We start from the raw sequence: 55,821 nt of genomic DNA, 5'->3' as shown, positions 1-55,821 counted from the left end.
AAAGGCCGGCAGCTTAATCCCTGGCGGGGCCAGGTCAAGCACTCAGGTAGCGCCCGATCAACGCGAGGCCGCTGGCAAGCACCAGCCAGGTGACCAGACGCACGAATGCCTCTCGCGACATTTTCATGGTCAAGCGACGCCCTACCCACAACCCCAGCGCCATGGCCGGCAACAAACACAGCGCCAGTACCAACAAGGGTAGCTCGGCATAGACCCCGGCCACGATAAACAGGCTCAGGCGCACCACGGTGCTGCAACTGATCAGGGCACTTTGCGTGGCTCGGGCCGGGTCCTTGGGCAAGCGACTGTTCAGGTAGATGGCATATAAAAAGCCGCCACTGCCAAACAACGCGCCGAACATCCCGCCCACCGTACCCATCGGAACCGCCCACAGCGCCGACAACTGTGTCGGCCGGGTCTTGATCAGCAGGCTGTAGATCGCATAGCAACTGATGAACACCCCCATCAGCAGCAACAACAGGTCGGACTTGAGGTTGAGCAGGAAAATCACCCCGAGGGTGCAGCCCAATGCCATGCACGGCAACAACCGCAGCAGCTCCGGCCGGGACACGTCCCGACGCGATGGCAGCAAGTTGCCAAAGGCCGCGACAAAATCCAACAAGACCAGCAGCGGGACGATTTTCGACAGGGGCATGAACAGCAGCAGGATGGGCGCGGCCACCAGCGCCGTGCCGAACCCGGCAATGCCGAAGACGATGTAGGCCAGGGCAATGGCCGAGCCGATCACCAGCCATTGCGTGGGGGTAAATGCCCACTGGCCCAACCATGGGAGAAGATTCATCCGGCACTTCCTTGATGAGGAGAGCGGCGACTTTAGCCAGAGGTCGGGGGCTTATCCAGCATTTGTGGTGACAGGCCTGTCGCTATCGCGAGCAAGCTCGCACACATTTGATCTTCAGTGCGACATAGGTCCCCTGCGGGAGATTCCATGTCGCAGGGCAACCCGGTCTAATTGTCTGCACACCATTGGCGAATCCCCTTATCATGCCGCCCATGATTAAAGATCCCTTTGCCCGACTGGGCCTGGACCGTGAGGTCTTGACTGTCAGCCAGCTCAACGGCCGTGCGCGGGTGTTGCTCGAAGACGTGTTCAGCAACATCTGGGTCGAGGGCGAAATCTCCAACCTCGCCCGCCCGGCCTCCGGCCACGTGTACTTCACCCTCAAGGACAGCGGTGCCCAGGTGCGTTGCGCGTTGTTCCGGCAGAACGCCGCGCGGGTGCGCCAGGCCTTGAAAGACGGGTTGGCGGTGAAAGTGCGCGGCAAGGTCTCGCTGTTCGAAGGCCGTGGCGATTATCAACTGATCCTCGACACCGTCGAGCCAGCCGGCGATGGCGCCCTGCGCCTGGCCTTCGATGCCTTGAAGGAAAAACTCAGCGCCGAGGGCCTGTTCAGCGCCGAGCGCAAGGTGCCGCTGCCGGCCCATCCGCAACGCATCGGCATCATCAGTTCGCCCACCGGCGCGGTGATCCGCGACATCATCAGTGTCTTCCGCCGCCGCGCGCCGCAGATCGCCCTGACCCTGATCCCCACCGCCGTGCAAGGGCGCGAAGCCACCGCACAAATCGTCCGCGCCCTGAAGCTGGCCGACGCCCGTGGTTTCGATGCGCTGATCCTGGCCCGGGGCGGCGGTTCGCTGGAAGACTTGTGGTGCTTCAACGAAGAAGCCGTGGCCCGGGCGGTGGATGCCTGCGTCACGCCGATCGTCAGCGCCGTGGGCCATGAAACCGATGTGTCCATCAGCGATTTCGTCGCCGACGTACGCGCCCCGACCCCGTCCGCCGCCGCCGAACTGCTGGCACCGGATGCTGGCGACCTGGTGCGCCGGGTCGAAAGCCTGCATCGCCGGCTGGTGATGCGCATGCGCGACCGCCTGATGCGCGATCAACTGCGCCTCGAAGGCCTGACCCGACGCCTGCGCCACCCCGGCGAACGCCTGCGCCAGCAAGCCCAGCGCCTCGACGATCTGGACATGCGCCTGCGCCGGGCCTTCGAGCGCAGCCTCAATACCCGCCGCGAACGCTTGATCCGCCTGGAAACCCGCCTGGCCGGGCAACATCCGGGCCGGCACCTGGCGTTGCTACGCCAGCGCCTGGACAGCCTCGCCGAACGCCTGCCCCGGGCGATGCGCGAAGGCCTGAAAGCGCGACGCGTGCAGCTGCACAACCAGATGCAGACGCTGCACATCGTCAGCCCCCTGGCGACCCTCGGCCGCGGCTACAGCATTCTGCTCGACGAACGCGGCCAGGCGATCCGCAGTGCCGGGCAAACCCAGACCGGCCAGCGCCTGACCGCCCGCCTTGGCGAAGGTGAGCTGCTGGTACGGGTCGAAGACAATCACCTCACGCCGGTCACCCTTTCTTTACTGGATTGATTCATGCCGCGATATCTCGCCCCTTTGCTCTTGCTGTGCCTGGCCTTCAACGCCCATGCCGACAGTTACATCATCCGCCTGCTGAACAAACCGGTGCCCGGCGGCGTGGCCGTGGTGGACCTGGGCAGCGCCGCCAAGGCACCGAAAGCCAGTTACCAGGGCAAGCCAGTGCTGGTGGTCAAAGAACAGGACAACTGGCTGGCGATTGTCGGCATCCCGCTGACGGTGCAGCCCGGCACGCAACAGATCAGCAGTGGCGGCGGCACCCAGCCGTTCGTGGTCGGCTACAAGAAGTACCCCGAACAACACATCACCCTGAAGAACAAGCGCCAGGTCAACCCGAACCCGGCGGACCTCAAGCGCATCGATGCCGAGCTGGCGGTGCAACTGAAGGCCTACCGCAGCTTCAGCCCGAACATCCCCAGCAACCTGTTGCTGGACAAACCGGTCAACGGCCCGCTGTCGAGCAAGTTCGGCGTGCGCCGCTTCTTCAACGGCGAAGAACGCAACCCCCACGCCGGCCTGGACTTCGCCGTGCCCGCCGGCACGCCGATCAAGACCCCGGCCGCCGGCAAGGTGATCCTCACCGGTAATTACTTCTTCAATGGCAACACCGTGTTCGTCGACCATGGCCAAGGCTTCATCAGCATGTTCTGCCACATGTCGAAGATCGATGTGAAGGTCGGCCAGCAACTGGCCCGGGGCACCGTGGTGGGTAAGGTCGGCGCCACCGGCCGCGCGACCGGGCCGCACATGCACTGGAACATCAGCCTGAACGATGCGCGGGTGGATCCGGCGATTTTCATCGGTGCGTTTCAGCCCTGAGATGTGTGCCAGGGCTACTGGCCTCATCGCGAGCAAGCTCGGCTCCCACAGGTACAGCGCTGTTCTTAAAAGTACCTACTCCCACAGGTACAGCACTCTTTCACAAGTACCGAGCTACCCTGTGGGAGCCGCTTGCTCGCGATGGGGCCGGCAGTCGCACCGCCTCTTCCTGAATTGCCGAGCCACAAACATCGACGCAATAAAACTACAAATTTCCGAAAAACTCGCGATTAAATCTCGCAAAAACTCCCCAAAGCAGAACTTATCTCAATTTTTTCCGACTGCTTGCGATCCTTCCCTCACGCGGTTAGGGTTGAAGGCATGAAAACCTCTCACACCCTCATTCAGCTTCGCCAGCACCGCAGCCTGTGCCTCGTCAGCGCACGACTGCCAGGCTGAATCGCGGCATCTCGTCCAGGCTTCAAGCCACCCCATTCGAACCACCGGCAGGCCGCCTTTTTCCGGCCACGACAATAAGGATTTCCCCATGAGCATGCTCAAAGACCCGTCTTCCAAATACCGCGCCTTCCCGACCATCAACCTGCCGGATCGCACCTGGCCGTCGAAGACCATCACCGCCGCGCCGATCTGGTGCAGCTCCGACCTGCGCGACGGCAACCAGTCGCTGATCGAGCCGATGGACGCGGTCAAGAAACTGCGTTTCTGGAAAACCCTCGTCGCGGTGGGCGTGAAGGAAATCGAAGCATCGTTCCCAGCCGCTTCGCAAACCGACTTCGACTTCGTGCGCACCCTCATCGAAGAAGGCCACATCCCGGACGACACCACCATCCAAGTGCTGACCCAGGCCCGTGAAGACCTGATCGCCCGTACGTTCGAATCCCTGCGCGGCGCGAAAAAAGCCATCGTCCACCTGTACAACGCCACCTGCCCATCGTTCCGCCGCATCGTGTTCAACCAGGACAAGGAAGGCGTGAAGGAAATCGCGGTGAACGCGGCCAAGCTGTTCGTCAAATACGCCGCCCAGCAACCGGAAACCCAGTGGCAGTTCGAGTATTCGCCAGAGACTTTCAGCGCCACTGAGCTGGAATTTGCCAAGGAAGTCTGCGACGCAGTGATCGAAGTCTGGAACCCGACGCCCGAACGCAAGGTGATCCTCAACCTGCCCGCTACCGTGGAAGTCGCCACCCCGAACATCTACGCCGACCAGATCGAGTGGTTCCACCGCAACATCACCCGGCGTGACAGCGTGCTCATCAGCCTGCACACCCACAACGACCGTGGCACTGGCGTGGCCGCTACCGAGCTGGGCCTGATGGCCGGCGCCGACCGTGTCGAAGGCTGCCTGTTCGGCAACGGCGAACGCACCGGTAACGTCGACCTGGTGACCGTGGCGCTGAATCTTTACACCCAGGGCGTCAACCCGGAGCTGGACTTCTCCGACATCGACGGCGTGCGCAAAGTGGTCGAGGAATGCAACCAGATTCCGGTGCACCCGCGTCATCCGTACGTTGGCGACCTGGTTCATACCGCGTTCTCCGGCTCGCACCAGGATGCCATCCGCAAGGGCTTCGCCCAGCAGAAATCGGACGGTCTGTGGGAAGTGCCATACCTGCCAATCGACCCGGCCGACATCGGTCGCAGCTACGAGGCGGTGATTCGCGTCAACAGCCAGTCGGGCAAGGGCGGTATCGCCTACCTGCTGGAACAGGAATACGGCATCAGCCTGCCGCGTCGCATGCAGATCGAGTTCAGCCAGGTGGTACAGCGCGAAACCGATCGCCTGGGCCTGGAAATGACTGCACAGCAGATCCACGCCTTGCTGCAGCGTGAATACCTGCAAGCCAACACTCCGTACGCACTGGTCAGCCATCGCCTGCAGGAAGAAAACGGCAATAGCGCCGTAGAAGTGGAAGTGGCCAGCAAGGGCCAGGGCGAGACCAACCTGCACTGGCGCGGCAAGGGCAACGGCGCGCTGGAAGCCCTGGTGGCCGGCCTGCCGATTCCGGTGGAGATCATGGACTACAACGAACACGCCATCGGCGCCGGCACCAATGCCAAGGCGGCGGCCTACATTGAACTGCGAGTCAACGGCGAGCGTGCGGTGCATGGCGTGGGTATCGATGAGAACATCACTACCGCTAGCTTCAAGGCCCTGTTCAGTGCGCTGAACCGCTCGTTGAGCCAGCCGGAAGCCAAGGCGGCCTGATCTACAGCTGAAATGCAAAAAGGCCCTGGGGTGTGAACCCTGGGGCCTTTTTGTTTGGCTGATGGTTGGGTGCTGACTGTACTGGCCTCATCGCGAGCAAGCTCTCCACACTGGATCTTCAGTGGAGCCGAAATCCTGTGCCCCCTGTGGGAGCGAGCTTGCTCGCGATGGCGGCCTGTCAGACAACCAAAATGTCAGGCATGGGTATCGACAGAAACGGTCATGGCCTGCAACAACGACGCCCGCAGGGTTTGCAGCATCGCTTGGGTACCCATGATCTGGGTCTGGATGGCCATGGCCTGCTGGGCCTTCTGCTCTTCGTTGGCCTGGCTTTTCTGGACCCGGGCCAACTGGGCTTGCTGCTGGGCCAGCAGTTTCTCGGCCTGCTCGATCTGCTTTTTCAGTTGCTCGATGATGTCCCCACCGCCGCTGGCGGGAGCGCCGGCGACATTCGCGCCGCGGGTATCGACCTGCAGTGTCTTGTCTTTGTCGTCGGCGTCAGTCGATGCCACTGGACTGACCGCTTTCTCTTCTTCAGTCCCGCGGATGGAGACTTTAGGGGCTGACAATGGATAAGGGTTTACGGTGGTTGCGCTGATACTGGTCATAGGGACTTCTCCTTGGCTGACCGGTTATCGGCATGCAACACTGTTCCTTGAGGCTGAATCGTTTCAATTCGTGAATTCGAAGCGATCGGCATCCAGGTTCGCCGGAAACCGCGTGCGATACGCCGCCAGGTCCGCTGCGTTCAAGCACACCTTGAACACACCATCCGCTTCACCGGCGCTGAGCAAGCTCTCGCCCTGGAAATCCAGCACCTGGCTGTCACCGGTATAGGCGAACCCCTTGCCGTCGGTACCCACACGGTTTACCGCGGCCACGTAGCACAGGTTCTCGATCGCCCGGGCCGGCAACAGCCGATTCCAGTGCAGACGCCGCGCCCCGGGCCAGTTGGCGGTGTATAGCAGCAGGTCGGTGTCCTCGGCGTCGCGGCTCCAGACCGGGAAGCGCAGGTCGTAGCAAATCAGCGGACGAATCCGCCAGCCCTTGAGCTCGAACAGCACCTGTCGCTCACCCGGGGTGTAGTGGTTGTGCTCCCCCGCCATGCGAAACAGATGGCGCTTGTCGTAATGCAACACTTCGCCATCCGGCCGCGCCCAGAGCAAGCGATTGCGATGGCTACCGTCCGCGGCCTGGATGATCACACTGCCGGTAATCACCGCGTCCAGCTTCGCGGCCTGGGCCTTGAGCCATTGGCGCGTCGGGCCGTTCTCCGGCTCCGCCAGGGTTTCGGATTCCATGGAGAAACCCGTGGTGAACATCTCTGGCAGGATGATCAGATCAGCCCCACGTGCCTGCTCAAGCAGCGCTTCGAAATGCTCAAGGTTGGCCCGGCGGTCGTGCCAGGCCAGGGTGGTCTGGACCAGTGCAATGTCGAGGTCCGGTAACGTGCTCAGATCACGCATAGTTTTTCCGCCGCTTCGCGCAGCGTCTCCTCGCGTTTGGCAAAGCACAGGCGCACCAGGCGCTGGCCTTGGGGTGGGTGCTGGTAGAACACCGAGATCGGAATCGTCGCCACGCCATGCTCGCGGGTCATCCACACGGCCATGTCGACGTCATTCAGGTCCGGGCGAATCTGCGAGTAGTCCACCAACTGGAAATAGGTGCCGGTCACGCGCTTGAAGCTGAACCGTGACGGGGCCAGCAGATCGCAGAACAGGTCGCGCTTGGCCTGGTAGAAGTCCGGCAGTTCATCGACGTGTTCCGGATGCTCGGCCATGTAGTCGGCCAGGGCGTACTGCAACGGCGTCACGCCACAGAAGCTGACGTACTGGTGTACCTTGCGCAGTTCCACCGTCAAGGCCGCTGGCGCCACCACGTAGCCGGTTTTCCAGCCGGTGACGTGGTAGGTCTTGCCGAACGAACTGACCACGAAGGCGCGGCGGTACAGTTCTTCATGGGCCAGGACACTGGCGTGGGCGACGCCGTCGAACACCAGGTGTTCGTAGACCTCGTCGCTGACCAGGTAGATGTCACGGTCGCGAATCAGCGTCGCCAACTGATCCAGTTCGGCGCGGCTGATCAGGGCACCACTGGGGTTGTGCGGCGAGTTGAGGATGATCATGCGCGTACGCGGGCTCAGGGCTTCGCCGAGCTTCTCGAAGTCGATGGCGAAGTCATCCAGGCCCAATGGCACGTGCACGCAGCGCCCACCGGCCAATAGAACGGAAGGCTCATAGCTGTCGTAGCTGGGGTCGAAGACGATCACTTCGTCACCGCTGTGGACCACCGCCGCGATGGCACAGAAAATCGCCTGGGTCGCGCCAGGGGTCACGGTGACCTCTTGATCGGCATCGACGTTAGCGCCGTAGCTGCGGGCGATCTTCGCTGCGATCTGCTGGCGTAGCGCCGGCAGGCCGGTCATGGGCGAATACTGGTTATGGCCTTGGGCAATGTGCCGGCCAACCGCATCGCGCAGGGCCTGCGGGCCATCGAAATCGGGAAATCCCTGGGACAGATTGAGCGCACCGGTCTGCGCCGCGAGCTGGGACATCTGAGTAAAGATAGTGATGCCGACATTCGGCAACTTGCTGGTGATCATCAAGGGTTCCCTGCTCTGCACCCGGCTCTGATGCGGCGCGGGAGAGCTCGAGAATAGCCCAATCGCCGGGCATGAAAAAGGGTGCCACCAAGGACACCCTTTTCATGTCGCCGAACGACCGTGGCGAGGGAGTTTGCTCCCGCTGGGCTGCGCAGCAGCCCCTGGGTTGTGCCTGATGCACTGCGGGGGCAGAGACATCTGGGGGGCGCTTCGCACCCCAGCGGGAGCAAGCTCCCTCGCCACACAAGCTTCCGGGCAACAGGTATTGAATCAGCGCTTGTCGCGGCGCTTCTTGTCGGCCTTCTTGTGGTGCGACATCAAGCGGCGCTTCTTGTTGACCTGGCGGTCGGTGAGCGTGTTCTTGTTGCCTTCGTACGGGTTCTCGCCGCCCTTGAACTCGATGCGGATCGGCGTGCCGACCAGCTTCAGGACGCGACGGTAGGTGTTCTCCAGGTAACGAACGTACGACTTGGGCACCTTCTCGATCTGGTTACCGTGGATCACGATAATCGGCGGGTTGGCACCGCCCAAGTGGGCGTAGCGCAGCTTGATCCGACGGTTGTTGACCATCGGTGGCGCGTGCTCGCCTACCGCATCTTCGAGGATCTGGGTAAGGCGGTTGGTCGGCCAGCGGGTCACCGCGGACTTGAACGAGTTCTGCACCGAAGCGTAGAGGTTGCCCACGCCCGTGCCGTGCAGCGCCGAGATGAAGTGGATGTCGGCGAAGTCGACGAAGAACAGGCGACGTTGCAATTCGACCTTGACGAAATCCCGTTCGCTCGGCGTCATGCCATCCCACTTGTTGATCGCGATGACCAGCGCACGACCGGCTTCCAGGGCGAAACCCAGCAGGTTCAGGTCGTGATCGACCACGCCTTCGCGGGCGTCCATCACGAAGATCACCACGTTGGCGTCTTTGATCGCTTGCAGGGTCTTGACCACGGAGAACTTTTCAACTTCTTCGTGGATCTTGCCGCGCTTGCGCACACCGGCGGTGTCGATCAGCGTGTACTTCTCTTCGTTACGCTCGAAGGGAATGTAGATACTGTCGCGGGTGGTGCCGGGCTGGTCGTAGACGATAACCCGGTCTTCGCCGAGCATGCGGTTGACCAGCGTCGACTTGCCCACGTTCGGACGGCCGATGATCGCGATCTTGATCCCGTCTTTCTCGCTTGGGCCCGGAATGCGCTTGGCTTCCTCGCCTTCGGCAACGATCTCTTCCTCGCCCTCTTCCGGCTCTTCCACGTCGTCTTTCGGGAAACTCTCCAGAGCGATTTCCAGCATCTGGGTGATGCCACGACCGTGGGCGCCGGCGATCGGGATCGCCTGGCCCATGCCCAACGGTGCGAATTCGGCGCGGGCCATGTCCGGGTCGATGTTGTCGACCTTGTTGGCGACCACGTAGGAGCGCTTGTTACGCTTGCGCAAATGCTCGGCGATCATCTGGTCGGCGGCGGTAAAACCGGCCTTGGCGTCTACCAGGAACAGCACCACATCGGCTTCTTCAATGGCGAGCAACGACTGCTCGGCCATTTTTTCGTCCATGCCATGTTCATCACCGGAGATGCCGCCGGTGTCGACCAGAATATAGGTACGCCCTTGCCACTTGGCCTCACCGTATTGGCGATCACGGGTCAGACCGGACAAGTCGCCGACAATGGCGTCGCGAGTCCTGGTCAGGCGGTTGAACAAGGTGGACTTGCCGACGTTCGGTCGGCCCACCAGGGCGATTACGGGAACCATGCGGCTCTCCACTTCGTTATTTCAGAAAATACAAAAGCCGCTGCGAGGCAGCGGCTGGTGCTCGGGGCAGTCTGTGCAAGCCCTGCAAACCTTGAGAACAAGGCCGCTTGGGGGGATTAGCCCCAAGCATAGTCTTACTTGATGGTCAGGGCTTCCAGTTTGCCGCTGTTGCCATACACATAGATCATGTTGCCCACCACCAGCGGACGGGCACGCAGGCCGTCACTGTCGATGCGCTCACGGCCGACGAAACGACCGTCCACCTGGCTGAGCAGGTGCAGGTAACCTTCCAGGTCACCCACTGCAACGTAGCTGGAGAACACTTCCGGGGCCGACAGTTGACGACGGGCCAGGGAGTCGTTGCTCCACAAGGCGGTGGTGGAACGCTCGTCAACGCCTTCGACGGTGCCCGAGGACAGGCTCACGTAGACGCTGCCAAAACCCTGGGCGACACCGGCGTAGCTGGACGCATCGCGCTGCCACAACGGACGACCGCTTTCCAGGTCCAGTGCCGCCACGCGGCCCTGATAGCTGGCGACGTACAGCGTACCGCCGGACAGCAGCAAGCCACCGTCGATATCGACCACACGCTCCAGCTCCGAACGACCTTGCGGGATCGCTACGCGCTGTTCCCAGACCGGCACGCCGTTGGAAACATCCAGGGCCACCACTTTACCGGTCGACAAGCCAGCCACCGCCAGGCGGTTGGTGACGATCGGCGCGCTGGTGCCACGCAGGGTCAGTACCGCCGGGGTGCTGTCGTACAACCAGCGCTGGTTGCCGGTGGCGGCATCCAGGCCGATCAGCCGGTCGTCCTGGGTCTGGACTACCACCACATCACCGTTGGTGGCCGGCGGTGCGAGCACTTCGCTGGTCACGCGGGCGCGCCATTTCTCTTCACCGCTGCTCGCGTCCAGGGCGACGATCTCGCCCTTGAGTGTGCCGATCATGACCAGGCCGTAACCCACGCCAACGGCGCCGGAAACAGGCAGTTCGAGATCTTTCTCCCATTTGACGTCACCGTTGGTACGGTCCATCGCCATGACCACGCCCGTGACGTCGCCGGCATAGATGGTGTCGCCATCGATGGCCGGCACCAGCATGTTGTAGGTTTCACCCTGGCCATCGCCGATGGAACGGCTCCACTGCTTCTGCAGCACGACTTCTTCTTTGAAGTCGGTCAGTTCGGCTGGCGGCAGTTCTTTCTTGCTGTTGCTGCTGCAACCCGCGGCCAGAATGGCCAGGGCCAGCAATGCTGCATGTTTCCACTGGATCACGTCACGCATCCCCTTTGGCCAGGTCGTCCAGCTTGATTTGCAGGCCACCGACCGCGGCTTCATCCGACAGCGCAGCCTTGGCTTTTTGGTAGGCCGCATGGGCCTCATCGGCACGGCCCAGCTGTACCAGCAGGTCGCCCTTGAGTTCTTCGCGGGTCGCCAGGAACGCCTTGTCGGCATCGCCGTCGAGCAGCTTCAACGCCTCTTCAGCCTTGTTCTGTGCCGCCAGTACCTGCGCCAGGCGCTGACGCGCCACTTCGCCCAGGGTCGGGTTGGCCGGTTTGTCGACGATACCTTTGAGCTCGGTGGCCGCGTCGTCCAATTTGCCGCTGTCCACCGCCACCTTGGCCACGAACAGGCGACCGTACTGCGCGTAGGCAGTGCCGCCGAATTCCTTGTCCAGCTTGCCGGCCAGGTCCGCCACGCGGGCCGCGTCAGGCTTGCCGTCCGGGGTCAGGGTGGTTTCCAGCAATTGCTGGTAGAGCACCGAGGCGCCTTGCGACTGGTTGCTCTGGTATTTCTGGTAGGCCTGCCAGCCGAACACGATGACCAGCGCCAACAGGCCGCCAGTGACCAGCGGCTTGCCGTTGCGCGTCCACCAGTCCTTCAAATCCGCCAGCTGTTCATCTTCGGTACTCGACACCCCAATACTCCTTAATCGCTAAATCGGCTGTTTGACAGCTTCAACCCTGCACGACGCAGGTGGCCAGGTGTGCAGCAAGCGCATCCCAGGCAATGCTTTGTTGTTCGCCCTGGCCACGCAGGGGTTTGAAACCTACCACTTGTTGGGCCAGTTCGTCGTCACCGAGGATCAGTGCGTACAGCGCACCGCTCTTGTCGGCCTTCTTGAATTGGCTCTTGAAGCTGCCGGCGCCGGCGTTGATCTGCAGGCGCAGGTTGGGCAACTGGTCGCGGATCCGTTCGCTCAACGACAAAGCGGCCAGTTCGGCGGCCTCGCCAAAGGCGCACAGGTAGACGTCGACCTGACGGGACAGTTCTTCGGGCACCTTGTCCAAGGCTTCCAGCATCAGCACCAGGCGCTCGATGCCCATGGCAAAGCCCACGCCCGGGGTCGGCTTGCCGCCCATCTGCTCAACCAGTCCGTCGTAACGGCCGCCAGCACATACGGTGCCTTGGGCGCCGAGTTTGTCGGTGACCCACTCGAAGACGGTCTTGCTGTAGTAGTCCAGACCACGGACCAACTTGGGGTTGATCACGTAAGGGATGCCCACGGCGTCGAGGCGCGCCTTCAGCCCTTCGAAGTGTGCACGGGATTCGTCGTCGAGGTAGTCGGCCATTTTCGGCGCGTCGACCAGGACTGCTTGGGTCTCGGCATTCTTGGTGTCGAGCACACGCAGCGGGTTGGTCTTCAGACGGCGCTGGCTGTCTTCGTCGAGCTTGTCCAGGTGGGCAGAAAGAAACTCCACCAACGCTTCACGGTAGCGGCCACGGGACTCGCTGGTGCCCAGGCTGTTGAGCTCGAGCTTGACCGCATCGCGAAGCCCCAGCTCGCCCCACAGGCGCCAGGTCATGACAATCAGCTCGGCATCGATGTCCGGACCTTCGAGGTTGAACACTTCCAGGCCAATCTGGTGGAACTGGCGATAACGGCCTTTCTGCGGACGCTCGTGACGAAACATCGGGCCGACGTACCAGAGTTTCTGCACCTGGCCGCCGCCGGTGATGCCGTGCTCGAGCACCGCACGCACGCAGGCCGCCGTGCCTTCGGGGCGCAGGGTCAGGGAGTCGCCATTGCGGTCGTCGAAGGTGTACATCTCTTTTTCGACGATGTCGGTCACTTCACCGATGGAGCGCTTGAACAGCTCGGTGAACTCGACGATCGGCATGCGGATCTGCCGATAGCCGTAGTTATCCAGCAGACGCGCCACAGTGCCCTCGAAATAACGCCACAGGGGCGTCTGCTCGGGCAGGATGTCGTTCATGCCACGAATGGCTTGCAGGGACTTGCTCACGTGTATTCCTTAATCTTTCGACTTAACCGCGCGCGATGACCGCTGCGTCGGCTTCGACCTTTTCGGCCGCTTTCTGGCGAATCAGCCGTTCCAGCTCATCCACCAGATTGTCATTCGTCAGTTTCTGCGACGGCTTGCCGTCGATGTAAATCAGGTTCGGTGTACCGCCAGTCAGGCCGATGTGCGCCTCCTTGGCTTCGCCCGGCCCGTTGACCACGCAACCGATCACCGCGACATCCAGCGGCACCAGCAGGTCTTCGAGGCGCCCTTCCAGCTCGTTCATGGTCTTGACCACATCGAAGTTCTGCCGCGAGCAGCTCGGGCAGGCGATGAAGTTGATGCCACGGGAACGCAGGTGCAGGGACTTGAGAATGTCGTAGCCGACTTTCACTTCCTCGACCGGGTCAGCCGCCAACGAGATGCGGATGGTATCGCCAATCCCTTCGGCGAGCAGCATACCGAGGCCGACGGCGGATTTCACCGTGCCCGAACGCAACCCACCGGCTTCGGTGATGCCCAGGTGCAGCGGCTGGACGATTTCCTTGGCCAGCAGGCGGTAGGCTTCGACGGCCATGAACACGTCGGACGCCTTCACGCTGACCTTGAAGTCCTGGAAATTCAGGCGCTCGAGGTGCTCGACGTGGCGCAGGGCCGATTCCACCAGTGCCGCCGGGGTCGGTTCGCCGTATTTCTTTTGCAGGTCTTTTTCCAGGGAACCGGCGTTCACGCCGATGCGAATCGGGATGCCCCGGTCGCGGGCGGCATCCACTACGGCACGGACACGGTCTTCGCGACCGATGTTGCCCGGGTTGATGCGCAGGCAATCCACGCCCAACTCCGCCACGCGCAGGGCGATGCGGTAGTCGAAGTGGATGTCGGCCACCAAGGGGACCTTAACCAGTTGCTTGATCTTGCCGAACGCCTCGGCGGCGTCCATGTCCGGCACCGATACGCGCACGATGTCGACACCGGCGGCTTCCAGGCGGTTGATCTGGGCGACCGTGGCGGCTACATCATTGGTGTCGCTGTTGGTCATGCTCTGCACAGCGATAGGCGCATCGCCGCCCACGGGCACGTTGCCGACCCAGATTTTTCGGGATTCGCGACGCTTGATAGGAGATTCGCCGTGCATGACTTATTGACCCAACTTCAGGCGAGCGGTCTCGCCACTGGTGAACGGAGCGATGTCGACCGGCTGGCCGTTGTAGCTGACCTGCGCGCCACGGGCATAACCCAGGCGTACGGCAAACGGCGGCTTGCCATTGACGGCGGTGCTGTCGCCCTTGCGCTTGAGGCCACTGAACAGCACCTTGCCGTTGCCGTCGGTGATCTGCGTCCAGCAGTCGGCGACAAACTGGATTTGCACCTGGCCTTCACCTGCGACTGGCGCCGGGGTCGGGGCCGCCGGAGCTGCCGGAACAACTGGCGCGGCTGGCGCAGCGTGGGTCGCAGGCGCAGCCGCGGTTGGCGCTGGCGTGCTCGGTGCGGCAGGTGCCGTGGCAATCGGTGCAGCCGGCGCTGCTGGTGCAACTGGCGCAGGGGCTGGAGCAGCCGGCTCGGCACCCGCTTCTGCAGTGGCGTCCTGGTCCTGTGGCAACGCCAGGGCGGTCTCGCCTTCGGCCTGGCCTTCGACGACAGCCTGGTCTTCCGGCTCGTCCAGCGGATGAATCTGGGTGGTGCCGTCGGCGCCTTCGACCTCGACGTGCTCAGGGTTCATGGCGACCGGCTCCTTGTTGCGCAAGGAAGCCTGGTCCTGCCACCAGACAAAACCGCCACCAATCACCGCGATCAGCAGCAACAGGCTGACGATTCGCAAAATGGTGTGGGAAACGCGAACCGGTTCCTCGATGCGCCCCAGGCTGTGCACGTTGCTGCCCTGGGCATCGGAACCGGTGTATTGATCGAATTGCTGGACCAGCACGGTCTGGTCCATGCCGAGCAACTTGGCATAGGCGCGGATATAGCCCCGGGCAAAGGTATGCCCAGGCAGCTTGTCGAACGCGCCCGCTTCCAGATTGCCGAGGGAGGCCACGGTGAGATTGAGCTTGAGGGCCACTTCGGCCAGCGACCAACCATTGCTTTCGCGGGCTTGACGCAGGGTCTCACCAGGATTTACGCGAGTCGCTGCTACAACTTCGGGATGCGCCGCTTTCATCATTGCTCCGACAGGTATTGCTGATATTCCGGCGTACCGGGATAGAGTCTTTTGAGTTGCAGGCCGTAACTTGCAGCCTTGTCGCGATCTTCAAACACATGTGCCAGCCGAACGCCGAGCAATAGACTACGTGCATTTTGCTCACTCAGCAGGCTAAAACGCTCGTAGTAGTCACGCGCGGGCACATAATGCCTGTCTTCGTAGGACAACTCAGCCATTTCCAGCAGCGCCCGCGGTTGCTGGCGGTTGAGCCGCAGCGCCTTTTCCAGTTGCTGGCGGGCCAGGTCGCGCTGGCCGAGCTGCGCAGCCGTCATGCCGAGGTTTTCGAAAACCCGCGAACGCTCAGGGTAAAGGGTGTCGGCGGCAGCCTGCTCGAAGCGCTCGTAGGCGTCCTTGTAGCGTTTCTGCTCGAAAAGAAAACTGCCGTAGTTGTTCAGGATCCGCGCGTCTTGCGGGCGGGCAGACAGCGCCTTGCGAAAATGCTGGTCGGCCAGCTCCGGCTCCATCTCGGCCTGGAACACCAGGGCCAGGGCCGCATTGGCATCCGGGTCGGAGTCGTCCAGTTCCAGGGCTTTCTTGAGCGGCACCTTGGCCCGTTCAGTCATGCCCTGCTGCAGGTAGCCAATGCCCAGCTGCACGTAGGCCACACGCGCCTCGTCGCGCCCTTTGCTGGTCCTCATCGGGTTGTAGTCACCCGACAGGACACAACCGGAACAAAGGCCGGCCAACAGCAAAACGAGCGCGAAGCGCAGGGACATAGAGTTCCTCTCTTAGTGACTGTTCGCAGCGTTTTGCACCGCATCGTCCGTGGCGTTCAACTCACGCACGGCAATGTAGCGTTCGCTGCGACGGGTGCGATCCAGCACCTGTCCTACCAATTGGCCACAGGCGGCGTCGATGTCTTCGCCGCGAGTGGTGCGCACGGTGACGTTGAAGCCAGCGTGGTGAAGCTGATCCTGGAAGCGACGAATCGCGTTGTTGCTCGGACGCTCGTAACCGGAATGCGGGAACGGATTGAACGGGATCAGGTTGATCTTGCACGGGATGTTCTTGAGCAGCTCGATCATCTCGACCGCGTGTTCGACCTTGTCGTTCACATCCTTGAGCAGCGTGTACTCGATGGTCAGCACGCGTTTTTCGCCCAGGGACGACATGTAGCGCTGGCACGACTCGAGCAGCATCTTAAGCGGATATTTCTTGTTGATCGGCACCAATTGGTTACGCAATGCGTCATTGGGTGCGTGCAGCGACAACGCCAGGGAGACGTCGATGTGCTTGGCCAGCTCATCGATCATCGGCACCACGCCGGAGGTGGACAGGGTCACGCGGCGCTTGGAGATGCCGTAGCCCAGGTCGTCCATCATCAGGTGCATGGCGGAAACGACGTTGTCGAAATTCAGCAGCGGCTCACCCATGCCCATCATCACCACGTTGGTGATGGCACGGTCGACGGTCGCCGGGACACTGCCAAAGGATTTGTTGGCAATCCACACCTGGCCGATCACTTCGGCGGCGGTGAGGTTGCTATTGAAGCCTTGCTTGCCGGTGGAGCAGAAACTGCAATCCAGGGCACAGCCTGCCTGGGACGAAACGCACAAGGTGCCGCGTTTGCCCTGGGGAATGTAGACGGTCTCGACGCAGCTGCCGGACGCCACGCGCACCACCCACTTACGGGTGCCGTCGCTGGAAATGTCCTGGCTGACCACTTCGGGGCCGCGAATCTCGGCCACAGCCTTGAGCTTTTCGCGCAGGGCCTTGCCGACATTCGTCATGGCGTCGAAGTCGTCGACGCCAAAGTGGTGAATCCATTTCATCACCTGACCGGCACGGAAACGCTTCTCCCCGATCGAGTCGAAGAATTTCTCCATTTCCGGCTGGGTCAGCCCCAGCAGATTGGTTTTAACAGTCGATGTAGTCATGGATTCACCTTCACTCTTAAGCCAATGCTTAGCGAGTGGTTACTTCAGTAGCAGCGAAAAAGTAAGCGATTTCGCGAGCAGCAGCGGCTTCGGAGTCCGAACCGTGAACGGCGTTGGCGTCGATGGACTCGGCGAAGTCAGCACGGATGGTGCCGGCAGCAGCTTCTTTAGGGTTGGTAGCGCCCATCAGCTCACGGTTGCGAGCGATAGCGTTTTCGCCTTCCAGCACCTGGACGACAACCGGACCGGAAGTCATGAAGGCCACCAGCTCACCGAAGAAACCGCGCTCGCTGTGCTCAGCGTAGAAGCCTTCGGCTTCAGCCTTGGACAGTTGCTTCATTTTCGAAGCTACAACGCGCAGGCCAGCGTCTTCGAAACGGGTAACGATCTTGCCGATCACGTTTTTAGCAACGGCGTCAGGCTTGATGATGGAGAAAGTACGTTGAACAGCCATGGTGTAACTCCAGAAACGGTAATTTGCGAAAAATTAAACCCGCGAATTATACGCGGGTTCAGGGGTATTGCCTAACCTGCCAGGTCGATCAGTCGATTTCTTCGATCCAGAGCGCCTGGACCGCTTCCAAGACCTTCTCGCCACAACGGCCAGAGGTACTGTCGAAACCGGGAAGCTCCATGATCCAGTGCTGCAGATCGACGAAATTGACCTTCAGCGGATCCACGTCCGGCTTGGCTTCGGCCAGTTCTTCTGCGATGCGTTGTACATCATTCCAACCATAGCTCATGACAGTGTCACCATCAGTGCGGCGCTTCGGCCGCATGGTTAAGCGAATATTTCGGGATTTCGACCACCAGGTCTTCGGTGCCGACCTTGGCCTGACAGGTCAGGCGCGACGTCGGTTCCAGGCCCCAGGCCCTATCAAGGTAGTCCTCTTCCAGCTCATCGGCCTCATTCAGCGAGTCGAAACCCTCACGAATGATGCAATGGCAGGTGGTGCAGGCACAGACACCGCCGCAGGCGCTCTCGATCTCGATGTGGTTGTCATGGGCCACTTCGAGAATGGACTTGCCGGTTTCGGCCTCTACCACCATACCGTCCGGGCAATGCTCGGCGTGTGGCAGAAAAATGATCTGCGGCATCAGTTATTCCTCGATTTCATTCAGGTTGCGCCCCGCCAGGGCGGCTTTCACCGTCGAGTCCAGGCGGCGGGCAGCAAAGGCATCGGTGACGTGCGACAGACGCTTGGTCTGCTGCTCGATGGCATAACCATCGGTGCCTTTGATCAATTCGGACAATTCCTGCATTTGCAGCTCGATGACCATGCGTTCTTCAGCGTCGAGCAAACGGTCGCCGTCTGCCTCCAGGGCACCTTGCACGGCTTCGATCAGGCGCTGGGCGTCGACCTGCTGCTCGCGCAGCACCCGCGCCACCTTGTCGTCGCTGGCATGCTGGAAGGAATCCTTGAGCATCTTGGCGATTTCACCGTCGGTCAGGCCGTAGGATGGCTTGACCTGGATGCTCGCCTCCACGCCCGAACCCAGTTCGCGGGCGGAGACGTTGAGCAAGCCGTCGGCATCGACCTGGAAGGTCACGCGAATCTTCGCCGCACCGGCCACCATCGGCGGGATGCCGCGCAGTTCGAAGCGGGCCAGGGAACGGCAGTCACTGATCAGTTCACGCTCGCCTTGCAGCACGTGGACCATCATGGCCGACTGGCCGTCTTTATAGGTGGTGAAGTCCTGGGCGCGGGCAACCGGGATGGTGGTGTTGCGTGGAATCACCTTCTCCATCAGGCCGCCCATGGTTTCCAGGCCCAGAGACAACGGAATCACGTCGAGCAGCAGCAGTTCGCCGCCATCGCGCTTGTTGCCGGCCAGGGTATCGGCCTGGATCGCGGCGCCGATGGCGACCACCTGGTCCGGGTCGATTTCAGTCAGCGGCTGGCGGCCAAAGGCCTCGGCAACGGCTTCGCGAACCCGAGGCACGCGGGTCGAACCACCGACCATGACCACGGCCTTGACGTCTTCGAGCTCCACGCCGGAATCGCGCACGGCACGGCGGCAGGCCTTGAGGCTGCGGGCGACCATGGGCTCGATCAGGGCATCGAAGGCTTCGCGGGTCAGCGTGGCTTTCCAGTCGCCATAAGCGACTTCAACGGTGGCGGCGTCGGTCAAGGCTTCCTTGGCGGCGCAGGCGGTTTGCAGCAGGTGGCGTTGCGCACCTGGGTCGAGGTCGGCGGACAAGCCCGCTTGCTCGATGATCCAGCCGGCGATGGCGTGGTCGAAGTCATCGCCGCCCAGGGCACTGTCGCCACCGGTGGCCAAGACTTCGAAAACACCGCCGGTCAGGCGCAAGATCGAAATATCGAAAGTACCGCCACCCAAGTCGTAGATGGCAACCAGGCCTTCGGCATGCTGGTCCAGGCCATAAGCGACCGCAGCGGCCGTCGGCTCGTTCAGCAGGCGCAGCACGTTCAGGCCGGCCAGCTTGGCGGCATCCTTGGTGGCTTGACGCTGGGCGTCGTCGAAATAGGCCGGAACGGTGATGACCGCCCCCACCAATTCACCACCCAACGCCGCTTCGGCGCGCTGGCGCAACACCTTGAGGATGTCGGCCGACACTTCCACCGGGCTTTTCGGACCCTGCACGGTTTCGATGAACGGCATGTGGGATTCGCCGCCAACGAAGCGGTACGGCAGTTGGTCACCCAATTGCTTGACGTCGGACAGACCACGACCCATCAAGCGCTTGACCGAGACGATGGTGTTCAACGGATCGGTGGCGGCGGCCAGCTTCGCGGACTCGCCCACTTCAACGTGATCGGCGTGATAGCGCACGGCGGACGGCAGGATCACCCGTCCCTGCTCGTCGGCCAGCGGTTCGGAAAGACCGCTGCGCAAGGCAGCTACCAGGGAGTTGGTGGTACCCAAGTCGATCCCGACAGCCAGGCGACGCTGGTGCGGTTGTGGACTTTGGCCGGGTTCGGCGATCTGCAGTAGGGCCATCGTAATCAGGACTTATCTGTAATCAGGCGTGCGACCGGAGCGGCACTGGGTTAATCGTCGAGGCGCTCTTCTAGCTGGCGCACTTCGTAGGTGAGCTTGTCGAGGAACTGCATGCGCCGCATCAGGCGTTCGGCCTGTTCGCGTTGCGCGGCATCGTTCCAGCAGGCTGCGAAGCTTTCGTTCAGTGTTTGCTGGGCGTCTTTCAAGCGTCGCTTGAATACCGCGACACCGGCCAGATCGGCGCTGTCCTGCAGGTCTTCGAGCTCTTCGCGCCATTGCATCTGCTGCAAAAGAAACTCGGGATCGTGGACCGTGACCTCCAGCGGCAACTCATGACCGCTGATAGCGAGCAGGTAACGCGCGCGCTTGGCTGGACTCTTGAGCGTCTGGTAAGCCTCGTTGAGGTTCGCCGACTGCTCGAGCGCCCGCCGCTGCTCAGCCTCGGAGCCGTCGGCAAAACGGTCCGGATGAACACCACGGGCCAATTCCAGATATCGCGCCGACAACTGATCGAGATCCAGCTGGAAAGCAGGCTGCAACTGGAACAACGCAAAATGACAAGGAGTACCCACAAGCTGCCTCAGATGTTGAAGCTTTCGCCGCAGCCACATTCACCGCGTACGTTGGGGTTGTTGAACTTGAAGCCTTCGTTCAACCCTTCCTTGACGAAATCCAGCTCGGTGCCGTCCAGGTACGTCAGGCTTTTCGGGTCGATGATCACTTTCTGACCATGACTTTCGAACACCTGATCGTCTTCGCCCACTTCGTCGACGAATTCCAGTACATAGGCGAGGCCAGAACAGCCCGTGGTGCGAACACCCAGGCGGATACCCTCGCCCTTGCCACGCCCCGCGAGGGAACGCTGCACATGCTTAGCTGCCGCTTCTGTCATCTGGATAGCCATGAAAACTCCTTACCAATGCGCGGATCAGATCAAGCCTTTCTTCTGCTTGTAGTCGCGAACGGCGGCCTTGATGGCGTCTTCGGCGAGTACCGAGCAGTGAATCTTCACTGGCGGCAGGGCCAGTTCTTCGGCCAGCTGGGTGTTCTTGATGGTTTCGGCTTCGTCGAGGGTCTTGCCCTTCATCCACTCGGTGGCCAGGGAGCTGGACGCGATGGCGGAACCGCAGCCGTAGGTCTTGAACTTGGCATCTTCGATGATGCCTTGCTCGTTGACCTTGATCTGCAGGCGCATCACGTCGCCGCACGCCGGCGCGCCGACCATGCCGGTGCCGACATCAGGATCCTGCGCGTCCATCTTGCCGACGTTGCGCGGGTTCTCGTAGTGGTCGATGACCTTTTCGCTATATGCCATTTGCCTCAATCCTCATCAGTGAGTCGCTCTGGTGGCGACTTCTTCAGTGCGCCGCCCACTCGATTTTCGAAATGTCGACGCCGTCTTTGTACATGTCCCACAGCGGCGACAGAGCGCGCAGCTTGGTAACGGCCTCGCAGACTTTCTGCGCGGCGTAATCGATTTCTTCTTCGGTGGTGAAACGGCCGAAGGTAAAGCGAATGGAGCTGTGGGCCAGTTCGTCGTTGCGGCCCAGGGCGCGCAGTACGTAGGAAGGCTCCAGGGACGCCGAGGTGCACGCCGAACCGGACGACACGGCCAGATCCTTGAGCGCCATGATCAGCGACTCGCCTTCAACGTAGTTGAAGCTCAGGTTCAGGTTGTGCGGTACGCGGGCGATCATGCTGCCGTTGACGTAGAGTTCTTCCAGATGCTCGACCTGCTTGAAGAAGCGGTCGCTCAGGGCCTTGATGCGTACGTTCTCGGCGGCCATGTCTTCCTTGGCCACGCGGAAGGCTTCGCCCATGCCGACGATCTGGTGGGTCGCCAGGGTGCCGGAACGCATGCCGCGCTCGTGACCGCCGCCGTGCATGGTCGCTTCGAGGCGAACACGCGGCTTGCGGCTGACGTACAGCGCGCCGATGCCTTTAGGGCCATAGGTCTTGTGGGCCGAAAACGACATCAGGTCGACTTTCAGCTTGGACAGGTCGATGTCGACCTTGCCGGTGGACTGGGCCGCGTCGACGTGGAACAGGATGCCCTTGGAACGGGTCAGTTCGCCGATGGCGGCGATGTCGTTGACGGTGCCGATTTCGTTGTTCACGTGCATGATCGAAACCAGGATGGTGTCGTCGCGCAGGGCGGCTTCAACCATGGCCGGGGTAATGATGCCGTCTTCACCCGGTTCGATGTAGGTAACTTCGAAGCCTTCACGCTCCAGTTGGCGCATGGTGTCCAGGACAGCCTTGTGCTCGATCTTGGAGGTGATCAGGTGCTTGCCCTTGGTGTGATAGAAATGCGCGACACCCTTGATTGCCAGGTTGTCGGATTCAGTGGCACCGGAGGTCCAGACAATTTCACGCGGGTCGGCGTTGACCAGGTCAGCGACCTGGCGACGGGCGTTTTCGACCGACTCTTCGGCCTTCCAGCCGAACACGTGGGAACGGGACGCCGGGTTACCGAAGTTTCCGTCGACCAGCAGGCATTCACTCATTTTTTGCGCAACACGCGGATCAACCGGGGTGGTCGCAGAGTAATCAAGGTAAATCGGCAATTTCATGGACTCTCTCCTAAATCAGGCTGGCTGGCGTTCCGCGTGCTCTGCGGCAGTCATTCGACGGCGGACGCTTCAATCTTGTCCAGGTGCGGCGCCTTGCTATTGCAACGACGCTGGTCCTGACGCTGGGCTACTTCTTGCACCTCACGACGAGTTACAAGGTCAGCCAAGCTGATACCGCTTAGAAATTCGTGAATCTGCAGGCTGAGGTCGCACCACAAGTGGTGGGTCAGGCAAGTATCGCCGCCATGGCAATCGCCAAGGCCCTGGCATTTGGTCGCATCGACCGATTCGTTCACCGCATCGATCACCTGGGCGACCTGGATGCCCTGCATGTCCCGCGACAGCTGGTAGCCGCCGCCTGGGCCGCGAACGCTGGAAACCAGGTTGCTACGGCGCAGCTTGGCGAACAGCTGTTCAAGGTAGGACAGGGAAATGCCCTGGCGCTCGGAGATATCGGCCAGGGACACCGGCCCGTGCTGCGCATGCAATGCCAGATCCAGCATTGCGGTCACGGCGTATCGGCCTTTTGTAGTCAGTCGCATGGACAATTACCACGGAGTTCGGAATGGGGGCGAGTATGCAATTCCCGAGTATTTAAGTCAAGTATAAGACCTAGTGCTTTACTCAGGTTTACCCGCGAAAGAGCGCGCGCATGATAGCAAAGGCTGGTCGGCGGCGACCAGCGATACCGCGTTATCGTTTATCGCGAGCAAGCTCGCTCCCACAGGGATCTGTGGTGTACACGAATTGTGCACCCACCAAAACCCCCTGTGTGCGAGCTTGCTCGCGATGAGGCCTGCCGGGTTTAGCTGGCCTGGCTCTGATCCTTGTCCTTCACACACGCGAAATCTTCCTCGCGCAGCTCAGGCAGGTCCTTGGCACAGTAATTACTGCCCAGATCCTTCAGGGCCCCGCACATCCCCTCCAGGCGCCCATCGACGGCCTGCAAGTGATCGAGCAACTGGTTGATGGCCCGGGCGACCGGGTCGGGCATGTCTTCGCCGACACCATAGGCATCGAAGCCGATCTTCTCGGCCATGGCCTTGCGCCGGGCGTCCTGCTCGTCGTCAGACTTGACGATGATCCGCCCTGGAATGCCCACCACGGTCGCGCCAGGCGGCACGGCCTTGGTTACGACCGCATTGGAGCCGACTTTCGCCCCCGCCCCCACCGTGAACGGCCCGAGCACCTTGGCGCCGGCACCGACTACCACGCCGTCTTCCAGGGTCGGGTGGCGCTTGCCTTTGTTCCAGCTGGTGCCACCGAGGGTCACGCCCTGGTACAGGGTCACGTCGTCGCCGATCTCGGCGGTTTCGCCGATGACGATGCCCATGCCGTGGTCGATGAAGAACCGACGGCCGACCTTGGCGCCCGGATGGATCTCGATCCCGGTCAACCAACGCCCGAAGTTCGAGACCAGCCGCGCCAGCCATTTCCAACCCATGTTCCACAAGGCACCGGACAGGCGGTGGATCCAGATCGCGTGCATCCCCGGGTAGCAGGTCAGCACTTCAAAGGCATTGCGCGCCGCCGGGTCACGATGGAAAACACTTTGGATATCTTCACGCAAACGTTCGAACATTTTATTTCTTCCGCTTAATCAGCTCGCCACGGGCCGCCTTCTGGGTTTCCGTGAGGATGCCGCGCAATATATTCATCTCCGCCCGGCTGACCGAGCTTCGTCCGTACAACCGACGCAGGCGCGCCATCAAGTGTCGCGGCTTTTCCGGGTCGAGGAACTCGATGTCCACCAAGGTCTGCTCCAGGTGCTCATAGAATCGTTCCAACTCATCCATGGTCGCCAGTGTCTCACTGCGCGGCGACGTGACCTCGGTTTTTTCGACCTTGCTGGGCTTGCCTTCGGCTGCCAGCCAAGCCATGCGCACTTCATAGCTCAACACCTGCACCGCCGCCCCCAGGTTCAAGGAACTGAACTCGGGGTCGGAAGGGATATGCACGTGAAAGTGACATCGCTGCAGCTCGTCGTTGGTCAGGCCGGAGTCTTCACGACCGAACACCAGGGCGATCTCAAAGCCTTGGGCGGCCTCCTCGACCACTTTGGTGCCGCATTCGCGGGGGTCGAGCAGCGGCCAGGGGATACGGCGGTCGCGGGCGCTGGTGCCGAGCACCAGGTTGCAACCCACCAGGGCATCCTCAAGAGTGGCGACGACTTGAGCGTTGGCCAGGATGTCACCGGCACCGGAAGCCCGGGCGTCAGCCTCGTGATGGGGAAACAGACGCGGTTCGACCAGCACCAGGCGCGACAGGCCCATGTTCTTCATGGCCCGCGCAGCTCCGCCGATGTTACCCGGATGGCTGGTATTGACCAGGACGACACGAATGTTCTGCAACAAGGGGGGCGCTCTCGAACACGATAAAGGGAGCAAATCTTACAGAAGCACCTACCGTTAAGCTATGAAAGCGAACACCAACCTTCTCCTCGGAAAACTTTCTGATAGAATGCGCGGCTTTCTTTAACAACCTTAGGTGACACATCCATGCAGCCCATGCTGAATATCGCGCTGCGCGCCGCCCGCAGCGCCAGTGAACTGATCTTCCGCTCCATCGAGCGCCTGGATACCATCAAGGTCGATGAAAAAGACGCCAAGGACTACGTGTCCGAGGTCGATCGCGCCGCCGAGCAAAAGATCGTCGACGCCCTGCGCAAGGCTTATCCAAACCACTCCATCCTCGGTGAAGAGACCGGCATGCACGCCGGTACTGGCATCGAAGGCGAAGAGTACCTGTGGATCATCGATCCGCTGGATGGCACCACCAACTTCCTGCGCGGCATTCCTCATTTCGCTGTCAGCATCGCCTGCAAATACCGTGGCCGCCTGGAACACGCCGTTGTGCTGGACCCGGTTCGCCAGGAAGAATTCACCGCCAGCCGTGGCCGTGGCGCCCAACTGAACGGTCGTCGCCTGCGCGTCAGCGGCCGCACCAGCCTGGACGGCGCCCTGCTGGGTACCGGCTTCCCGTTCCGTGATGACCAGATGGACAACCTGGACAACTACCTGGGCATGTTCCGCGCCCTGGTCGGCCAGACCGCCGGCATCCGCCGCGCCGGCGCTGCGAGCCTGGACCTGGCTTATGTAGCCGCTGGCCGTTTCGATGCGTTCTGGGAATCGGGCCTGTCCGAATGGGACATGGCTGCTGGCGCCCTGCTGATCCAGGAAGCCGGTGGCTTGGTGAGCGACTTCACCGGCGGCCACGACTTCCTTGAAAAAGGCCACATCGTTGCCGGCAACACCAAATGCTTCAAGGCTGTGCTGACTGCTATCCAGCCGCACTTGCCGGCTTCGTTGAAGCGCTAAGCCGCTCGGCTACAGAAAAAGCACCCTTCGGGGTGCTTTTTTTATGCCTGCCCCACACCACTCAGCCCAGATGAATACCCCGTGGCGAGGGAGCTTGCTCCCGCTGGGCTGCGCAGCAGACCCAAGATCTTGCGGTCGCTGCGCAACCGAGCGGGAGCAAGCTCCCTCGCCACAATGGATGACACCCTGAACATTGATGGAAGCTGACCCACCGCTATCGCGAGCAATCTCCCACAGGGGATTTGGGGTGGGGCTTAAAATGCGGGCGAAAAAAAAGCACCCCGAAGGGTGCTTTTTCATAGCGACTGGATCACTGAGCCGGTTCGTTCTGCCCCAGGATCAGTTGGCCTTCCTTGTTCACCGGGATCTGGTTGCCCGGGTCGCGATCCATGCGGACCTTGCCTTCTTTGCCGTCGAGCATGTAGCGAACGTCGTAGCCTACAACCTTGTCGCTGATGTCATTGACCGTGTTGCAGCGCGTCTGGGTGGTGGTGTAGGTGTCGCGCTCCTGCATGCCTTCCTGAATCTTGTTACCGGCATAACCACCACCGGCCGCACCCGCCACGGTGGCGATTTTCTTGCCGGTGCCGCCGCCGATCTGGTTACCCAGCAAGCCACCGGCTACGGCGCCCAACACGGTGCCGGCGATCTGGTGCTGGTCCTGGACTGGCTTCTGCCGAGTCACGGTGACGTCCTTGCACACTTCACGCGGGGTCTTGATTTGGGTCTTGACCGGCTCCACGGCCAATACTTGCGCATACTCAGGGCCACTTTTTACCAAGCTGTAGGTGGCGACCGCACCACCGGCTGTTACACCGACAGCACCCAATACCGCACCAACCAGCATCGATTTGTTCACTTGAACCTCCTGACCATCACAAGCGGATTAATCCGCGCTTCTCCCAGCCTTGGAGCACAAAAAAAGGCGCGAGTTCAACTCGCGCCTTTTCAGCCGTGACGGGCGGAGCGACGAGCCTTATGGGCGGTCGTCCACTTCCGTTTCGGTGGCCGCTGGAGGAATCAGGTCCTCGGTGCTCAGGTTCAGCCAGATCAGCACCACGTTAGCGATGTAGATCGAAGAGTAAGTACCCGCCAGCACGCCGATGAACAGCGCGATGGAGAAACCGAACAGGTTGTCGCCACCAAAGATCAGCAGCGCCGCGATCGCCAGCAAGGTGGAGATCGACGTCGCCATGGTCCGCAGCAGGGTCTGGGTGGTCGAGATGTTGATGTTCTCGATCAGCGAGGCCTTGCGCAGCACACGGAAGTTCTCCCGCACCCGGTCGAACACCACGATGGTGTCGTTGAGCGAGTAACCGATGATCGCCAGCACCGCCGCCAACACCGTCAGGTCGAAGGTGATCTGGAAGAACGACAGGATGCCCACGGTCACGATCACGTCGTGGATCAGCGAGACAATCGCACCCACCGCGAACTTCCACTGAAAGCGGAAGGCCAGGTAGATCAGGATGCCGCCCAGCGCCATCAGCATGCCGAGGCCGCCCTGGTCGCGCAGCTCTTCACCCACTTGCGGGCCGACGAACTCGACGCGCTTGACCTGGGCCGGGTTATCGCCGCCGGCCTTCTGCAAGGCCTCGGCCACCTGGTGACCCAGTTGCGGGTCTTCACCCGGCATGCGCACCAACAGGTCCGTCGTCGCACCGAAGCTCTGCACGATGGCATCGCTGTAGCCCGACGTCGCCAGTTGCTCACGCACCTTGGTGACGTCGGCCGGACGCTCGTAGGTCAGCTCGATGAGCGTACCGCCGGTGAAGTCCAGGCCGTAGTTCAGCCCCTTGGTGGCCCAGCTGAACAACGCCAGTACGGTAAGGAACAATGTGACGCCGAACGCAACGTTGCGAACGCCCATGAAGTTGATTGTACGTAACATGGCAGCCCCTTAAATCCACAACTTCTTGAAGTCACGACCGCCAAAGATCAGGTTGACCATTGCGCGGGTCACCATGATGGCCGTGAACATCGAGGTAAAGATCCCGAGGGACATGGTCACTGCGAAGCCCTTGACCGGGCCGGTGCCCATGGCGAAGAGAATCCCGCCCACCAGCAACGTGGTCAGGTTGGCGTCGAGGATCGCGGTGAATGCCCGGCCGAAGCCTTCGTTGATTGCCCGCTGGATCGACATGCCCGCGGCGATTTCTTCACGTATCCGCGAGAAGATCAGCACGTTGGCGTCCACCGCCATACCCATGGTCAAGACGATACCGGCGATACCCGGCAGGGTCAGCGTAGCCCCCAGCAGCGACATCAGGGCCAGCAGCATCACCATGTTCACCGCCAGCGCGACGGTGGCGATGATGCCGAAGAAGCGGTAGATGGCGATGATGAACAGCGACACGAACAGCATGCCCCACAGGGATGCATCGATACCCTTGGTGATGTTGTCGGCACCCAGGCTCGGGCCAATGGTGCGCTCTTCAGCGAAGTACATCGGCGCGGCCAGGCCACCGGCACGCAGCAGCAGGGCCAGTTCCGAGGACTCACCCTGGCCGTTGAGACCGGTGATGCGGAACTGGCTGCCCAGTGGCGACTGGATGGTCGCCAGGCTGATGATCTTTTTCTCTTCCTTGAAGGTCTGGACCGGTACGTCTTTCTCGACACCATTGACCACTTGCTTGGTGTAAGTGGTGGTCGGCTTCTGCTCGATGAAGATCACCGCCATGCTGCGACCGACGTTGCTGCGCGTGGCGCGGCTCATCAGTTCGCCGCCGTGGCCGTCGAGGCGAATGTTCACCTGCGGACGACCCTGCTCGTCGAAGCCCGCCTGGGCGTCGGTCACCTGGTCACCGGTGATGATCAGGCCACGCTCGATCTGCGCCGCCGGACGACCGCCTTCACGGAACTCGAAACTCTCGGAAGTGGCCTTGGAAGCACCCGGCTCAGCGGCCAGGCGGAATTCCAGGTTGGCGGTCTTGCCGAGGATACGCTTGGCTTCGGCGGTGTCCTGCACGCCCGGCAGCTCAACCACGATGCGGTTGGCGCCCTGGCGCTGCACGATCGGCTCGGCCACACCCAGCTCGTTGACGCGGTTACGCACCGTGGTCAAGTTCTGCTTGATGGAGTATTCGCGGATTTCCGCCAGCTTGGCCGGGGTCATCGCCAGACGCAGCACCGCCTGACCATTGAGGTCGGCCGGCACAATGTCGAAATCGTTGAAGTTCTTGCGGATCAGCGCACGGGCCTGCTCGCGGGTATCTTCATCGCTGAAGCCCAGCTGAATGGCACCGTCGAGTTGCGGCAGGCTGCGATAACGCACGCGCTCTTTACGCAGCAAGCTCTTGACGTCGCCTTCGTAGACTTTCATCCGCGCGTCGAGGGCTTTTTCCATGTCCACTTCCAGCAGGAAGTGCACACCACCGGACAAGTCCAGGCCCAGCTTCATCGGGTGCGCGCCGAGCTTGCGCAGCCATTGCGGGGTGGTCTGGGCCAGGTTCAGGGCCACGACGTAATCGTCACCCAACGCCTTGCGCACCACGTCTTTGGCTGGCAGTTGGTCTTCTGCCTTGACCAGGCGCAACAGGCCGCCCTTGCCGTTTTCGGCGATGGACGCAGCCTTGACCTCGATATTGGCCGCCTTGAGCGCAGCGCTCGCACGGTCCAGATCGGCCTGGGTGACCTGCAGCGCAGTGCTTGCGCCACTGACCTGAATGGCCGGGTCATCCGGGTAGAGATTGGGAGCGGAATAAATCAGACCGACCGCCAGCACCGCCAGGATCAGTAAATATTTCCACAGAGGGTATTTGTTCAGCATCACGCCGCCCGCTTATGACGCGGGGCGCCTTGCGCGCCCCGTCGATTGAATAGAAGTTGTTACTTAGATCGCTTTCAGCGTGCCTTTTGGCAGCGTGGCCGCGATGGCGCCCTTCTGGAACTTCATTTCAACAGTGTCGGACACTTCCAGTACCACGAAGTCATCGGCCACTTTGGTGATCTTGCCCGCGATGCCGCCGGTGGTGACCACTTCATCGCCCTTCTGCAAGCTGCTGAGCAGGTTCTTCTGCTCTTTGGCGCGCTTGGCCTGTGGACGCCAGATCATCAGGTAGAAGATGACCAGGAAGCCGACCAGGAAAATCCACTCGAAACCGCCACCCATAGGGCCGGCAGCAGCAGGTGCAGCGGCATCAGCCATGGCGTTAGAGATAAAAAAGCTCATTTAGCACTCCAGTTGCAAGTATTGAATCTAGGGATCGGAAAACTCAGTCCAAAGGCGGAACAGGCAACCCGCGCTTGGCATAGAAGGCCTCGACAAAGGCGGCCAATGTACCCTGTTGGATAGCCTCGCGCAAACCAGCCATAAGCACCTGATAATGGCGCAAATTGTGGATGGTATTGAGCATACTGCCGAGCATTTCGCCGCACTTGTCCAAATGATGCAGATAAGCGCGGGAGAAGTTCTGGCAGGTGTAGCAATCGCACGTCGGATCCAGCGGCGAATCATCATGGCGATGGAACGCGTTACGGATCTTCAGCACGCCCGTGTCGATGAACAGATGCCCATTGCGGGCATTACGGGTTGGCATCACGCAATCGAACATGTCCACCCCGCGGCGCACACCCTCAACCAGATCTTCCGGTTTGCCAACGCCCATAAGGTAACGAGGTTTGTCAGCGGGCATTTCGCCCGGCAGGTAATCGAGCACCTTGATCATCTCGTGCTTCGGCTCACCCACCGACAAGCCGCCAATCGCCAGGCCGTCGAAGCCGATCTTGTCCAGGCCTTCCAGCGAGCGCATGCGCAGGTCGCGGTGCATGCCGCCCTGGACGATACCGAACAACGCCGCGGTGTTTTCGCCATGGGCATTCTTCGAACGCTGGGCCCAGCGCAACGACAGCTCCATGGACACCCGCGCCACGTCTTCATCGGCCGGGTACGGCGTGCATTCGTCGAAGATCATCACGATGTCCGAGCCCAGGTCGCGCTGCACCTGCATCGACTCTTCCGGGCCCATGAACACCTTGGAACCGTCCACCGGCGAGGCGAAGGTCACGCCCTCCTCCTTGATCTTGCGCATCGCACCGAGGCTGAACACCTGGAAACCACCGGAGTCGGTCAGGATCGGGCCTTTCCACTGCATGAAATCGTGCAGGTCGCCATGGGCCTTGATCACTTCCATGCCCGGGCGCAGCCACAGGTGGAAGGTATTACCGAGGATGATCTCTGCGCCAATGGCCTCGATGTCACGCGGCAGCATGCCCTTGACCGTGCCGTAGGTGCCCACCGGCATGAACGCCGGGGTTTCCACGGTACCGCGGGGGAAGGTCAGACGACCGCGACGAGCCTTGCCATCGGTGGCGAGCAACTCGAAGGACATGCGACAGGTGCGACTCATACTGTTTCCTCGGGTCCGCGTGGCGCGGGGTTACGGGTGATGAACATCGCATCACCGTAGCTGAAAAAGCGGTATCCATGCTCGACGGCGGCCTTGTAGGCGGCCATGGCTTCGGGATAACCGGCGAACGCCGAAACCAGCATCAACAGCGTGGATTCGGGCAAATGAAAGTTGGTGACCAGGGCATCGACCACATGGAATGGCCGGCCCGGGTAGATGAAGATGTCGGTGTCGCCACTGAACGGCTTGAGCACGCCATCGCGGGCGGCGCTTTCCAGGGACCGCACGCTGGTGGTCCCCACCGCCACCACCCGACCGCCGCGAGCGCGACAGGCCGCCACGGCATCGACCACTTCCTGGCTCACTTCGAGCCATTCGTTGTGCATGTGGTGGTCTTCGATACGCTCGACCCGCACCGGCTGGAACGTCCCGGCGCCAACGTGCAACGTCACGAACGCGGTCTCCACGCCCTTGGCGGCAATCGCCTCCAGCAACGGCTGATCAAAATGCAGCCCCGCCGTCGGCGCCGCCACCGCCCCCAAGCGCTCGGCGTACACGGTCTGATAACGCTCGCGGTCCGAACCTTCGTCCGGGCGGTCTATATAAGGAGGCAAAGGCATGTGCCCGACACGGTCGAGCAGCGGCAACACCTCTTCGGCAAACTCCAGCTCGAACAACGCATCATGCCGCGCCACCATCACCGCCTCGCCACCGCCGTCGATCAAAATCGACGAACCCGGCTTGGGCGATTTGCTGGAGCGCACATGGGCCAGCACACGATGACTGTCCAGCACCCGCTCCACCAGAATCTCCAGCTTGCCGCCGGAGGCCTTCTGGCCAAACAACCGCGCCGGAATCACCCGGGTATTGTTGAACACCATCAAATCGCCCGGGCGCAAATGCTCAAGCAAATCAGTGAATTGACGGTGAGCCATGGCACCGCTGACCCCATCCAGGGTCAACAGTCGACTGGCGCGACGCTCGGCCAGAGGGTGGCGAGCGATCAGCGAATCCGGGAGTTCGAAGGTAAAGTCAGCAACACGCATGATGGGGTTCGTCTAGCAGGGCCGGAAAGTCTAGCGGAAATATCAAAAATTCACCATGAAACGTGATTGACCAACGGTAGGCACCTCTCTATACTTCGCCGCCATTGAGCCCTGATGGCGGAATTGGTAGACGCGGCGGATTCAAAATCCGTTTTCGAAAGGAGTGGGAGTTCGAGTCTCCCTCGGGGCACCATCTTAAAGAAAGACCTTGAAATTCAAGGTCTTTTTTTTCGTCTGCAGGAAAGTCACCCGATCCATTTGTGGCGAGGGGATTTATCCCCGCTGGGTCGCGAAGCGGCCCCAACGACCAACCCTCTGGCAAGGAAAATCTGTGGCTAGCAAGAACCTGTGGCGAGGGAGCTTGCTCCCGCTTGAGCGCAAAGCGCTCACAAAAATGCCCCTACCTCCGCCGATGCTCCGCCTTGCAACGCCCAGTTGACCCACCGCCCCTCCTCACCCGCTGACAAAGGATTCACCCCATGGAATTGCTGCTGGAAACGGTCGCTCTTTACTCGCTGAAGCTGGCTTATGAGACGGAGGGGCATAGTCCGATTTTGCGGGATGATCCGTTGATGGGCGGGTGTGATCGGGAGGTGTTTGGGTTGTTGGTGCGCAGAGAAGACATCCAAACTATCCAGGCGAAAGTGCAGCACTGTCTGGACTTGGCGCTGGAGGCAATTGGGGGAAGCAATACGATTCTGGGGCGGGAACTGAGTCGCTTGGCGACGGATTTCGGCGCTGCTCAGGCAATGGAGCAGCTTGACGCTCCCCTCATAGCACTTAGGGATTATCTAAAAGATATCCAATGAGGGAAGGCCCATGGCGCTTCATGAGAGGCCGTTGTTTCCAATAACCTCCCAGGCCTCAGCCAAACACAGGATTTCTGATCGTTAGGGCACGTAAAGAGTCCATCCCCAGTTACAAACCACTTACCGTAATGCAGAAAAGCAACTGAACATCGGCCATCGCGGGCGTGGATTCGTATTCCTTTTGCGAAATACAAATAGTGTCCCTAGCCAAACGATACGCTTCCGACGGAGCGAGCTTTGAAGTATCGACACCCTGATGCAGGGGCGAATGCCCTAACCTGCGGTCCGGGTAGCGCAGCCAACCTTCCCACCCCAACAGCGATGCTCCCGCTGACTCTAGAAGCTCCAATGCTTTCATCGCATGCATGTAGGTAAGAACCAGTTCGTTCTGAGATGCGGATAGCTGTTGCAAATCTGTCAGTGTCATCTGAAATCCTTAGAGGCAAGGAAACGGGGAAAGGAACAGCCTCACTTTCGGGCGGTGACGATAATGAGTCTGATCCTGTCGGCCCGCATGAACGAGCATGATCCGTATACCTATCTGAAAGGTGCGTTGACACGGCGCCGACACAGCGGGCGAGTAAAGCTCGAAAAGCTGCTGCCGCATCAATGGCAACCAATTTAGTTGCTCAAGATGGGATGCCCCGGCGCTTACGTAGCATCACTTTGAACACTGTCGTCAGCGGACACTTGCGCTCAACAGGCTTATAAGGATGGAGTGCTCGTGCTCCCCGGAATAAGCATCAAGAAAAACCATATCCTGACTAGTACCCTGGCTAGAAACACCCAAGACGAACTCTCGCCCCGTAGATACCGCGAGCCTCCGCGCAAAAGGAATCAAGCGGTTCGCCTGCTCGATGCCATAGCTCTTAATGGGAAGGTTCAATCCAATAGACCAATCGGGCGAGCCATACTCAGATACGCTCTCATCGCGTTCGTGTTTTTGGTTCACAAGGAATGCACCCAGCTCGGACCATTCGCAAACGAGACCATTGAACGCAGCCACAAGCTCTGCTTCGACAGAGTCGTTGTCGCTGCCATCTACATATAGATAAAGCATCTGTCCTGAGGCTCCGAGGGATAGCAATGCAACTATGATAGCGCTGGCACGCCAATTGTGAGCGGATTCCCATTACCGTGCTTGTATAGGGGATCGGGTAGATGACTTCGCCGGACGCTTACCTCTTTTCTAGCAAACCAAGGAACGACTACAGAATTGAAGGATTCAAATTGATGTCAATTTCGATAGGGGATTTTTTCTACCCTTACGTAAAATTTCTCCACGGCGCTGCCTACAACCTACACCAGATCCTTGAAGGCCTTGGCGTCGTATCATCGACCTTCACCGGGCGTAACGACGCCGGGCAAATCATCGGAACTTACTGGTCGCCCGATGAAGCCATGGTGATCACGCTGGGCTATCTGATGATGCTGTCACTGCTGCTGATTCCCTTGCTGGCAGCAACGGCCTTTACCGTGAGCAAGAAGCGAGGCGTGTTCATCTTCTTCGCGCTCCTGTTCCTACCCGGTGTGTTGAACTGCCTGGGCCTTTTCCCCGCCATCAATTACCTGCCCATCCGCTACACCATCAATGGCGTTGGAAAGCTGGGCAGCGAAGTCGGGCTGATTCCCCTGTTGATGCTTTGCGCCCTCACCGGATGGGCTGTCATGGTCCTTATTTATGACAACCTCAACCTCACCGAACGCTTCCGACAGCTATACGATCACTTCTGGTTTCCGCTGGCACTGGTCGCAGCGGTGTTCTTCGTGGCGGACAACGGCGCCAATGAAGACGCCACACTGCTGAAGGAAGCGACAGCGAGCATCCAGGACGCCAGCGCATTCCTGTTGGGCCAGATCAGGCGCTACGATGATTACTGTAAGGCCAATGGCCTGGGTAACCTGAAGTCGTGCCAGTGGAGCAGCGATTCACAGTGGACCTTTACTCACATCAAAGAAGGTGAAGCCAGCTACTTCATAGGTTACGCACCGGACGACTCCAAAGGGTTCTACGCCGCGACTAGAAGAACCCTAAGCGATGAGGACGTGATCGCCATTCGTAAAGAGATCAACGACTACAACCAACGGTTGTGCCCCGTGAAGCACTTTTCCAATGGTATGGCGCGCTCATCGCCCCTCTCCAGCACCTGCGAATTCGTTCCCCGTGGCTACTGCTCGGTCAATCCTGATGGTCCGCCGGGACTCGTAGACAAAAATATCAGCAGCCACACCGTAGCCTTGGCCAGCGAATGCATCATTCCCTGGCTCGCCGGTGCCAAGCCTTCCTTGAAGCAGTTGTCGGCGCTAGTCAGCCAACATGACAAAGCCAAGAATCAGCGTTGGCTGTATTTCCTTGCTGTCGCTGTGGCGGTCGGAGCAAAAGTGGCGTTGGCGACTACCAAGCTGTATTTGATTGATGCACGGTCTGTGGCTGATAGGCGGCGCGTTTTTGGGGCTGCACGGTATCGGCTGGGCCAGTGCCTCCGTGTACTGAAGCGTCTGCTGGTCGGTTCTGGTCAATTTGCATGTATCGCTGTACCCCGTATATTCAAGTTGCTTAAACGGGGAATAGGACGGGGGAACTAATATCCTACCGCTAGGCATACCGAGCGCCGAGCGTCTACGCCGGTCCAATCGAGGAAACAAAGGCGATGGACCAGCCATAGGACATAAATCCGTCTCGCTTCTCTAAACTTAAAATATCAAACAATCAAATCAACTCCATCAAACCATGTAAGCAAAGCCACTATAAATCTCAAATCACACTCCAATCCCGATCTTTACTCCACTGCTTTCGAACATCAGAAAAAGATGTGAAAGTTTTTGAAGTGGCTGACACCTTCTTCATTTTTAACTCACCATTACTTGGACTACTAGTCCAATAACCGCCTTTCAAAATCTCGTTAGAAACCACACTCAGATCACCAACACCTTTGACGAGCCTAACCTCTCCCCTATACGGACTACGGAGTTCAAATATGTATGTCAATCTAACCAAACCAGTCCTAGGATTACTGAGTATGGCCTCAACTTCAGAGCTTCCACTCTGGACCTCCGAGAAACTCTGAAGAGAAAGCGTAAGATAGGTTTGCTTTATTACAAATACCATCTTTATCGGTGGAATTGACTCACCTGGAACAGCTTGATAATTTGAAACAAGCTCCCCAATCCAAACACCCTCGAGTACAGGACGACCTACCACTTCTGGCAAAATTGAAAATTTCCAACCCCACTTGCAAAATATGAAAAACATCCCACTGGTCAACGCAAACGAGCTTGAGACCATCGAAAACAATCGTCGCCAACTTAATAAATTTTCAAAAAAGGCAAATTGGATCACTAGCCAAGAAGAAAATATGGCCACTGTAGACCAAAATAGGATTTTAACAAGAAGCCCGAACTCTTTGGATGTTAACGTTAGATTTTCCAAACACCCACCTCCCCGCATTCAAATACGCTCACTACACCTTGGGAGTTAACAACAGCACAGCAAAATACGCAAGGTAATCTAGATATAGCCTGCGCAGTAAAATATCTAGAGCCTACAGGCATTGAACCTTTCGCTGGAGAAAAAATAAGCTCAGAGGAAGGACTTAAAAACTGGCACATATGGGATAATGATTGACACTCCAAATCAATAAGATGAAACCCATCGTGCCACTCGCTCTGATAACTCGAGGCCTTCACTAAGCACTCTACAATTTCTTCAATGCCTGTAAGTGGTAATTTCACCCCTTCTGGCAATACCTCTCCCATCGGATAGCAAGGAAGAACTATTGGACTCCTATAGAAGACAATACCCAATCCCGAAAAATCGCTAGCTCGCCTATTAAGGAGTGCGGATAACAAGTTATCAACCCACAACATTGACCTTCCTTAACTTAACCTAAAAATATGCACCATGATTCGTCATCAATCGATCAGACTCATACTTTCTCAGCTGCCGCAGGAGTCTTTCTAGCAAACTCCATCCTACCAAAGGTTGGGCGACCATGCCCATTGAAGTATTCACCACTACCGACCAATAGACTCTTATCAAACAATACATTGGCGAACCCTACATGACTGCGCAGCTCCGGCTGATCTACCCTTGGATCATTTCTATAGTTATAAAGGAGACGATACCCGTCTGCCTCATCATATAACAAAGCAGCGGCAATGCTATTAGATCCAGACTGAGAAGTCTTTAGCCTGACGCGAATTTTATCCCACGTCTGGCAAATCGTGACATCTGCGTTCCATTCATATCGAACCTCTCCGTTTTCGTTTAAAGTTTTTCCATTGCAAATCCACTCACCGGAGAGATCCGCGACCTTGAGCCACTTGGTTGCAAGGCTCCATCGCCATACAAATTTATCGAACAACATGTATAAAACGGAGAAAACCACGCCCGCACCGACCAATGAAAGTGCAGTAGGTGGCAAATTAACAGACATTCCAAAAGCCGAAGCCAGATCCACTAAAGAAAGCAGCAAAAAAACGATAACTCCTGAAATAATGCTAGCGGCAACTCCAATGTAACGACCAATAAACGCTCTATTTATTCCACCCAACAAAGCATACTCATGATTTAGCATTTTACGGCGTCCTTTCTTAGTAAAGTCACACTCAATTATTCACCAGAAACCTTTTTAAGGGCAACCTACCCGCTGTATTGCGTCCATTTCGCCAGCTTCTTATAGTCCAATATACTCCTTCCATTACCAACACGCTTCGGTCACAGCGAATATCAAGCTCGACAGTTCCCTATGGTGCGCCCCATCGTCAGCAGCGAATCTCTTTCTATTCAATCTATAAACACAATACAACTTATGAAGCTCGCAACCATACTACATACCGACGGTGAGAATGCGTTACTTGCTCGATTTTACTCCTACGGAAAGATCAATCAAACTCAGCGCTGACTTTATTAACACTTCGACCTGCCCCTTTACTCCCATACACTTCGGACGCTTCAAAAATTTTATCTATTGATTTTGCATCGCTTTCAACTGCCAATTGAATATTTGCGTTTGATTCGAGCGTCCCGGCCTATCGACCCAACAAGTCTAGATATGCGCTAGAGGTAAGCCGGTCATAAAATCTACACACTTTTTTTAAAAACAAATAGAATACTACCGAGTAAAAACACAGTGGTAAAAACTCCGCACTTGTCTTCCAAAATAAAGAAACCGCCGCGATTCCCAAGCTTGTCTCGGCCATCCAAAACGCGAGAAAGAAATCGCTACACAAAAAGGCGTTGTAACCCAAAAACTGGGTACATCCCGCCCCCTTATGTTGTGTTGGACAGAAAGTGCCATCACAGCATATAGTGGATCCAATCTCCCCTCAAGGGTTCGCTCCTATGCCCACGTTCAACCTTCATAGCCTCTTTCGTAGCACCGTTTACGACGATACCTACCTCACCGAGCTGACGCTTGAAGAGGATGAACGGACCCAGATGCAGAGCGCACGCACGCGCATCCGAGATAGGTTGAGGACACGACTCCCCGGTGTCCTTCAGAACGAGCTACGTACCGACGAGCGAGTCCGTGCGCCCCGCTTTTTCACTCAAGGCTCGTGGGCATATAAGACGCTAAACTCTCCATGCCGTGCTCCTCAACAAGCGGATTTGGACGACGGTACCTATCTCCCATTCAGTTACTTGGAACAAGAACCTCCGTCAGTGGTTAGCACTGCGTTATTTAATAGTGTTGAAAAAGTTCTAAGGGAACTCGCTGATGAAACGGACGGTTGGACTCTATATGACGACAATCCTAACTGTACTCGTATTGAGATCGCGTCAGATAAGCACATTGACGTTCCTGTATATAGCATCCCTGATGGAGAATTCGAGAAGCTGCGAGAGGCTCGAGAATATATTCTGAAGGCCCGCTTTGAGGGTTACGCTGCGGATCAAGCGCCTGAAGATGACAATTGGGACCTAATGCCTACCCATGGCGTTCTTATGGCGACAAAAAATCGAGGTTGGCGAGATAATGATCCCCGCCCTGTTAAGGACTGGGTGAACGGTGAAATCGCACTGAAGTCGGAACAGCTTAGGCATATTATGCGCTATCTGAAGGGTTGGCGGGATCACCAGACTTGGACAAAAGGCGATCCTAAATCCATTTTGCTTATGGTTGCCGCCGCAAAGGCTTATGACACACAAATATATGCTCGCGATGATTTAGCTTTGCTTGGAGTTGTAAGCAGACTTCCTGATATTTTATCTGGCAAGCTGATAAATCCAACAACACTTGATAAGCCCGATGAGGAACAAGAAGACCTCGCCGAGCGTTTGGATGAAGATGGTATTCGAGAAGAAGTCATCCAGCGCTTCAAAAAACTTGCGTTGACAATGCAGAAAGCTATTCAGGGTTCAACTACCCCACAAGAATCATGCGACCTACTAATTTCGGAGTTTGGCACAAGATTTCCGAATGACGCTACTCGAGTTGTCGTAGAAACGGTTAAATCAGATTCGCCCGACAGAACACCTGCGATTCTTCCTGTGGGCAATAGGACATCAGCATAAAGATGGACCTTAGTGACGTTCATCAAGCACTCCGGGGGCGTGATTTCAAACTTGAGAGAAGTACTCCACTCCCCATCTATTCAGGCACTCTTTTTGCTGGAAAAACATCAATTAGAGTTAGGCTTTATATCCAGGACAAAACTTTAGTCTCCCTTCCATTAATTCAGCTATTGGAACGCCCTGAAAACTTCCCAAAGGCTTGCGCACATCTCAGTAGTGACGGATTTCTATGCTACATAGGACGAGACCAAGCTTATTTAACTCGGGACAAACTAGGTGCTGGCGTCTTGGGATGCGTAGCTCTGGCAGAAAAGCTAATTGCCAGGATTATAGACAACAAAACGATTGAGGATACTCGCGACGAATTTCCAGTTTACTGGGATGGGCTCGACGTACTTCTGGACATCCCCCTAAGCATAAAGCCTGGACTACACAAAAATGCTTGTATTGTCGAGCTTCCAAAGACGGACAATCGGCAAGAGGTCATATGGATACTAGGAGAAAATAATTCTAGTTTCGCAGAGCGTTATAAAGCTTGGGGGGTTAAAGATCTTTTTTCCAATGTCCTACTGCGTATTGTCGACATAAAATCTCCTCTTGGAGCGTTTCCGCTAAATTGGCCCCCTAAAAATCTTAAGTTCTTATCGCTTTGGTTAGCATCTATAGATAATGATGCGCGCAACGGCGTCCTTGAATCCATCAAGGACGCATTTAGGGCCAAGTCCAATAATGTTTTTATCCTTGTTCGCGCCATTAACACATCTTGTGCGATATTTCTCGACCTCAAGCTAGTTCGAAAACTACTAAAGGCTTCAAGCCCTGATAGATTCATGCGTGCAGTTATGAAAGCTCACGCAATTAACGTTCAGGTTATACGACTCACACCCATTCCCTCCGACCCTGAATCCTGGATAAATAGAAACTTAACCGGAGACAAACGCAATCTTTCCGGAAAAACCATTGCTTTGATCGGATGTGGTGCAGTTGGTGGTTTTCTAAGTGATTTACTGGCTAAACAAGGGGCGGGCTTTCTCGGAGGCAGACTCACGCTTATAGACCATGACCGTTTGTCAGTTGGAAACCTAGGTCGGCATTATCTCGGATTCGGACAAATTGGAGAATTCAAGGCCAACGCATTAGAGCGTGAACTTTCCGGAAAATATCCAGAAATAAACGTTTCATCATCTACAACACGCCTGAGGGACACAACTTCAATAAAACATTACGATCTCATTATCGACGCGACCGGAAATCAGGGGTTATCGCAATTTTTTAGTGAAGTAAAAGTAACTACGGGCTTACCGCCAATAATTTATTCGTGGGTTTCCGGCGCAGGATGTGGAGCTCAGGCATATCTTATGGACGGCGACTCTAATGCATGCCTCCACTGCCTAGATCATGCAACCCCAGGATCATCGTTCTCGTTGATGCGAGCTGACTATGAACTTAACTATAAACACCTTGGCTCTTGTGGCGAATGGCTAGTTCCTTTTTCTGTCCCTGCTGCGATTCATGCAGCTGCGCTTGCTGCTGAGTTGGCAACAGCTTGGGCGGTGGGAAAACCCAACCCTACACTCAGAAGTATTCTCATAGATTACGACACAGGTAAAGTAGTCAAACCTATTTCACCAAAAAAAAGAGCACTGTGCCCAATATGCAATACAAAACCATGATGACAGACGGTGGCACTTTAGTTATTTTCCCTACGACACTGATAAACACACTAGACAAACACAAACAACTATATTCTAGAGACCTGGAATCAGGTGGAATAATAATAGGCAAGCGTCGTAGCTCCAATATGGAGATAGTTGCAATTACCACTCCTCAATGCAACGACAGACGCTCTCGCTGCCGCTTTGATCGCAAGGAATTTGGCCATGATATTATCCTTGGCGAATACTGGAGCCAGAGCAATGGGGAAGATAATTATTTAGGCGAATGGCACACCCATCCTGAGGACTTCCCTACTCCATCGCTTACTGACTTATCTACTTGGAAGGCTATGAGCGGCGAGCATGGCGTCCCCCTATTAGCAGTAATTATTGGCCGAGTTAAAAACTACTACACTATTGTTTCTAACTCTCAGCTGCACCGACTCAAGGAAATTGAATAAAACCCAGAAAATATCCCAATAGACAGCAGCGTGTATCCCTGCTTATATCCCAAAATTCAGAATTAGCCTGAATCTTAGGATATATAGAACACGCGAGGCCTCCTCGAGCAAAAAAGGTCTCGCTGAGCAAGACCTTTTTCCAATCCAGGCAGCACGTAGCGCCGCTGCCCTACCTCACCTCAACAATATCCAAAGCCCGATTCGCCAACAGCTCACTCACCTCAATCACCTGCAAAATCCCCAACGCAACCCTCCGCCTCGACCCATCCAGATCAAACGCCAAATCACTGATCATGGCATTCGCCGAAGCTAGGTTCTCACTGAGATTCGCAAGCAAACACTCAGAATCACCCCCCGGATCAATCCGAAAAATGGAGTCCGACTTGTCAGACGTTTCGCTCTTAGGCTTAGGCTTCAGGTAGTAATCCAACGCTCGCGTGGCAGCGTCGTCGATTTTCTTGTTGCGGGCGGACTGGGCACGGGATGTAGGTTCATCTGCCGCAGGAGGATTCGGAGTAACTTTTACCATCGTCTTGCTTCCTGTAGTAGGAGCCATCACCCGCTCGCTGCTAAACGATGGGAGGCAGCTGTACGCAGGTTAGCAGACCGGGGAAACAAGAAACCGGCGCGTCCGAGGACGCCCTGCGCACAGCCACCATCAAGTGCAGGATGGGAATCCTGACTGGATGACGCCTTGCACAACCTGTTTCACCGCGAGCTGCTAAACCCGATCACTGACCATCAGTGACAGGTCCAAAACTACCGACGCAACCCCAGGCGCACAAGCCGGCGGATTCTGGCGTAGTTGTAGGCAAAGGCGCAAGGCGCTGTGGCTTGGCGGGCCTTCGTCGCTGGTGTCTGTCGGTCTTTACTGACAGACGCCGCTCGCCTGGTCCGGGCAGGTGCTCGATGCCGTTCAGTTGAGGTTGTCGGAAGATTTGTGGCGGGGCGGTCATTGGAGGGGGCTGCTGCGCAGCCCAGCGGGAGCAAGCTCCCTCGCCACGGTGGTTTGCTTCCTGAATTGCGTTGTGAGTGGAGCCGCTAGGCGCCCTCGCCCTTTTCCGACGACTCATCGCTGTGGACCACCACCAACAACTGCGCCTGGACGTCGCCTACCGAACGCAGCCGATGGGGTTTCTGCGCGTTGAAATGCAGGGCATCGCCACGGTTCAGCAGCACGCGCTCGTTCATGAAGTCCACTTCCACCTGGCCCTCGTGCACGAACAGGAACTCCTCTCCGGTGTGTTCCTTGAACGCGTGATGGGCCGTGAATTCGCTCGCCGGATAGAGGATGAAGGGCAGCAGGCTGCGTTCGGACACTTGATGGGCCAATACCGCGTATTCGGAGCTGCCGCTGCTCACCGCGAGGGATTGGCGGTCTTCGCTGCGCACCAGGCTGTAGCTGTCGAGGGAGACGGTTTCTTCGGAGAACAGCTCTTCGACTTTCACGCTCAGGGCCTTGGCGAGCTTGAGTGCCGTGGCGATGGAGGGCGTGCTCAAGCCCCGCTCCACCTTGGACAGGTAGCTCTTGGTCATCCCGGTTTTTTCGGCCAGGACGTCCAGTGTCATGCCGAGTTTTTTCCTGAGCAATTTCAAGCGAATGGACATAGGTAACCAACATTTCCAGAGAAACGGACAATCTGCGATTGCAAATGACACTTTGTGTCATATAGTCTATTTAGTGTCATTAGCACCTTCCTTTCACAGCTTCCATGACGCGGATCAAGAATGGTCAAAGAACGAATCAGGAGAACGGATATGAGCAAGACACTGGCGACGCCCAAGGACCAGCTGGTCCAGCATGCTGTTAACCAGATGCAGAAAACACTGCCGGATAATACGTGGACTGTGCGACAAAAGCTGGCCCTGACCTGCCGCATCCTGTTCGAGAACGGTCACGACTCAGGACTGGCGGGGCAGATTACCGCGCGCGGGTCGCAACCGGGCACCTATTACACCCAGCAACTGGGCCTGGGCTTCGATGAAATCACCGCCGGTAACCTGTTGCTGGTCAATGAAGACCTCGAGGTGCTGGAGGGCCATGGCATGCCCAACCCGGCCAACCGCTTTCACACCTGGGTCTACCGCGCCCGGCCGGATGTGAATTGCATCATCCACACCCACCCGACCCACATCGCCGCGCTGTCGATGCTGGAAGTGCCGCTGCAGATTTCCCACATGGACCTCTGCCCGCTGTATGACGACTGCGCCTTCCTGGAGGGCTGGCCGGGGGTGCCGGTGGGCAACGAGGAAGGCGAATTGATCGCCGGTGCCTTGGGTGACAAGCGCGCCATCCTGCTTTCCCACCACGGCCAGTTGTCCACCGGTGCCACCGTGGAAGAAGCCTGCAACATCGCCCAACTGATCGAACGCGCCGCGAAGCTGCAATTGCTGGCCATGGCCGCCGGCGAGGTGAAACCGATCCTGCCTCACCTGGGCCGCGAAGCCCACGACTGGATCGCCCGGCCCAAGCGCCACGCGGCCGCCTTCAACTACTACGCCCGGCAGAGTCTGCGCCAACACGCCGATTGCTTGAACTGAACCCACCAGGAGCGAAGCCATGTCTACCCCCAACATCCACGGCATCATCGGCTACACCATCACGCCCTTCTCCACCGACGGCCAGGGCTTGGACCTGGACGCCCTGGGCCGGTCCATCGACCGTCTGATCGACAGCGGCGTGCATGCCATCGCGCCCCTGGGCAGCACCGGCGAAGGCGCCTACCTGAGCGACGCCGAGTGGGACCAGGTCAGCGAGTTCAGCATCGCCCGCGTCGCCGGCCGGGTGCCGACCGTGGTCAGCGTGTCTGACCTGACCACCGCCAAGGCGGTACGCCGCGCGCGTTTTGCCCAGGCGAAGGGCGCCGATGTGGTGATGGTGTTGCCGGCCTCTTACTGGAAACTGAGCGAGGCGGAAATCCTCGCGCACTACCAGGCCATCGGCGCCAGCATCGACCTGCCCATCATGCTCTACAACAACCCCGCCACCAGCGGCATCGACATGTCGGTGGAGCTGATTTTGCGGATTTTCAACGCGGTGGATAACGTCACCATGGTCAAGGAAAGCACTGGCGACATTCAGCGCATGCACAAGCTGCAGTTGCTGGGCGAAGGCCAGGTGCCGTTCTACAACGGTTGCAACCCCCTGGCGCTGGAAGCCTTCGCCGCCGGCGCCAAGGGCTGGTGCACCGCCGCGCCGAACCTGATCCCGCAGCTCAACCTCGACCTGTACGCCGCCGTACTGGCCAACGACCTGAGCGAGGCCCGGGCGTTGTTCTATCGTCAATTGCCGCTGCTGGATTTCATCCTCAAGGGCGGTTTGCCCGCCACCATCAAGGCCGGTTTGCGTACGCTTGGCCTGGAGGTTGGCGATCCGCGCCTGCCGGTTTTTCCATTGGATGAGGCGCGTAACCAGCAACTGCAGACGATGTTGAAGCAACTGCTCTGATTCAGAGTTCTAATCTTGCGACGGACAGGTGGCGCTCTAACCTGTCTGCTCGCTCCATTGGAGGTCACTTGAGATGAAGACCTATCAACCGTTGAACTGCGATCTGCATGATTACCTGGAGATTGCCTGCCTGTACGGCTACATGTTGAACATTGAGCTGATTGACGGCCAACGCCTGACCGCCCGAGCGATCACCACGCGGACCGCCTCCACGCGGGAGGAGTTTCTTGATGTGGAAACTGCGGACGGTCGCCTGGAGATTCGCCTCGATCAGTTGCTGGCGATTACGCCGCAGGATGACAGCGCCAGGTTTGGTCGGGTTGTGCTCACGCCATATACCGTGCCCGGCTAAAAAATAGCGCCGCTCCAATGCCAATTGCACTGGTCGAGACGATACCCAGGTCAAAACCGGAGATGAAAGACGGCAGCGCAAAAATACTCGCAAACCCCAGAGCGACCAGGGCAATGCCTAGCCATTTCCTGAGGCCGTAGGATTTCATATAGAAAAACAACAACAGGAACACTGCGTACGCCAGGGCGTATAGGCCATATTCGTTCATCGTCCTAGCCGCCCTGAGTCTTGATGATCATGGAGGATCCGGAGTGTTGCGGACCGATGCCACCGCTGACCTGCGCATCCAGGCTGACGATGACATCGCCGGCGTGATAGGTCGGCAATTTGCCTAGTGTGAACTCGCGGACGGCCCAACCCACAGGGATGACCGCGGCGGGCATGAACTTGCCTGCCGCTGCGGCGAAAACACCGCTGGTGAGGTTGGCGATACTCATTCGTTGGGCGTTGAGTAAATCCCCCTGCTGCCGGGTCAAGGGTTTGGAGATCCCGACCATCATTTGGCAGGGTAAATCCTTGGCAAGCATTTTGTCGTAGAGCTCTACCACCCGGTTGCTCACTTCATAGTGGGCGGCTTTAGCTTCACCAAAATGCAGCTCCCTGAGGCTACCCCGTTCATCGGCTGACAGGGTGAAGCGCGATACGCTGAAGATAACTCCATAGCTGCTGGAAAACTGTCCGGTTTCAAACTTCAATGCTCGCGTCCTTATCGAGTCTGGGAAGACGGGGAGTTTGTCTTAGCTGATGGGCTTTTCGCAAATGGAAATCGGCCCTACCTGCATTGAGGAAACCGGAACAACCACTTCAAGAAACCGCCTACATCGCGCCCCTCTCTTCCCGCGTTAGCGTCTGTCCCGCACTCACTGGACGAGACTCACTACGTGGCGACACGCAAAAAAGACATCCCCCAGGTTCGAAACCCGCCCGGTGGTGATGGGCATTACGTCACTTATCGGGACATGACCGCCAGCGAACTGGCCGAGCGCGAAGCCCGGCAGCAAGCGTACGAAGCCATGCTTGCCCGGCAGGCAGCCTATGAACGAGAGCGCTGGGCCACGGCGGCTAACAAGCCGCTACCCACCGTAACCGGAAGCGTGTTTGCCAAGAGCTGCAAGCTCCCCAACGGCATCATCGATTACAGCAACCCCAGCGGCTACGTCCCGGCAGATCTGATCAAGCAGTACGGCGAACTCATGTGGCTCGGCGGTCGCAGCGCCGATCCATCTGGCGCGATCCCCCTCAAGCAGATCGGCTCTGGCACGGCACCCGTTGCCTTGGGCAGGCTCGCGCTAGGCGGTTCGGCGACTTCCTCGGCTGCAGTTACCGGCGGCACCGTCGGCGCTGCCCTGCTGACAGGCATCGTTGCCCTGCTCTGGCCTTCCAGCCTGGGCGACAGCGCGCTTTACAGCGAAGACCAGCTACGTCACCTCAAGCAGGCCCGCAGCCGCATGCGCCTGAGCATCGAGCAGCAGGCCGACGGCAGCCTCAAGGGCTATGGCTTCTACACCGGTCAGAACCGTGATTGGGAAATGGTCGAAGTCGTCCAGTTCACCCCTCGCGCCGACCAGTTCATCGCCGACCTGGGTGATGGCATCGAACTGATCTGGACCCCGGCCACCGCCCCGTCCGACACCCTCGGCATCCCCGCCCTGGAAGCAGCGCCACAGGCGCCTCATATCTGGATCTATCCGCCGACGCCAGTGGCCGACAGCATCATCGTCGACCCGATCTATCCGCCGGAGTACAGGGATTTCATTCTGGTGTTTCCGGCGGATTCGGGGGTTCGGCCGGTTTATGTGGTTTTGAGTGTTCCGGGGGATCATAAGTACTACAAGCCCCCCTCGCTGCTTCCAGCGTTTCCAGACGCTACGATTGCCCCTTCCAAAACCTTTGTACGTGGTGGCGGCGTTAAACGTCGAAGATGGAAGGATCGTAAAGGCAAAATTTATGAATGGGACTCACAGCACGGCGCCGTAGAGCTGTACACAAAACAGGGTCAACACCTTGGCGAGTTCGATCCGATAACTGGCGAACAAACCAAACCCGCCGATCCGACAAGGAAAGTAGAAAAATGAAGCCCGTCGTTGAAATTTTTGACCAGACTACCGAAGAGCTAATACAGACCGTGGAAGTCCCAAGCGTATACATGGACCCGTTGGCCGCACTTATGGGCTGGACAAAGCCTGAAGATTTTTGCTTTGTCTACGACCTGTCACCACAGCAGATAACGACCATAGAAGAGTGGACTCACACAACCATTCATGGTGATAACCGCATCGTTCAAATCGTCTGCCTTGAATGACGAATGCGGTCATTTTTTGAATAAGGTCTTGTTAGACAAGACCTTATTCTTATACCGCCGTAACTGAGTCGCTACCTCACCTCGACAATATCCAACGCCCGATTCGCCAACAGCTCACTCACCTCGATCACCTGCAAAATCCCCAACGCCACATGCCGCCGAGCCCCGTCCAGATCAAACGCCAAATCGTTGATCATGGCATTCGCCGACGCCAGGTTCTCACTGAGGTTCGCAAGCAAACATTCAGAATCAGCCCCAGGGTCGATCCGTAAAATGGAGTCCGACTTATCAGACGTTTCGCCCTTAGGCTTGGGCTTCAAGTAGTAATCCAGGGCACGAGTGGCCGCTTCGTCGAGCTTTTTGTTGCGAGCCGATTGGGCACGTGATGTGGGTTCATCTGTATCTGTAACTGGAGGATTCGGTGTAATTTTGACCATAGCCTTAGCTCTCTTTGGGTTGGGCTACGTCCCGCTCGCGACTAAACGATTGGGAGGTAGCTGTACGCAGGTTAGTCGACCGACGAGCTAAGAAATCGGCGCGCCCGAGGGCGCCCTGCGCACAGCCACCATCGAGTGCAGGGATGGGGATACCTGACTGATGAACGCTTGAGCGACTTAGCAACGACGGGCGACTAAACCCGATCACTGATGAGCAGTGACAGGTCCCAAACTACCGACGCAACCCAAGGCGCACAAGCCGGCGGATTCTGGCGTAGTTGTAGGCAATGGCGCAAGACGACGTCGGCTCATGAGCCTAGCCGTCCAACGTCTGACAGACCCGGCATAAAAATCTTTCCGTTCCATCCCTTCCCGCAAATCTCCCATCCGCTGCAGCAAAGTCCCCGGCCAATCCGCGCCTCGATAATGCCCACTTCGCTAGCCCGCCCCTTATCGCCAGCACCTTATAAACCCCATGAACCTACGCACCTTCATTCGCGGCTACTGCCTCAATTCCCGGCTCGCCACGAATGCCCTGACCCGCCTGCACAAGTCGCTCTCGTCCCTGGTCAGCTATCTGGCCCAGCAGGGCTTTGATTCCGCTATGTGGCCGGCAACCCGCGACGAAGCCACCCTGGACCGTCGCCTCAACATCGTCTGCCCAGAGCTAGCCGCCACCGTGTTCAGCCACGCCCGCGAAGGCATCATCCTCGTCGATCCGTACGGTCGGGTCATCAGCGTCAACGAAGCCTTCACCCGCCTCACCGGTTACGGGCAAGACGAGGTGCAGGGCCGGGAGTTGAACTCCCATCGCATGGTGCGTCGGCTCGCGGCGTTTTATGCGCCGATGAAGAATGCGCTGGATTTCCACGGGCATTGGTCCGGTGAAGTTCAGAGCCATCACAAGGATGGTCGGGAGATGACGTCGCGCATCAGCATCAGTGCCGTGCATGACCGTCACGGTAATGTGCAGCACTATGTGGCACTGCTCAGCGACATGACGCAGGTGAAGCAACGCCTTCAGTTACTGGAGCGCGATGCCCGTTATGACGCCCTCACACAGCTGCCCAATCGCTTGCTGTTGGCCGAGCGGATGCGCCAGGCGCTGGGCAAGGCGCGGATTCACCAGCACAAGGTGGCCATTGCGTTCATTGATCTGGACGGGTTCAAGGCGCTTAACGACAGTTACGGGCATGACTGGGGGGATCGGGTGTTGCAGATTGTCGCGGCGCGGATCAATGCGACGTTGCGTGAGGGCGATACGTTGGCGCGCCTCGGTGGCGATGAATTCGTGGCGGGGCTGGTGGGTTTGCAGGCGGTGGAGGACAGCGAGCCGTTGCTCAAGCGGATGCTGGCGGCGGCCAATGCGCCGATCCTGATTGGCGCGCAAACGGTGGAGATTGCCGCCAGTATCGGCGTGGCGTTCTTTCCGGAGCATGGGCAGGAAGTCGATGGGCTGATCAGCAAGGCGGACCAGGCGATGTACCTGTCGAAAAAGGCCGGCGGCAATCGTCTGGCGTTTTGTCCGACGCGGTTTATTTCGCTCAATAGCGGAGCCTGACGGTGGTGCCGAGGGTTCTTTCGCTGCCGGTCATGACGCCATAGTCACCGGCGCCGAGCAGTGAATAGACGGCGGTGATGTAGTTGCGGTCGAAGACGTTGCGCACCCAGCCCTCCACTTCCCAGGCGCGGTCCTGGCTGCGCAGGCCCAGACGCAGGTTGGTGAGGCCGTAGCTGGGTTGATAGCTGCCTTCGCCGCCTTCGAGGGTGCCGGAGTAGCCGGTGCGGAAGCTGTAGTCGATGCCGCTGAAGGCTTCCAGCCCGTAGGGCAGCGGATGGGTGTGGTCGAGGCCGCTGCTGAGGTTCCATTCCGGCGCGTTGTAGAGCCGGTCGCCGCTGAGGTCGCAGGTCCATTGGCCCGAGGCCGGCGGGCACGGGGCGTTGGGGAAGCTGCGGTAGCGTGCATCGCTCCAGGCCAGGCCCAGGCGCCCGGTGAGTCGCGGGGTGAGTTGCCAGGCGGAGTCCAGCTCGATGCCGCGCAGGCGAACCTTGCCGACATTGATCAGATTGTCCCGCAGCGGTGGCGCGAACATGGTCGTCGGCGGGCTGTAGGTAAGCGCCTGGTAGTTGTCGACGTCGGTCTGGTAGACGGCGAGGTCGAGCAATGCGCGCTCGTCCCAGAAGCGCGTCTTCATGCCCAGCTCCAACGACGTGGCCCGCTCCGGCTCGAAGGTGGGCGCGGTGAACGGGCCGACCACGTCGAAGTTGATGCCGCCGGCCTTGTAGCCCCGCGACCAACTGACGTAGCCCATCACCGCATCGCTGAAGCGGTAGCTGGCGCTGAGGAGGCTGGAGACGTTGTTTTCCTTTATCGAATCCTCGCGGTAGTAACCACCACCGAGGGCAATGTCGCGCAGCAACAGTCCACCGGCCTGGAACACCGCAGGCAAACCCGTCAGCGGGGCGAGGTTGCTGACGTCGCGGGAGATCCAGCCGTCCTTGCGCTCCTGGCTGTAGCGCAGGCCGCCGGTGAGTTCCAGTGGTTCGATCGGGCGCCAGGAAACCTGGCCGAAAATGGCTCGACTGTCGCCCTTTTGCTCGCCGTCATAGCGTTGCCGGGCGCCGTCCAGCAGCATCGCCGGCACCTGCTTCGGGTCGGTGAAGGTGATGCCGTAGAGCTTGCGCAAGGCTTCCAACTGATCGCCGACGAACCAGGGCGCGGCGTCCTGGCCAAATTCGGCGTCTATCTCGCGGTCGAGCTGTTGGCGCAGGTAATAGAGCCCGGCCACATAGTCGACGGACGAACCGACCGTGCCGGACAGGCGCCATTCCTGGCTGAACTGCCGGTGGCCCAGCTCGGTTTCAGACTCGGCCACGGACAGCGCGGTGCTGTCGCTGTCACGGGTGGCGCGGTAGTCCCAGTCGCGGTAGGCGGTGATGCTGGTCAGGCGCATCGCCTCGTCGAGGTCCCAATTCAATTCCAGTGAGACACCGTTCTGCAGGGTTTGCGGATGCCCCGGCGCGTCGATGCGTGCCTCACGCTTGTAAGGGTCGGGCTCCGACAATGGATAGCCGAGGAACTGGGCGCGCTTGCGGGTCTGTTGGCTGTAGTGATTGACCAGCAGAACGTTGCCGGCTTCGTTTTGCTCGGCATAGTCGGCGATCAGGCGGGCGCTGAAGTCCGGGGTCGGCGTCCACAGCAATTGCCCACGCAGGCCATGGCTGTCGGCGTCGCCGAGGCGGGCGCCGTCTTGCAGGTTTTCCACGGCGCCATCGGTGGCGCTGTCGAAAACATTGAGTCGGCCAGCCAGCACATCGTCCTGCAACGGCCCGGATACCGTCCCACGATATTCCCGCAGGCCGCGCTCGCCATAGCTGGCTTCGAGGTTGGCTTCGGGCTCGAAGGTCGGTTGCCGGGTGATGATGTTCAGCGCGCCAGCGGTGGTGTTCTTGCCGAACAAGGTGCCTTGCGGCCCGCGCAGTACTTCGATGCGCTCGATGTCCATCAACTCGGTGAAGGCCATGCCCTGGCGCGCCTGGTAGACGCCATCGACATAGGTGCCGACGCTGCCTTCCAGGCCATCGTTGTAGGCGGTGGCGCCGAAGCCGCGCAGGCCGAAGCCGGCGTAACGGGCGTCGTGGCCGGAGACCACCAGGCCGGGCACGCGCTGTTGAATGTCTCGAAGAGAGTGCAGGCCGGCCTCGTCCAGTTGCTCGCCGTAGAGGACGTTGATCGGGATCGGCACGTCTTGCGGGTCTTCCTCGCGGCGGCGAGCGGTGACGGTGGTGGCGTCGAGCGTGAGGGCGCTGGGCGCCGCTTGTTCGGCCTGGACCGACGCCCAGGGCAACATCGAAAGGCTGCCGAGCAAGAGCAGCCGATGACCCAAACCCGGCATGCTAGTGCTCCCGAGCCAATGCGCGACGCGTGCTGTCCGGGCAGGCCAGTGCCTTGACCCGCGCCAGCAATTCACGGCTGTCGGCGGGCTTGAGCAGGACCGCGTCGAAGGCCAGGCCCTCGGGATAATCCTGCGGCCTGCGGGGCGGCACCGCCGAATAGAGCATCACCGGCAGATGGCGCCAACGCTCGCGCACCTGGCGCAGCAGCGCCCAACCGTCCATGCCGGGCATCATCTGGTCGCTGATCAGCAGGTCGATTGGCTGCTCAGCCAGGCAGGCCAAAGCGTCTTGACCGTTCGTTGCGATGCTGACATCGAAACCGTAACCGGCCAGCAGGTCGTAGAGCCATTCGCTGTTCTGCTCGACGTCGTCCACCAGCAGAACGTGTTTACCCTGGCCGTCGAACGGCGTGGCATTGTTGTCGACGATGCCGTTTTCCAGGTCGTGTTCTTGGGCGCAATTCAATTGCAGGCGAAAGCTGAAGTGGCTGCCCTGCCCGGTGGCTTGGGGTTCGAGGCGGCTGTCCATGCGTTCCAGCAGTTGCGTGACGATGGACAGGCCCAGCCCGCTGCCTTCATAGCGCTGGGCATTGCGGCCGCGGCGGAACGGTTGCAGCAGTTGTTCGAATTCTTGCGGGTCGATGCCGATGCCGGTGTCGATTACGCTGAAGCGCAGTTCCACGGTATCTGTGGTCGCGCCCGGGGCCCAATCCACTTCGAAGCGGATCTGGCCGTTGAGGGTGAATTTCGCCGCGTTCGCCAGCAGGTTCATGAGCACCTGCCGAAGGCGTTTGAAGTCGGCCTCCACCAGTGGCGGCAGGTCGTCTGCCAGCACAGCTTCGAAGGTGTTGCCCTGGCGTGCGGCGAGAAAGCCCGCTTCGCCTGCTATCTCGTTGAGGAACCCGTATAGGTAGCCCGGCGCGAGGGTCAGTTGCATTTGCTCCAGCTCGCCACGGGAAAACTCGAGCATCTCGTCAATCAGCTCCAGTTGCTGGCGGGCGTTGCGCTCGATCGTGGCCTGATAGTCGCGGTTGGGCCCGGCGTGCAACAGGCGCGCATAGTCGATGATGCGCACCAGCGGCGAACGCAGGTCGTGGCTGATGCGCGCCATCAACGCGCTGCGGGCCGCCAGGGAGTCGCGCAACTGCGACGTGCGCAGCGCCACGGTGCTTTCCAGGCGTTCGTGCTCGGCCTGGCGCTGTTGTTCGAGGGTGGCCAGGGCGTGCTTTTCGCGGTTGCGGCTGCGGGCCACTTCCATGATCAACGTGCACACCAGCAACGCCACGCCTGGCAGTGTGGACGATAAGCTGTATTTGCTTTGGGGCGACTGCCAGGGCAATTGCTCCTGGGGGAAAAGCATCCGCATCAGCAATTGTGCAAGCAAGAGCCCCGACACCAGCCAGGCCAGCCAGCTGTAGCTCAGTCGTCTGCGCCAGGCCATGAACAGCGTGACGAGCAGCACCCCGTAGAAACTCATGAGGGATATCTGGACGACCTGCGCGCCTTGGACGGAATCGACTTTTAGCCACCAGAGCCGGCCGAGCACACATCCCGACAGCGGCAGCCAATAGCTCCAGCCAATGACTTTGGGCAATGCGGACACCTGCAACAGCACGCGGAAGTAGGCGAGAAACAGGACGAACGAGATTGCGCTGGCGCAGGTCAGCAGCTCCCGGGTCCAGCCCAGCGCGGTGGGCCAGTAGATCAGGTAGCCGTTGAGGATGCAGGTCAGCAGGATATAGCTCAGGACCGCGCCCGCATTCACGCTCAGCAATCGGGAGCGCAGGATCCAGCCGACGATGAAGCCGAACGGCACGACCAGCAGGACGATGCCGAGGGCGAGCCCGTCGCTCAGGTAAGTCTGTTGCTGACTGCGCAGCAGCGCCGGTTCGGACCACAGTTCCGGCTCCAGCAACAGCTGGAAATGGCTCGTCACGCGGACGAACACCGTGACGCTCTCCCCCGCCGCCAGCGAGACCGGGAACGCCGGTTGGCGCGCCGCCGGTTGGGGCCATTCGGCCAAGGGATAGACGCCTCCGGCGTGGGCATCACGCCAGCGCCCGGCTGAAGATTGATAGACGCGGATGTCGTCCAGGCGCGGCGCCCCGACCACCAGCAAGCGCGAACACGCCGCATCGCTGGAATTCGTGAGGTGCCATTTCAACCAGAAGGCGGAGCGGCTGTAACCTTGGCTCGGCCAGCGCGGGGTTGCGGGGTTGAAATGGGTGTCGGGCAGTCGGGCGACTTCTTCGAGGCTCAAGTGGGCCTGGGCGTCTTCGAAAATCTGCGCCGCAGGCATCAGGTCCAGACGGTCAGCCCGGCACAGCTCCACGGGCGCGGCGTGTAGCAGCCCGGCGGACAACAAGGCAATCGTCAGCACCAGGCACTGTAGGAGCCGCATCAGGCGCGCCCGACCGACTCTGCATCAACGAGGCCCAGGGTCTGCTGGCGAAACTGGCTGGGCGTCATGCCGATTCGCTGTCGAAACGCCGTAGTGAAGTTGCAGGCATTGCGAAAGCCCACCACTTCGGCGACGTCCTGCACACTCATGGCGCTTTCGGAGAGCAGTTCCTGGCCGCGCCGCAATCGCGCGTCGCGAATGTAGGCAAACACGGTCATCCCCAGGTGTTCGCGGAAAATGGCGGAGAGGCGCTTTTCATGAGTGCCGACTTTTTGCGCGAGCATGCCCAGGGACGGGATGTCGTCCAGCTGGTTTTCGATCAGTCGCATCGCGGCGCGCAGCACGATTTCATCGCCTTGCGGTTCCGGATCGGCCGGGTTGTCCGCAATGGCCGGCGGCGCTCGCCAGGTCAATTGCAGATGAATCCTGATGCGCGCCAGGACTTCCTCGGGGGCGCAGGATTTGGGGATGTAGTCCACCGCGCCCACGGTCAACCCTTCCAACCGCTCCAACGACGTATTGGCCGAGGACAGAAACAGGATCGGGGTATGCCGGGTGGCCGGTGCCTCGCGTAATAACCGGCACAGGCTGAAGCCGTCCATTTGCGGCATGTGCACATCCAGGACGATCAGGTCGGGACGCAGGGCAAGGGCGCGTTGATAACCCTGGTAGGCATCGCTGGCCAGGGAAATGCGCCAGGGCTGGGTCTTCAACAGGATGAGCGTGGCGCGAATGTCTTCGGGGACATCGTCGATCAGCAGAATATGCGGCAACGGCTCGGACGCCGCCGCGCCTGCCGCCGTCAATACCTGCCTTTCGTATCGTCCGTTGTCCATTCGCCAGGTCTCTTTTTGTGTTTAGCCAGGTCGCTGTCGCGCAATTGCCAAGTGAGGAAGCACGTTTCGGGCCGGCAACAAACCGATATAGCGGCAGATCAAATGAGAACTGAAGCTATCAAATTCTTAATCGGCGATAAATGGTCGTCTCGTCCGAGGCGTCCATTGATACGCAAGGGCCTTGGCGAGGCGTAGAGGCATGTGGCGAGGGATGGCAAACAAGAAGTGGCTGCACCTGGACATCAGCCCAGGCGAGCTTTGACAGCGAACAACAGGCGAGACGGCCAACGCGGTTGACGCTGTTCACCCGTGGCGAGGGAGCTTGCTCCCGCTGGGCTGCGAAGCGGCCCCCAAACCAGACAACTCGGTGTACCAGATAGATTGAGTTCACTGCTTTGGGGCTG

The 55,821-nt window shown here is 59.1% G+C and carries 56 protein-coding genes, 1 tRNA gene and 1 pseudogene; 17 read left to right on the top strand and 41 right to left on the bottom strand.

The window, feature by feature from the left end; all coding sequences use genetic code 11:
* Positions 1-34: 34 nt before the first annotated feature.
* Entirely contained in the window at positions 35-802 is a 768-nt protein-coding gene (locus tag BLO97_RS26820) for a sulfite exporter TauE/SafE family protein (protein WP_092143862.1), read from the bottom strand.
* Positions 803-1,014: 212 nt separating this feature from the next.
* Here BLO97_RS26820 and xseA point away from each other — a divergent pair, with 212 nt between their 5' ends.
* The 3 genes from xseA (at position 1,015) to leuA (ending at position 5,386) form a co-directional block, all read left to right on the top strand.
* On the top strand, positions 1,015-2,394 hold the full coding sequence (gene xseA, locus BLO97_RS26815; protein ID WP_092144302.1) for an exodeoxyribonuclease VII large subunit: 1,380 nt from the start codon (positions 1,015-1,017) through the stop codon (positions 2,392-2,394).
* Positions 2,395-2,397: 3 nt separating this feature from the next.
* Positions 2,398-3,219 (top strand): peptidoglycan DD-metalloendopeptidase family protein, encoded by an 822-nt coding sequence (locus BLO97_RS26810; RefSeq protein WP_092349029.1) that lies wholly within the window; start codon positions 2,398-2,400, stop codon positions 3,217-3,219.
* A 487-nt stretch (positions 3,220-3,706) separates the two neighbouring features.
* Positions 3,707-5,386, top strand: a complete 1,680-nt coding sequence (leuA, locus tag BLO97_RS26800) for a 2-isopropylmalate synthase (RefSeq protein ID WP_092349026.1) — start codon at positions 3,707-3,709, stop codon at positions 5,384-5,386.
* Between the two features lie 194 nt (positions 5,387-5,580).
* Here the strand turns inward: leuA and BLO97_RS26795 are convergent, their stop codons facing one another.
* The 22 genes from BLO97_RS26795 to trmJ form a co-directional block, all read right to left on the bottom strand.
* Complete coding sequence (locus BLO97_RS26795; protein WP_063322844.1) at positions 5,581-5,994, bottom strand: hypothetical protein; 414 nt, start codon at positions 5,992-5,994, stop codon at positions 5,581-5,583.
* 63 nt (positions 5,995-6,057) lie between these two features.
* Positions 6,058-6,852 (bottom strand): amidohydrolase, encoded by a 795-nt coding sequence (locus BLO97_RS26790; RefSeq protein ID WP_092144298.1) that lies wholly within the window; start codon positions 6,850-6,852, stop codon positions 6,058-6,060.
* Positions 6,840-7,988: a pyridoxal phosphate-dependent aminotransferase gene (locus BLO97_RS26785; RefSeq protein ID WP_092349023.1), complete on the bottom strand. Its 1,149-nt coding sequence runs from the start codon at positions 7,986-7,988 to the stop codon at positions 6,840-6,842. The genes BLO97_RS26790 and BLO97_RS26785 overlap by 13 nt, the downstream gene beginning before the upstream one ends.
* A gap of 270 nt (positions 7,989-8,258) precedes the next feature.
* A complete protein-coding gene (gene der / locus BLO97_RS26780; protein ID WP_063322847.1) occupies positions 8,259-9,731 on the bottom strand; it encodes a ribosome biogenesis GTPase Der in 1,473 nt (490 codons plus the stop codon).
* Positions 9,732-9,865: 134 nt separating this feature from the next.
* The gene (bamB, locus tag BLO97_RS26775) at positions 9,866-11,017 is read right to left on the bottom strand and encodes an outer membrane protein assembly factor BamB (protein ID WP_092349020.1); all 1,152 of its coding nucleotides are present in this window, start codon (positions 11,015-11,017) and stop codon (positions 9,866-9,868) included.
* Complete coding sequence (locus tag BLO97_RS26770; RefSeq protein WP_063322849.1) at positions 11,010-11,651, bottom strand: YfgM family protein; 642 nt, start codon at positions 11,649-11,651, stop codon at positions 11,010-11,012. Before BLO97_RS26770 ends, bamB begins: the two co-directional genes overlap by 8 nt.
* Before the next feature lie 40 nt (positions 11,652-11,691).
* Complete coding sequence (gene hisS / locus BLO97_RS26765; protein ID WP_014336698.1) at positions 11,692-12,981, bottom strand: histidine--tRNA ligase; 1,290 nt, start codon at positions 12,979-12,981, stop codon at positions 11,692-11,694.
* Between the two features lie 22 nt (positions 12,982-13,003).
* Positions 13,004-14,113, bottom strand: coding sequence for a flavodoxin-dependent (E)-4-hydroxy-3-methylbut-2-enyl-diphosphate synthase (gene ispG, locus BLO97_RS26760; protein WP_003185136.1), 1,110 nt, complete (start codon positions 14,111-14,113; stop codon positions 13,004-13,006).
* A gap of 3 nt (positions 14,114-14,116) precedes the next feature.
* Positions 14,117-15,136 carry a RodZ domain-containing protein gene (locus tag BLO97_RS26755; RefSeq protein WP_092349017.1) on the bottom strand — a complete coding sequence of 340 codons (1,020 nt, stop codon included), beginning with the start codon at positions 15,134-15,136 and terminating at the stop codon, positions 14,117-14,119.
* Positions 15,136-15,894, bottom strand: coding sequence for a type IV pilus biogenesis/stability protein PilW (gene pilW / locus BLO97_RS26750; RefSeq protein WP_063322851.1), 759 nt, complete (start codon positions 15,892-15,894; stop codon positions 15,136-15,138). Before pilW ends, BLO97_RS26755 begins: the two co-directional genes overlap by 1 nt.
* A gap of 12 nt (positions 15,895-15,906) precedes the next feature.
* Complete coding sequence (rlmN, locus tag BLO97_RS26745) at positions 15,907-17,055, bottom strand: dual-specificity RNA methyltransferase RlmN (RefSeq protein WP_063322852.1); 1,149 nt, start codon at positions 17,053-17,055, stop codon at positions 15,907-15,909.
* Between the two features lie 28 nt (positions 17,056-17,083).
* Positions 17,084-17,509: a nucleoside-diphosphate kinase gene (gene ndk / locus BLO97_RS26740; RefSeq protein WP_063322853.1), complete on the bottom strand. Its 426-nt coding sequence runs from the start codon at positions 17,507-17,509 to the stop codon at positions 17,084-17,086.
* Positions 17,510-17,597: 88 nt separating this feature from the next.
* On the bottom strand, positions 17,598-17,798 hold the full coding sequence (iscX, locus tag BLO97_RS26735; RefSeq protein WP_003198004.1) for a Fe-S cluster assembly protein IscX: 201 nt from the start codon (positions 17,796-17,798) through the stop codon (positions 17,598-17,600).
* A 13-nt stretch (positions 17,799-17,811) separates the two neighbouring features.
* Entirely contained in the window at positions 17,812-18,153 is a 342-nt protein-coding gene (fdx, locus tag BLO97_RS26730) for an ISC system 2Fe-2S type ferredoxin (protein WP_003198002.1), read from the bottom strand.
* A 3-nt stretch (positions 18,154-18,156) separates the two neighbouring features.
* Positions 18,157-20,019 (bottom strand): Fe-S protein assembly chaperone HscA, encoded by a 1,863-nt coding sequence (gene hscA / locus BLO97_RS26725; RefSeq protein WP_092143849.1) that lies wholly within the window; start codon positions 20,017-20,019, stop codon positions 18,157-18,159.
* 50 nt (positions 20,020-20,069) lie between these two features.
* Complete coding sequence (gene hscB, locus BLO97_RS26720; RefSeq protein ID WP_092143846.1) at positions 20,070-20,591, bottom strand: co-chaperone HscB; 522 nt, start codon at positions 20,589-20,591, stop codon at positions 20,070-20,072.
* 8 nt (positions 20,592-20,599) lie between these two features.
* Positions 20,600-20,923, bottom strand: coding sequence for an iron-sulfur cluster assembly protein IscA (gene iscA / locus BLO97_RS26715; protein ID WP_030139597.1), 324 nt, complete (start codon positions 20,921-20,923; stop codon positions 20,600-20,602).
* A gap of 24 nt (positions 20,924-20,947) precedes the next feature.
* Positions 20,948-21,334 (bottom strand): Fe-S cluster assembly scaffold IscU, encoded by a 387-nt coding sequence (iscU, locus tag BLO97_RS26710; RefSeq protein WP_003185157.1) that lies wholly within the window; start codon positions 21,332-21,334, stop codon positions 20,948-20,950.
* A 43-nt stretch (positions 21,335-21,377) separates the two neighbouring features.
* On the bottom strand, positions 21,378-22,592 hold the full coding sequence (locus tag BLO97_RS26705; protein WP_063322856.1) for an IscS subfamily cysteine desulfurase: 1,215 nt from the start codon (positions 22,590-22,592) through the stop codon (positions 21,378-21,380).
* Between the two features lie 50 nt (positions 22,593-22,642).
* The gene (iscR, locus tag BLO97_RS26700) at positions 22,643-23,134 is read right to left on the bottom strand and encodes a Fe-S cluster assembly transcriptional regulator IscR (protein WP_003185160.1); all 492 of its coding nucleotides are present in this window, start codon (positions 23,132-23,134) and stop codon (positions 22,643-22,645) included.
* 263 nt (positions 23,135-23,397) lie between these two features.
* Positions 23,398-24,174 carry a serine O-acetyltransferase gene (gene cysE, locus BLO97_RS26695; protein WP_072346750.1) on the bottom strand — a complete coding sequence of 259 codons (777 nt, stop codon included), beginning with the start codon at positions 24,172-24,174 and terminating at the stop codon, positions 23,398-23,400.
* 1 nt (position 24,175) lies between these two features.
* Positions 24,176-24,946, bottom strand: a complete 771-nt coding sequence (gene trmJ / locus BLO97_RS26690) for a tRNA (cytosine(32)/uridine(32)-2'-O)-methyltransferase TrmJ (protein WP_038856918.1) — start codon at positions 24,944-24,946, stop codon at positions 24,176-24,178.
* 144 nt (positions 24,947-25,090) lie between these two features.
* On the opposite strand from trmJ, the gene suhB reads away from it, so the two are divergent.
* A complete protein-coding gene (suhB, locus tag BLO97_RS26685; protein WP_003185165.1) occupies positions 25,091-25,909 on the top strand; it encodes a type III secretion system regulator SuhB in 819 nt (272 codons plus the stop codon).
* 310 nt (positions 25,910-26,219) lie between these two features.
* Here suhB and BLO97_RS26680 read toward each other — a convergent pair whose 3' ends face one another.
* From BLO97_RS26680 to queA, 6 genes are all read right to left on the bottom strand, one after another.
* Positions 26,220-26,768, bottom strand: coding sequence for a glycine zipper 2TM domain-containing protein (locus BLO97_RS26680; RefSeq protein WP_003197986.1), 549 nt, complete (start codon positions 26,766-26,768; stop codon positions 26,220-26,222).
* A 117-nt stretch (positions 26,769-26,885) separates the two neighbouring features.
* Positions 26,886-27,800: a protein translocase subunit SecF gene (gene secF, locus BLO97_RS26675; RefSeq protein ID WP_092143843.1), complete on the bottom strand. Its 915-nt coding sequence runs from the start codon at positions 27,798-27,800 to the stop codon at positions 26,886-26,888.
* 9 nt (positions 27,801-27,809) lie between these two features.
* Complete coding sequence (gene secD / locus BLO97_RS26670; RefSeq protein WP_092143840.1) at positions 27,810-29,678, bottom strand: protein translocase subunit SecD; 1,869 nt, start codon at positions 29,676-29,678, stop codon at positions 27,810-27,812.
* A gap of 63 nt (positions 29,679-29,741) precedes the next feature.
* Positions 29,742-30,080 (bottom strand): preprotein translocase subunit YajC, encoded by a 339-nt coding sequence (gene yajC, locus BLO97_RS26665; RefSeq protein WP_007916913.1) that lies wholly within the window; start codon positions 30,078-30,080, stop codon positions 29,742-29,744.
* Positions 30,081-30,123: 43 nt separating this feature from the next.
* Complete coding sequence (tgt, locus tag BLO97_RS26660) at positions 30,124-31,239, bottom strand: tRNA guanosine(34) transglycosylase Tgt (RefSeq protein ID WP_161951757.1); 1,116 nt, start codon at positions 31,237-31,239, stop codon at positions 30,124-30,126.
* A 14-nt stretch (positions 31,240-31,253) separates the two neighbouring features.
* Positions 31,254-32,303 (bottom strand): tRNA preQ1(34) S-adenosylmethionine ribosyltransferase-isomerase QueA, encoded by a 1,050-nt coding sequence (gene queA, locus BLO97_RS26655; protein WP_025211994.1) that lies wholly within the window; start codon positions 32,301-32,303, stop codon positions 31,254-31,256.
* 108 nt (positions 32,304-32,411) lie between these two features.
* Here queA and BLO97_RS26650 point away from each other — a divergent pair.
* Positions 32,412-32,496 (top strand) — tRNA-Leu (locus BLO97_RS26650).
* Between the two features lie 286 nt (positions 32,497-32,782).
* Positions 32,783-33,112: a hypothetical protein gene (locus BLO97_RS26645; protein ID WP_092349014.1), complete on the top strand. Its 330-nt coding sequence runs from the start codon at positions 32,783-32,785 to the stop codon at positions 33,110-33,112.
* Positions 33,113-33,221: 109 nt separating this feature from the next.
* Here the strand turns inward: BLO97_RS26645 and BLO97_RS26640 are convergent, their stop codons facing one another.
* Entirely contained in the window at positions 33,222-33,539 is a 318-nt protein-coding gene (locus BLO97_RS26640; RefSeq protein WP_092349011.1) for a hypothetical protein, read from the bottom strand.
* A gap of 48 nt (positions 33,540-33,587) precedes the next feature.
* Here BLO97_RS26640 and BLO97_RS26635 point away from each other — a divergent pair.
* A pseudogene (locus BLO97_RS26635) lies at positions 33,588-33,737 on the top strand (transposase domain-containing protein); the annotation flags it as partial.
* Between the two features lie 54 nt (positions 33,738-33,791).
* On the opposite strand, the gene BLO97_RS26630 reads toward BLO97_RS26635, so the two are convergent.
* The gene (locus BLO97_RS26630; RefSeq protein ID WP_092349005.1) at positions 33,792-34,172 is read right to left on the bottom strand and encodes a hypothetical protein; all 381 of its coding nucleotides are present in this window, start codon (positions 34,170-34,172) and stop codon (positions 33,792-33,794) included.
* A 101-nt stretch (positions 34,173-34,273) separates the two neighbouring features.
* Between BLO97_RS26630 and BLO97_RS26625 the strand changes: the two genes are divergently transcribed.
* Positions 34,274-35,698, top strand: a complete 1,425-nt coding sequence (locus tag BLO97_RS26625) for a hypothetical protein (RefSeq protein ID WP_175489867.1) — start codon at positions 34,274-34,276, stop codon at positions 35,696-35,698.
* Between the two features lie 169 nt (positions 35,699-35,867).
* Here the strand turns inward: BLO97_RS26625 and BLO97_RS31370 are convergent, their stop codons facing one another.
* Together BLO97_RS31370 and BLO97_RS26620 are read right to left on the bottom strand one after the other, a co-directional pair.
* The gene (locus BLO97_RS31370; RefSeq protein ID WP_139197733.1) at positions 35,868-36,542 is read right to left on the bottom strand and encodes a hypothetical protein; all 675 of its coding nucleotides are present in this window, start codon (positions 36,540-36,542) and stop codon (positions 35,868-35,870) included.
* A 496-nt stretch (positions 36,543-37,038) separates the two neighbouring features.
* Positions 37,039-37,689: a Cap15 family cyclic dinucleotide receptor domain-containing protein gene (locus tag BLO97_RS26620; RefSeq protein WP_092348999.1), complete on the bottom strand. Its 651-nt coding sequence runs from the start codon at positions 37,687-37,689 to the stop codon at positions 37,039-37,041.
* A 767-nt stretch (positions 37,690-38,456) separates the two neighbouring features.
* Between BLO97_RS26620 and BLO97_RS26615 the strand changes: the two genes are divergently transcribed.
* The 3 genes from BLO97_RS26615 to BLO97_RS26605 are packed head-to-tail and all read left to right on the top strand — an operon-like array spanning position 38,457 to position 41,745.
* Positions 38,457-39,629: a CBASS cGAMP synthase gene (locus BLO97_RS26615; RefSeq protein ID WP_092348996.1), complete on the top strand. Its 1,173-nt coding sequence runs from the start codon at positions 38,457-38,459 to the stop codon at positions 39,627-39,629.
* A gap of 2 nt (positions 39,630-39,631) precedes the next feature.
* Positions 39,632-41,302, top strand: a complete 1,671-nt coding sequence (locus BLO97_RS26610) for a ThiF family adenylyltransferase (protein WP_092348993.1) — start codon at positions 39,632-39,634, stop codon at positions 41,300-41,302.
* The gene (locus tag BLO97_RS26605; RefSeq protein ID WP_092348990.1) at positions 41,284-41,745 is read left to right on the top strand and encodes a Mov34/MPN/PAD-1 family protein; all 462 of its coding nucleotides are present in this window, start codon (positions 41,284-41,286) and stop codon (positions 41,743-41,745) included. Before BLO97_RS26610 ends, BLO97_RS26605 begins: the two co-directional genes overlap by 19 nt.
* Positions 41,746-41,914: 169 nt before the next feature.
* Here BLO97_RS26605 and BLO97_RS26600 read toward each other — a convergent pair whose 3' ends face one another.
* Together BLO97_RS26600 and BLO97_RS26595 are read right to left on the bottom strand one after the other, a co-directional pair.
* Positions 41,915-42,274 (bottom strand): DUF6124 family protein, encoded by a 360-nt coding sequence (locus BLO97_RS26600; RefSeq protein WP_092348987.1) that lies wholly within the window; start codon positions 42,272-42,274, stop codon positions 41,915-41,917.
* Positions 42,275-42,786: 512 nt separating this feature from the next.
* Entirely contained in the window at positions 42,787-43,353 is a 567-nt protein-coding gene (locus tag BLO97_RS26595) for a helix-turn-helix domain-containing protein (RefSeq protein WP_092348984.1), read from the bottom strand.
* A 150-nt stretch (positions 43,354-43,503) separates the two neighbouring features.
* Between BLO97_RS26595 and BLO97_RS26590 the strand changes: the two genes are divergently transcribed.
* The 3 genes from BLO97_RS26590 (at position 43,504) to BLO97_RS26580 (ending at position 45,545) form a co-directional block, all read left to right on the top strand.
* Positions 43,504-44,286 carry an aldolase gene (locus tag BLO97_RS26590; RefSeq protein ID WP_092348981.1) on the top strand — a complete coding sequence of 261 codons (783 nt, stop codon included), beginning with the start codon at positions 43,504-43,506 and terminating at the stop codon, positions 44,284-44,286.
* A 19-nt stretch (positions 44,287-44,305) separates the two neighbouring features.
* Positions 44,306-45,193 (top strand): dihydrodipicolinate synthase family protein, encoded by an 888-nt coding sequence (locus BLO97_RS26585; protein WP_092348978.1) that lies wholly within the window; start codon positions 44,306-44,308, stop codon positions 45,191-45,193.
* Positions 45,194-45,266: 73 nt separating this feature from the next.
* On the top strand, positions 45,267-45,545 hold the full coding sequence (locus BLO97_RS26580) for a Rho-binding antiterminator (RefSeq protein WP_092348975.1): 279 nt from the start codon (positions 45,267-45,269) through the stop codon (positions 45,543-45,545).
* On the opposite strand, the gene BLO97_RS26575 is transcribed toward BLO97_RS26580, so the two are convergent.
* A complete protein-coding gene (locus tag BLO97_RS26575) occupies positions 45,520-45,753 on the bottom strand; it encodes a hypothetical protein (RefSeq protein WP_092348972.1) in 234 nt (77 codons plus the stop codon). The two genes, BLO97_RS26580 and BLO97_RS26575, sit on opposite strands and share 26 nt — an antisense overlap.
* A gap of 4 nt (positions 45,754-45,757) precedes the next feature.
* On the bottom strand, positions 45,758-46,240 hold the full coding sequence (locus BLO97_RS26570; RefSeq protein ID WP_092348969.1) for a hypothetical protein: 483 nt from the start codon (positions 46,238-46,240) through the stop codon (positions 45,758-45,760).
* 186 nt (positions 46,241-46,426) lie between these two features.
* On the opposite strand from BLO97_RS26570, the gene BLO97_RS26565 reads away from it, so the two are divergent.
* Together BLO97_RS26565 and BLO97_RS26560 are read left to right on the top strand one after the other, a co-directional pair.
* Positions 46,427-47,620, top strand: coding sequence for a colicin E3/pyocin S6 family cytotoxin (locus BLO97_RS26565; RefSeq protein ID WP_092348966.1), 1,194 nt, complete (start codon positions 46,427-46,429; stop codon positions 47,618-47,620).
* Complete coding sequence (locus tag BLO97_RS26560) at positions 47,617-47,847, top strand: DUF7683 domain-containing protein (protein ID WP_063322870.1); 231 nt, start codon at positions 47,617-47,619, stop codon at positions 47,845-47,847. The genes BLO97_RS26565 and BLO97_RS26560 overlap by 4 nt, the downstream gene beginning before the upstream one ends.
* Before the next feature lie 71 nt (positions 47,848-47,918).
* Here the strand turns inward: BLO97_RS26560 and BLO97_RS26555 are convergent, their stop codons facing one another.
* Positions 47,919-48,284: a DUF6124 family protein gene (locus BLO97_RS26555; RefSeq protein ID WP_063322871.1), complete on the bottom strand. Its 366-nt coding sequence runs from the start codon at positions 48,282-48,284 to the stop codon at positions 47,919-47,921.
* Positions 48,285-48,759: 475 nt separating this feature from the next.
* On the opposite strand from BLO97_RS26555, the gene BLO97_RS26550 reads away from it, so the two are divergent.
* Positions 48,760-49,845 carry a sensor domain-containing diguanylate cyclase gene (locus tag BLO97_RS26550; protein WP_092223358.1) on the top strand — a complete coding sequence of 362 codons (1,086 nt, stop codon included), beginning with the start codon at positions 48,760-48,762 and terminating at the stop codon, positions 49,843-49,845.
* Here BLO97_RS26550 and BLO97_RS26545 read toward each other — a convergent pair.
* From BLO97_RS26545 to BLO97_RS26535, 3 genes are read right to left on the bottom strand one after another with little or no spacing between them, the layout of a single operon-like run.
* A complete protein-coding gene (locus tag BLO97_RS26545; protein ID WP_092348963.1) occupies positions 49,829-52,180 on the bottom strand; it encodes a TonB-dependent receptor in 2,352 nt (783 codons plus the stop codon). The genes BLO97_RS26550 and BLO97_RS26545 overlap by 17 nt on opposite strands.
* A gap of 1 nt (position 52,181) precedes the next feature.
* The gene (locus BLO97_RS26540; RefSeq protein ID WP_092348960.1) at positions 52,182-54,581 is read right to left on the bottom strand and encodes a hybrid sensor histidine kinase/response regulator; all 2,400 of its coding nucleotides are present in this window, start codon (positions 54,579-54,581) and stop codon (positions 52,182-52,184) included.
* Positions 54,581-55,417, bottom strand: a complete 837-nt coding sequence (locus tag BLO97_RS26535; RefSeq protein WP_086936660.1) for a response regulator transcription factor — start codon at positions 55,415-55,417, stop codon at positions 54,581-54,583. Before BLO97_RS26535 ends, BLO97_RS26540 begins: the two co-directional genes overlap by 1 nt.
* Between the last annotated feature and the right edge of the window lie 404 nt (positions 55,418-55,821).

Origin of the sequence: Pseudomonas sp. NFACC05-1, assembly GCF_900100135.1 — a bacterium.
Lineage (GTDB): Bacteria > Pseudomonadota > Gammaproteobacteria > Pseudomonadales > Pseudomonadaceae > Aquipseudomonas > Aquipseudomonas fluorescens_Q.
This window is presented reverse-complemented; position numbering and strand designations above follow the sequence as displayed.

Excerpts from the sequence above, each read along its gene's own strand:
- BLO97_RS26820 (WP_092143862.1), bottom strand. The coding sequence starts at position 802 with ATGAATCTTCTCCCATGGTTGGGCCAGTGGGCATTTACCCCCACGCAA.
- xseA (WP_092144302.1), top strand. The coding sequence starts at position 1,015 with ATGATTAAAGATCCCTTTGCCCGACTGGGCCTGGACCGTGAGGTCTTG.
- BLO97_RS26810 (WP_092349029.1), top strand. The coding sequence starts at position 2,398 with ATGCCGCGATATCTCGCCCCTTTGCTCTTGCTGTGCCTGGCCTTCAAC.
- leuA (WP_092349026.1), top strand. The coding sequence starts at position 3,707 with ATGAGCATGCTCAAAGACCCGTCTTCCAAATACCGCGCCTTCCCGACC.
- BLO97_RS26795 (WP_063322844.1), bottom strand. The coding sequence starts at position 5,994 with ATGACCAGTATCAGCGCAACCACCGTAAACCCTTATCCATTGTCAGCC.
- BLO97_RS26790 (WP_092144298.1), bottom strand. The coding sequence starts at position 6,852 with ATGCGTGATCTGAGCACGTTACCGGACCTCGACATTGCACTGGTCCAG.
- BLO97_RS26785 (WP_092349023.1), bottom strand. The coding sequence starts at position 7,988 with ATGATCACCAGCAAGTTGCCGAATGTCGGCATCACTATCTTTACTCAG.
- der (WP_063322847.1), bottom strand. The coding sequence starts at position 9,731 with ATGGTTCCCGTAATCGCCCTGGTGGGCCGACCGAACGTCGGCAAGTCC.
- bamB (WP_092349020.1), bottom strand. The coding sequence starts at position 11,017 with ATGCGTGACGTGATCCAGTGGAAACATGCAGCATTGCTGGCCCTGGCC.
- ispG (WP_003185136.1), bottom strand. The coding sequence starts at position 14,113 with ATGCACGGCGAATCTCCTATCAAGCGTCGCGAATCCCGAAAAATCTGG.
- BLO97_RS26755 (WP_092349017.1), bottom strand. The coding sequence starts at position 15,136 with ATGAAAGCGGCGCATCCCGAAGTTGTAGCAGCGACTCGCGTAAATCCT.
- pilW (WP_063322851.1), bottom strand. The coding sequence starts at position 15,894 with ATGTCCCTGCGCTTCGCGCTCGTTTTGCTGTTGGCCGGCCTTTGTTCC.
- rlmN (WP_063322852.1), bottom strand. The coding sequence starts at position 17,055 with ATGACTACATCGACTGTTAAAACCAATCTGCTGGGGCTGACCCAGCCG.
- ndk (WP_063322853.1), bottom strand. The coding sequence starts at position 17,509 with ATGGCTGTTCAACGTACTTTCTCCATCATCAAGCCTGACGCCGTTGCT.
- iscX (WP_003198004.1), bottom strand. The coding sequence starts at position 17,798 with ATGAGCTATGGTTGGAATGATGTACAACGCATCGCAGAAGAACTGGCC.
- fdx (WP_003198002.1), bottom strand. The coding sequence starts at position 18,153 with ATGCCGCAGATCATTTTTCTGCCACACGCCGAGCATTGCCCGGACGGT.
- hscA (WP_092143849.1), bottom strand. The coding sequence starts at position 20,019 with ATGGCCCTACTGCAGATCGCCGAACCCGGCCAAAGTCCACAACCGCAC.
- iscA (WP_030139597.1), bottom strand. The coding sequence starts at position 20,923 with ATGGCTATCCAGATGACAGAAGCGGCAGCTAAGCATGTGCAGCGTTCC.
- iscU (WP_003185157.1), bottom strand. The coding sequence starts at position 21,334 with ATGGCATATAGCGAAAAGGTCATCGACCACTACGAGAACCCGCGCAAC.
- BLO97_RS26705 (WP_063322856.1), bottom strand. The coding sequence starts at position 22,592 with ATGAAATTGCCGATTTACCTTGATTACTCTGCGACCACCCCGGTTGAT.
- iscR (WP_003185160.1), bottom strand. The coding sequence starts at position 23,134 with ATGCGACTGACTACAAAAGGCCGATACGCCGTGACCGCAATGCTGGAT.
- cysE (WP_072346750.1), bottom strand. The coding sequence starts at position 24,174 with ATGTTCGAACGTTTGCGTGAAGATATCCAAAGTGTTTTCCATCGTGAC.
- suhB (WP_003185165.1), top strand. The coding sequence starts at position 25,091 with ATGCAGCCCATGCTGAATATCGCGCTGCGCGCCGCCCGCAGCGCCAGT.
- secF (WP_092143843.1), bottom strand. The coding sequence starts at position 27,800 with ATGTTACGTACAATCAACTTCATGGGCGTTCGCAACGTTGCGTTCGGC.
- secD (WP_092143840.1), bottom strand. The coding sequence starts at position 29,678 with ATGCTGAACAAATACCCTCTGTGGAAATATTTACTGATCCTGGCGGTG.
- yajC (WP_007916913.1), bottom strand. The coding sequence starts at position 30,080 with ATGAGCTTTTTTATCTCTAACGCCATGGCTGATGCCGCTGCACCTGCT.
- tgt (WP_161951757.1), bottom strand. The coding sequence starts at position 31,239 with ATGTCCTTCGAGTTGCTCGCCACCGATGGCAAGGCTCGTCGCGGTCGT.
- queA (WP_025211994.1), bottom strand. The coding sequence starts at position 32,303 with ATGCGTGTTGCTGACTTTACCTTCGAACTCCCGGATTCGCTGATCGCT.
- BLO97_RS26645 (WP_092349014.1), top strand. The coding sequence starts at position 32,783 with ATGGAATTGCTGCTGGAAACGGTCGCTCTTTACTCGCTGAAGCTGGCT.
- BLO97_RS26640 (WP_092349011.1), bottom strand. The coding sequence starts at position 33,539 with ATGACACTGACAGATTTGCAACAGCTATCCGCATCTCAGAACGAACTG.
- BLO97_RS26630 (WP_092349005.1), bottom strand. The coding sequence starts at position 34,172 with ATGCTTTATCTATATGTAGATGGCAGCGACAACGACTCTGTCGAAGCA.
- BLO97_RS26625 (WP_175489867.1), top strand. The coding sequence starts at position 34,274 with ATGACTTCGCCGGACGCTTACCTCTTTTCTAGCAAACCAAGGAACGAC.
- BLO97_RS26620 (WP_092348999.1), bottom strand. The coding sequence starts at position 37,689 with ATGCTAAATCATGAGTATGCTTTGTTGGGTGGAATAAATAGAGCGTTT.
- BLO97_RS26615 (WP_092348996.1), top strand. The coding sequence starts at position 38,457 with ATGCCCACGTTCAACCTTCATAGCCTCTTTCGTAGCACCGTTTACGAC.
- BLO97_RS26610 (WP_092348993.1), top strand. The coding sequence starts at position 39,632 with ATGGACCTTAGTGACGTTCATCAAGCACTCCGGGGGCGTGATTTCAAA.
- BLO97_RS26605 (WP_092348990.1), top strand. The coding sequence starts at position 41,284 with ATGCAATACAAAACCATGATGACAGACGGTGGCACTTTAGTTATTTTC.
- BLO97_RS26600 (WP_092348987.1), bottom strand. The coding sequence starts at position 42,274 with ATGGTAAAAGTTACTCCGAATCCTCCTGCGGCAGATGAACCTACATCC.
- BLO97_RS26595 (WP_092348984.1), bottom strand. The coding sequence starts at position 43,353 with ATGTCCATTCGCTTGAAATTGCTCAGGAAAAAACTCGGCATGACACTG.
- BLO97_RS26590 (WP_092348981.1), top strand. The coding sequence starts at position 43,504 with ATGAGCAAGACACTGGCGACGCCCAAGGACCAGCTGGTCCAGCATGCT.
- BLO97_RS26585 (WP_092348978.1), top strand. The coding sequence starts at position 44,306 with ATGTCTACCCCCAACATCCACGGCATCATCGGCTACACCATCACGCCC.
- BLO97_RS26580 (WP_092348975.1), top strand. The coding sequence starts at position 45,267 with ATGAAGACCTATCAACCGTTGAACTGCGATCTGCATGATTACCTGGAG.
- BLO97_RS26575 (WP_092348972.1), bottom strand. The coding sequence starts at position 45,753 with ATGAACGAATATGGCCTATACGCCCTGGCGTACGCAGTGTTCCTGTTG.
- BLO97_RS26560 (WP_063322870.1), top strand. The coding sequence starts at position 47,617 with ATGAAGCCCGTCGTTGAAATTTTTGACCAGACTACCGAAGAGCTAATA.
- BLO97_RS26555 (WP_063322871.1), bottom strand. The coding sequence starts at position 48,284 with ATGGTCAAAATTACACCGAATCCTCCAGTTACAGATACAGATGAACCC.
- BLO97_RS26550 (WP_092223358.1), top strand. The coding sequence starts at position 48,760 with ATGAACCTACGCACCTTCATTCGCGGCTACTGCCTCAATTCCCGGCTC.
- BLO97_RS26545 (WP_092348963.1), bottom strand. The coding sequence starts at position 52,180 with ATGCCGGGTTTGGGTCATCGGCTGCTCTTGCTCGGCAGCCTTTCGATG.
- BLO97_RS26540 (WP_092348960.1), bottom strand. The coding sequence starts at position 54,581 with ATGCGGCTCCTACAGTGCCTGGTGCTGACGATTGCCTTGTTGTCCGCC.
- BLO97_RS26535 (WP_086936660.1), bottom strand. The coding sequence starts at position 55,417 with ATGGACAACGGACGATACGAAAGGCAGGTATTGACGGCGGCAGGCGCG.